Origin of the sequence: Pseudonocardia acidicola (assembly GCF_012911935.1) — a bacterium.
In the GTDB taxonomy this organism is placed as follows: Bacteria; Actinomycetota; Actinomycetes; order Mycobacteriales; family Pseudonocardiaceae; genus Pseudonocardia; species Pseudonocardia acidicola.
Genome location: NZ_JAAXLA010000016.1, coordinates 57,672 through 106,867 on the forward strand (window position 1 = coordinate 57,672; position 49,196 = coordinate 106,867).

The following is a 49,196-nucleotide window of genomic DNA, read 5'->3' on the forward strand; positions in this document are numbered from 1 at the left end:
CCCCGCTGCAGATCTTCGGCACCCAGTCCGCGGCGAGGCCGGGCTGCGCGTTGCCGGCGATGATCTGGCCGAGCAGGGAGCCGACGATCTGCAGGTAGGCGACGTTGAAGTCGCCGCGGGCGATCTCCTCGGTGATGATCCCGCTGGCCACCCGGTCCAGGCCACGGCCGCCGAGGGACTCGGGCACCTCCGCTGCGATGAGTCCCCGGGCGCCGATCTCGAGCCGCAGGTCCTTCTCGATGAACCCGCGCTGCGCGCGGGCCCGGTACTCCGGCGCGAGCCGGTCGACGGCCAGCCCGCGCGCGCTGTCGCGGTACTGCTCCTGGACGGGTGTCAGCTGGAAATCCACGCGATGCCTCCTGGCCGCAGCGTGCTCAGGCGAACTTGCTGAAGTCGGGCGAGCGCTTCTCGGCGAACGCGTTCGCGCCCTCGTGGCCCTCGGCGGAGGCGACCACCAACTCCAGGCCGGCGGAGGCCATGTTGGCCAGCCCCGCCTGGTGCTCGGTGTCGGTGTTGAAGGAGTGCTTGAGGAACTTCAGCGCCGTCGGGCTCTTCTCCGCGACCTCGCGGGCCCACGCCTTGGCCTCGTCGAGCAGCTCAGCCTGCGGGACGATCTTGTTGACCAGACCCCAGCGCTCGGCGGTCTCGGCGTCGTACTGGCGGCACCAGTACCAGATCTCGCGGGCCCGCTTCTCGCCGACCACCCGGGCCAGGTAGGTGGTGCCGAACCCGGCGTCGAAGGAGGCGACCCGCGGGCCGGCCTGGCCGAACCGGGCGGTGTCGGCGGCGATGGTGACGTCGCACAGCACGTGCAGCACATGCCCGCCTCCGATGGCCAGGCCGTTGACGGCTGCGATCACCGGCTTCGGGATGTCCCGGATCAGCCGGTGCAGGTAGTCGATCTCGAACAGGCCGCTCTCGGTGGGGCCGTAGTCGCCGGTCTCCGCGCGCTGCTTGACGTCGCCGCCGGTGCAGAACGCCTTCTCTCCCGCTCCGGTCAGGATGACCGCGCGCACCGCCCGGTCGGCCCAGGCCCTGCGGAAGGCGGCGATCAGTTCCTCCACCGTGCGGCCGCGGAACGCGTTGTAGCGGTGCGGCCGATTGATGGTGATCACCGCTGTCGAGTCCTCGACCGTGTAGTCGATGTCCTCGTACTCGCTCATCGGGCCAACCTCTCTGTCGGTGCGGGGAGTGCGGGTCAGGTGCGGGGAGCCAGCAGGTGGCGGTAGTCGTCGCGGTGCGCGGGGTCGACGACGGCGCGCAGGGCGAGCGCGGTCTGCCTGGTCACGTAGGTCTCGAAGGAGAGCGTGGCGCCGAAGTACCAGTGCTTGAGCGCCCAGGCGTGCGCCAGCAGGATGAGGTCGAGGGCGAACAGTTCGACGTCCACGTCGGCTGTGAGCAGGCCTGCCTCGACGCCGTCCCGGATCGCCGCGCGCAGCGGCGCGGTCGTCTGCACCTCGAGGGACTTGATCGTGTCCCGGTGCCGGGTGCCGAGCGTCTTGCTCTCGCGGTAGGTCAGGACCGCGGCGTGCCGGTGGGTGTTGATGACGCCGCAGTAGGCGCGGAACGCGGCCGCGATCCGCTCCACCGGGTCCGCGCCCGCCGCCTCCACCGCGGCCGGCACCGTCGCGTCGAACGCGTTCAGCACCTCGACGATCACCGCGAGGAGGACGTCCTCCTTGCTGCCGAAGTACCGGTAGATCAGCCCGACGCTCACCGACGCCTCGTCCGCGAGCGCCTGCATCGACACCCCGTGGAACCCGTCGCGCTCCATCAACCGGGCCGCCGCGCTCAACAGTTGCCGCGTGCGCCACTCGGCGCGCACGACCCGGGCCGCCTGGTCGGCGTCCTGGGCCCGGCCCGGGCTGCCAGTCACGGAACCCCCAGTGAATCCATGCTCATCGGGCGTGAACATAGGTTCATTCACAGTGAACGTAGTTTCACTTCGACTGGGGCGTCAAGCGTCGCGTCTGCGGGACGGCCCGCGAGCGCGGTCGTGCCACGCCACGTCCGGTGACGCTGCGGCCCGGCGGTGCCGGGATCGACGGAGGTGTGGTGCGGCGGATCGCCGGAACGGGGAGTCGTGGGAGCAGCGTGCGCAGTCAGCCGCACAACCGGCGGTGCTGACCCCTGATGAGAGGGGCCGGGCCGATCAGGCTCGCAGGAGCGGGCCCCGTGGGTCCGGCGGCGCCCCACCGGATCCGGGCCGGCAGCGGTCGGCCGTTCAACAGTGGCGCTGGGTCCGCCGGTGCAGCCAGACCCAGCCGCCGACCAGCCCCGGCGTCGACACGAGGACGAGCGCCGGGCTGAACAACGTCAGCCCGATCAGCACTCCCAGGGTGCCGAGGACGATCAGGAGGATGGCCGTCGCGGTGGCCCAGCGTGCCGCAGGCGACTGCGGCCACCGGCTGAGCCGGTGGGCGAGGTCGGGATCCTCGGAGTTGAGCTGTCGTTCGATTGCTTCGAGCCGGCGCCGATCATCGTGGTTGAGCATCGCGCCTCCCGTGCCGCGAGCTGAAACGGTGGGTACTGCCGTCGTGCGTAGTGCCGGATCGCGGGCAACCGGCGCCGCCGGCTGCCGCGCGGACAACTCTGCCAGGCAAAACATGATCATCGGCAGGATTCGCCCCGGTTGACACTCATCCGCTCCGTGCCCGCTGCCCCAGGACCCATCCGATGGTGACGGCCCCACCGGCGAGCGTGGCGAGCAGCAGCAATCGGCGGAACCGGCCCGATGAGCGCCGGGGTTCGATCGCCGCTGCGATGGCCCGGCGCGCTTGATCGAGTTGCGTCGGTAGCTGCGCGAACTCGTCGCTGGTCTCGGCACCGACTCTCCTGGCCTCCTCTCCGACGGTCCTGGCGACGTCTTCCAGTGCCTCGACCGCATCTTCGATGCTCGACGTGACCCGCTTGCGGGCCCGCTGCAGCGTCGTCCTGGTCATTGGTGATCCCTTTCATCGAGGGCGACACGAAATCCGGTGTTGCCGGTGGAACTGTCCGGTTCGCTGGCGTTGCGGGCGTCGACCCGGTAGCGGTCGCAGTAGGAGGCGTGGCACAGGTAGGAACCGCCCCGGATGACGCGGTACGCGCCATGGGGCCCTCCGGTGGGATTCCTCGCCGGGCTGCGGGCGTAGTAGCCCGGGTCGAACCAGTCGGCGCACCATTCCCAGACGTTCCCGGTGACGTTGTGCAGGCCGTAGCCGTTCGGCGGGAAGGCGTGCACCGGGGCGGTTCCGGCGAAACCGTCGGCGCAGGTGTTGTGCCCGGGAAAACGGCCCTGGAAGACGTTCATGCGATGGCGTCCGCCCGGTTCGAGATCGCTGCCCCACGGAAAGGGTTGCCGGGCCAGGCCGCCACGGGCGGCGAACTCCCATTCGGCCTCGGTCGGGAGCCGGGTTCGGCTCCAGGTGCAGAAGGCCATTGCGTCGTTCCACGACACGTGGACGACCGGGTGGTCGGCACGACCGGCCAGGTCGGACTGCGGGCCTTCGGGGTGGTTCCAGGCGGCGCCGTGGACCTGCCGCCACCACGGCGCGCCCGCGACCGCCCGGGTCGGCGGGAAGTCATCGGGCAGCAGGCCGCCGAAGACGAACGACCAGCCGTACCGCTCGGCGTCGGTCACGTGGCCGGTGGCGGTGACGAAGGCGGCGAACCGGCCGTTGCTGACCGCGTGGGGGTCGAGGCGGAACGGGTCGATCCACACCCGGTGCGCCGGGCGGTCCCCGTCGCGCCGATCGTTGCCCATCACGAAGTCGTCCCCGGGAATCTGCACCACCCGGCAGGTGGCATCCGCAGCGCCGGCCCGCGCCGGAGGCGGAGGCGGAATCACGGGCTCGGGCATGCGGCCACTCCAGTACCGTCGGCGCACTCCTCGGCGATGACGCTAGGAACGCTGTGCGCCGACGGCGTCACCCGGACCGGATGAAGCCGGTGCGCTCGCACGTGTTGCGCACGGCCGGACGCCCGCCGGCGGGCCACCGGCGGGCGGCACAGCACCGGCAGGCCGAGCGGCGTGCCGGGCGGCCCCACGACCCGCCGACTCCCGCGGCGTCACCTGGGCGGACCGTTTCGGAACCGGTTGGGCGGTCTTCTCGACCTGCCGGGCCAAAGCGGCTGGATGGGCCTGGTGCGGGGAGGCCGATCGAGCCGCGAGTTCGGGGTGACCTGGCGAGGTGAGGGATCGGGAAAATTTGGTTCCTGGGGGTCGGCATTGCGCTGCAGGGCGGGTGGAACCTCGGCGCCGGCGCAACCACCGTCGCTTGGAAGGAATGGTGAGATGAGCCGATTGAGCACGCCATACCCCGACATTGATCCGCTCACCACTGTCGTCGGGCGCCGCGGCACACCGTACCCGTGCCCGGACATCCCCGCGGTGGACCACCACATCGCCGGGTTGTACAAGCGGATCGAGCATGCCGCGCCGTGGTTCCCGGACATCGTCCGGGAACTGTGGGCTGAGATCGATCTGCTGCTCGATCGTCGGATATGGCTGGAAATGGATCACTCGGCGATCGGCGACGCCGCCGCCTGAGGGCGGTAGATGATCCGGCGGCCGTCCGGTTCGCCGGGCAGGACAGGCCATATCGCCGAAATCGTCGGAAAATCGAGGCCCGCGGGAATTCTGGCGGTGCCGGGATGGGCAGAACTCGTCGACGTGCGGAAGGAGGACATGATGGAGACCAGCGCAGACCCCGGGATCTCGGCGCCGGCTTCGCGCCCGGGGTATGCCGACGGCGGGGTGGCGCCCGCGGTCCCGACGATGCTCACCTCGCTGAGCCACCGGGACCTCGCCGTCCTGCGAGCCGTCGCCGCCGGCCGGTGCGAGATGTCCGGGGCGTGCGGCGGGTCGCTGACCATCGACGGTCTGTGCTGCTGCGATCAGTTCGTCGGCCCGCGGCTGGCGAGCGCCGGCCTGATCGCCGCCGGCGGGTCCCAGCCCGGGCCGGCGCGGCTCACCGCATCCGGTCGGGAGCTGCTCGCGGCCGCGTGATCCCCGCGAGCAGCTCCCGCACGCGGTGCGGGCCGTCGGCGGCGAGTGCCCGTGCGGCAAGACCGGCCGCAGCGGCCCCGTGCCCGCGCCCGACGGCCGTGATCGCCTCGTCGAGCGGGCGCCGGGCGTCGAAAAGCTCGTCGAGCGTGCTCACCATGGGGAACATCAGGCTCACCGGCGTGCCGTGTGCGGCCCGCACGATCGCCTGCAGCGAGCATCCCGGTCTCACCGTGGCCGCTCCGCCGACGGCGGATACCTGCGGGAGCAGGGGCTGAGCGCCACCCAGGACCTGCTCACCCGCGACGCCGGCATCCAGGCGATCCGGGGGGAGAACGAGGACATGGCCCTCGGTGCCTCGCAGGCCCTGGGCGCCCGTGGCATCGAGCAGTGGGACGGCGGTTCCGGGGTCGTCGTGGTCGGCGCCGACGGGCTGGTCCCGGGCATGCAGGCCGTCCGCTCCGGGCTCGCTGACCGCGAGCATCGACGTGAGTAGCGTCGACCAGGCCATCACGTTCGTCGACACCGTGTTCCACAACGCCGTCCTCGGCTCGACGGTCGGCAAGATCGTCGACGTGCCGACCCGTGTGGTCGACGAGACCGACGAGACCGACGCGGACTACGCCGAGGCCTACCTGCAGTGGGCGCCGGCAAAGACCCGCAAGTACTGACGACGCACGATCCGTGACCACCACCGAGCGCCCGGCAGCGAACAGGACGGCCGGCTCCGGGGTCTTGACACCACCACCCTAACGAGAGTTAGTGTTCAGACCACCAGATCACCTGGCAACCCGCTCAGCAGGACGAGGTACGGATCGGGCTGCGAATTCCGGCGGATCTGAGAACTGCGCATCGACATGCACGACGGCCCCGGGAAAGGGCCGCCCGCATCACGCAAAGGAGCAGCGATGTCCTCGCTCGACTACACCTACCAGCACATCGACGACCACATCGACCGCTCGAAGTGGGTCGCGCCGACGATCGACCCCGAGAAGACGATGCTGCTGGTCCTGGACATGCAGAAGGCATGTGCGGAGCCGGGCGGCGCGATGTACATCCCGAGCGCCGGTGGCGCTCCGGAGGGCAAGGACGTCGTTCAGCCCGTGGTGAACGTGCTGGAGGCCTGCCGGGCGAAGGGCATCCCGGTGGTGTGGTCGCTGTGGGGTCTGCGCGGCGACGGCAAGGACGCCGGGTGGGCCGACAAGAAGTGGGGCCTGGAGGGCGCGCTGGAGACCTTCCCCGGTAGCTGGGGCAACGGCGGTGACGAGCTGGTCGACGAGCTCAAGCCGCTGCCCGACGAGCCGGTCATGCGCAAGCACCGCTTCAGCTCGTTCTACGGCACCCCGCTCGCCGAGTACATGCGCCGGGCCGGCTGCGACACCCTCGTCGTCGCGGGCCTGTCCACCGGCAACTGCCAGATCGCCACCGCCATCGACGGCAACAACCAGGACTTCAAGATCATCGTCCTCGCCGACACCACCGCGGCGATCCCGTCCGGCAAGGACGACCCGCTGGGCTACGGCCAGCACTGGGAGGCCCTGCGCAACATCCAGGCCAACCACGGTGACGTACGCACCAGCATCGAGTTCCTCCAGATGATCGACGCCTGAGCCGCTCTGCGGGGCCCGGCTCGGGGGCGGGGCCCCGGGGCGGCCACCGCGCAGTCACCTCCGACCCCTGCAAGCACCGACAACGAAGGACGTGAGATGTCGCTTTCCGGTAAGCGCGTTGCCCTGCTCATCGAGGACGAGTACCAGATCCTCGAGGGCTGGTACCCCTACCTGCGCCTGCAGGAGGCCGGTGCCGACGTCAAGGTCATCGGCAGCGGCACCAAGGACAGCTACGACAGCAAGGAGCACTACCCGATGGCGGCGGACGCCGCCGCGTCCGAGGTGTCGGCGAGCGACTTCGACGCCGTGGTCATCCCCGGCGGGTTCGCGCCGGACAACATGCGTCTGCACCCGGAGATGATCGACCTGGTCAAGGCCGCCTACGAGTCCGGCAAGCTGGTCGCCGCGATCTGCCACGGCGGCTGGATGCTCGCCTCCGCCGGCGCCACCAAGGGCCGCAAGATCACCGGCTACCTGCCGATCAAGACCGACGTCGAGAACGCCGGCGGCACCTGGGTCGACGAGCCGGTGGTCGAGGACGGCAACGTCATCACCTCCCGCACGCCGGTCGACCTGCCCGATTTCGGCCGGGCGATCGTCGACTACCTCGAGCGCGCCTGATCCACCCGGTGGACGGCGTCCCACAAAGGAGAGGGATTGTGACGGATCTGAGCGTGACACCCCGTGATGCCAAGCCACCGATCGGTGGCTGGCTGCCGGGGATCCGGCTGAGTGAGGTGCAGACCGCGGTGCTGAACGCCGCGGCGGACGAGCTCATCCCGGGCGGCGACGGTTTCCCGGCGCCCGACGAGGTCGACGTGATCTCGTTCATCGCCCGGTACGTGACGCCGTCGGGGCTGGAGCCGAAGTGGTTCCCGTTCCTCGGGGAGGACGATGTCCGAGCCCGGCTCGACGGGCTGGGACAGGAGTTCGCCGACGCCACCTCGGCGCAGCGCGTGACGGTCCTGGAAGGACTGGAACGCGATGAGCCGGAGTTCTTCACGCGCCTGCGGGACGTCGTCTACCACGCGTACTACTCCCGGCCCGAGGTCATCCGGGCGATCAACCGCTTGCCCGCGGGCCGGGACTACCGCAACAGCCCCCAGCCTTACGGCTACTCCGACGTCATGGACGACTGGGACGACGAGCTGCTCAGCCGGGTGCGCGGCACCTACGTCCGGACCGAGGACGTACGGCGGGTCGAGATCCCCGCCGACCTTCCGATGTGTTCGGCACGGCAAGCCCGGGAAGCAGGGAAGAACTGATGGCGGCGTACACGGAGACCGACGTCCTGGTGATCGGGGCCGGCGCGGGCGGCGGAGCGGTGAGCAAGCGGCTCAGCGACGCCGGGATCAAGGTCGTCTGCCTCGAGCAGGGTGACTGGGTCCACGCGATGGACCACCCGCACATGTACGACGGCTGGGAGCTCGAGCGCAAGCGCAGCTGGTCGTTCGAGCCCAACGTCCGGCAGTTCCCCGAGGACTACCCGGTCACCGGCAACACCACCCCGTACACCTTCACCGGGGTCGGCGGCTCCACCCTGCACTACGCGGCGGCCTGGCCCCGGTTCAAGCCGGTCGACTTCCGCAAGGGCACCGAACACGGCGTCGAGGGCACCATCGACTGGCCCATCTCCTACGAGGAGCTCGAGCCGTTCTACGCCATCAACGACGCGGAGATCGGCGTCGCCCGCCGGACCGGTGACCCCGGCAACCCGGCGCGCCCCGAGGGCTGGGGCCCGGCCAGCCGCGGCGGCAAGGTCGGCCACAAGATGGGCTCGGGCTTCGACAAGCTCGGCTGGCACTGGTGGCCCGCGGACAACGCGATCCTCACCCGCACCAAGGACGCCCGGCTCGCGTGCAACGACTGCGGCTTCTGCCTCGCGGGCTGTCCCCGGCACTCGATCGCCTCGACCGACGTGTCGTACTGGCCTGCGGCCCTGCGCAACGGCGTCGACCTGCGGGTGAACGCCCGGGTCGAGCAGATCAACGCGAAGAACGGCCGGGCCACCGGTGCCACCTACATCGACCGGGTCACCGGGCAGCGCCACGAGGTGCGGGCCGGGATCGTCGTGGTCGCCGCGAACTCCATCGGCACGCCCCGGCTGCTGTTGATGTCGGCCCAGAAGGGCCACCCGGACGGGCTGGCCAACTCCAACGGCCTGGTCGGCACGCACCTGATGTTCCACAGCTGGTCCTTCGTGGACTTCTGGTTCGACGAGCCGCTCGAGGGCTTCAAGGGCCCGGAGCCCGCGGTGCTCTACAGCCAGGAGTTCTACGACACCGACCCGTCCCGCGGCTTCGTCAACGGCTTCTCCCTGCAGGTCGGTACCTCCCTGGGCGCTGCCACCAGCGCGCTCGGGACCAACACCGGCAACACGGCGCCCTGGGGCGCCGGGCACCGCGCGTTCTTCAACAACCACTTCGGACGGCACGCGCTGATCTACGTCCAGGGCGAGGACCTGCCGGTACGCACCAACCGGGTCACCCTCGACCCCGAGGTGAAGGACTCGAGCGGGCTGCCCGCACCGCACGTCCACTACGAGCTGCACGAGAACGACCGCCGGCTCGTCGAGTGGGGACGCGACCGCGCCCAGGAGGCCGCGGCGGCGGCCGGCGGCGTCATCGACACCGCCAGCACCGGCATCGGCGGCATCGACGGGCCGCCCCCCGGCTGGCACATCATGGGCACCTGCCGAATGGGCAACACGCCCGAGGACTCGGTCACCAACAAGTGGAACCAGACCTGGGACGTGCCCAACCTGTTCATCACCGACGCGAGCTCGCTCACCACGGGCGCCGCGGTCAACCCCACCAGCACGCTGCAGGCCGTCGCGGTCCGGGCCGCCGAGTACATCAAGCGCCGCCACCGCGACATCACGTCGCAGGCCAAGACCCCCGGCAACGCCGACGCCCCCGGCCTGTAACCGCGTTCGCCCCCCATCCGCACTGCCCGCCCGAGGGCGCTCTCCCTCGGGCGGGCACGTCATCGCGCGTCGGCACCGCTGCCGATGTGGAGAGGAGAGCATCGTGCGTCACTCCCAGAAGCCCGACCAGGCCGACGCGATCGTCGTCGGCTTCGACCGCGGCCCGTGGCTGTCGGCCGAGGACCACTACTCCGGCGACGAGCTCACGTTCGTCAACCGCAACTACCCCGACTCCGACGAGCCGTTGTTCTTCACCGAGCACGAGTGGAACACGATCGAGGCGGCCGCGGCCCGCAGCATCCCCACGACCGAGTACTTCGTCGGCGAATACGACTGGAACGAGCTCGTCCCGCACCTCGGCAAGGCCGGCTGATGAAGATCACGCACGTCGAGGCCACGCCGCTCGGCTCGCCGCTGGACGAGCCGCTGCGGTGGGGCGCCATGGTGGTCGGCACGAAGGGCGGCATCGTCGTCCGGGTCACCACCGACGAAGGACTGGTCGGGATCGGCGAGGCGGGGTTCTCCTCGGAGTACTTCTCCACCGTCGGGCCGATCATCAACCAGCAGCTCGGTCCGATGCTCGTCGGGCGCGATCCCCGCGACATCGGCGCGATCTGGCAGCAGATGCTGGAGGCGACCCACATGTGGGGTCGCCGCGGGGTCGAGACGTACGCCATCAGCGGCGTCGACATCGCGCTGTGGGACCTGCTGGGCAAGATCAGCGGCCAGCCGGTCTACCGCCTGCTGGGCGCGTCGAAGCCGAGGGTCCGGGCCTACTTCGCGCCCTCGCTCAAGCCGGTCGATCAGATCGTCGAGGAGGCCAGGAGCGCCGTCGGCGACGGCTTCACCGCGATGAAGCTGCGGGTCGGCAGCGACATCGGTGCCGCCGTGGAGCTGGTCGGCTCGGTGCGCGACGCGGTCGGGCCGGACGTCGACCTGGCTGTGGACGCCAACATGTCCTACGACCGGCGCGGCGCGCTGCAGCTCGCCCACGAGCTGGAGGCGCTGCGCGTGGCCTGGCTGGAGGAGCCGATCCTCTCGCGCAGCCTGACCCAGTACGTGGACGACCACACCTGGCTGGCCGACCGGGTCTCGATCAAATTGTCGGGTGGGGAGTCGCTGCTCACCCGCTTCGAGTTCATCGACCTGGTGACCCGGCGGACGTTCGACATCCTGCAGCCCGACGCAACGAGCGTCGGCGGGATCTCCGAGGCGAAGCGGGTGGCCGACCTGGCCAGCACGTGGAACCTCAGCTGCGTGCCGCACATCGCGTGCTCCTCGGGAACCGGTATCGCGCTGGCCGCCGGCCTGCACATGATCCTGGCCTGCGAGAACACCCCGCTGATCGAGGTCGACGCCTACGGCGGGCCGGGCTGGGACGGGATGCTGGTCGACCCGCTCGTGGTCGAGGACGGCTACCTGGCCGCACTGGACGCCCCCGGGCTGGGCATCGAGCTCGCCCCGGACGCCGACGAGCGGTTCGCGGTGTCCCCCGAGGCCGCGCGCCCCACCGGCGGGGTGCTCCCGCCGCGCGCACGGTGACCGAGACCGTGTCCGCCCTGGAGGTCCGGGACCCCAGGCTGCGCGACATGGTGGCCGACGAGCCGCTGCACCGGGTGGTCACGGGGTTCCGGTTCCTCGAGGGCCCGGTGTGGCATCCGGTCGAGCGGTCGCTGGTGTTCAGCGACATCCCCGCCGCGCGGATGTCGCGGTTGTCGGCAGAGGGCGAGCTGTCGGTCTTCCGGGACCCCAGCCACATGGCCAACGGCAACACCTACGACCGCCAGGGCCGGCTGCTCACCTGCGAGCACGCGACGAGCAGGCTGGTCCGCCAGGAGGCCGACGGTTCGCTGGTGACCCTGGCGGACCGCTACGACGGCAAGGAGCTGAACAGCCCCAACGACGTCGTCGTGGCCCGGGACGGGACGATCTTCTTCACCGATCCCAGCTACGGCCGGGCCGCGCCGTACGGGGTGCCGCGCCCGCGGGAGCTGCAGTTCTGCGGGGTCTACCGGCTCGGCGAGCGCGGCCTGGAGCTGCTGACCGACGACCTGGAGGGGCCCAACGGGTTGTGCCTGTCGGTCGACGAGCGCTTCCTGTTCGTCGCCGACACCGAGCGGATGCACATCCGCCGCTTCGAGCTCACCACGGGCGGCGTCACCGGTGGCGAGGTCTGGGTGCAGACCACCGGCACCGGCCCCGGCGAACCCGACGGTCTCAAGGTCGACAGCGCCGGCAACCTGTTCAGCTGCGGTCCCGGCGGGATCCACGTGTTCGACCCGGCCGGTCGCGATCTCGGCGTCATCAGGGTCCCCGAGGTCACCGCCAACTTCACCTGGGGCGACGACGACATGTGTTCGCTCTACATCTGCGCCAGCACCACGCTCTACCGGTTCCGGACCCGGGTTCCCGGCATCCGGGCGTTGTAGAAGGAGGACCCAGCAATGACCCTGTCTGCGGCTCAGGAGCGCACCGCGCAGCGGATCCGCAGCGCCCAGATCGTCCCGGTCCTGCGCGCTCCCGACGCCGATGCCGGTCGCGGCCTCGCGCTGCGCCTGGTCGCAGCGGGTCTCGACGTCCTCGAACTCACCGCCACGATCCCCGGTTGGCCGGATCTCGTCGCGGCGGTGAAGGCCGAGGCACCAGACGCCGTGGTCGGGCTGGGCACGGTGCGCTCGGGTGCCGACGCGCAGCGCGCGGTCGACCGCGGCGCGGACTTCCTGGTCAGCCCGCACCCGGTCCCGGGGGCGCGGCCGATCGCCGCCGAGGCCGACCTGCTGTTCGTCGAGGGCGGCATCACCCCGGCCGAGATCGGCGCCGCCACCGACCGCGGGCTGGCCAAGATGTTCCCGGCGCACCTGGGCGGGCCGCAGTACCTGAAGTCGGTGTTGTCGATCCTGCCCGGGGCCCGGATCATCCCGACGGGGGGCATCGCGGTGCGCGACATCCCCGCGTGGCTCGACGCCGGCGCGTTCGCCGTGGGGGTGGGCAGCGACGTCTACGCGGCTGACGACCTGGAGGCGAAGGTGGCCGAGCTGCGGGAGCTGATCGGCGCGGGGCGTCCGTGATCCGGGTGGCCGCCGTCGGCGAGTGCATGATCGAGCTGACGCACCAGGGGGAGCGCTCGCTGTCCCTCGGCTTCGCCGGCGACACCTTCAACACCGCCCTCTATCTGGCGCGCAGCACCCGCCCGCAGGACCCCGGGCCCGACGTGCGGATCGACTACGTCACCGCGGTCGGGGACGACTGGTACAGCGGCCAGCTCCTCGCCGCGGCCGCCGCGGAGGGCATCGGGACCGGACTGGTGGAACGGATCCCGGGGGCCTCTCCGGGGCTGTACCTGGTCCGGACCGACGACGCGGGGGAGCGCAGCTTCACCTACTACCGTTCGGAGTCTGCGGCGCGCCGGCTCTTCGGCGCCGGGTATCCGGACCGGGTCGACCGGGCCCTTGCGGGCAGCGACGTCATCTACCTGTCGGCCATCACGCTGCAGATCCTGACCGTGCAGGCCCGGGAGCGGCTGTGGGCGGCGCTCGCGGCCTGCCGGGCCCGCGGTGGGCGCGTCGTCTTCGACAGCAACTACCGGCCGGCCGGCTGGCCGGACGCCGCAGCGGCGCGGGCCGCGGTGCAGCGCACGCTGGCGCTGACCGACCTGTACCTGCCCACTCTCACCGACGAGCAGGCGCTGCACGGTGACCGCGACGCCCGGGCGTGCGCGACCCGCCTGGCGGCGTACGGCATCACCGAGATCGTGATCAAGGACGGTGCCGGCGGCTGCCTGGTGGTCGCCGACGGGGACGCGGTGACCGTGCCGGCCCGCACCGGCATCCCCGTCGTCGACACGACCGCCGCCGGTGACTCCTTCAACGCCGGCTACCTCGCGGCGCGGCTGCGTGGAGGACCGCCGCCGGCCGCAGCCGGCGCGGCCCACCGGCTGGCTGCGACGGTGATCGGTCATCCCGGTGCCGTCGTGCCGCCGGGCGTTCTGCCGCGCCGCGCCCCCGTGCTGTCGGGCTCGCCGTGATCGCACCTCGCCGACCTGGGGCCGCAGCCGGTACCCCTGGCTTGACTTCTCCGCAGCTCTTACTAGTGTTCAGACCACCGGACCACTGGTGATCAACACCCATCGGCCGGGTCCCGGCAGGGTGCAGCTGCCGATCGGAGAGGAGGGCACGACATGGCCGACACGTCTCGTGGCCGCATCGAGCCCATCCGGCGGCTGAAGGTGGCGGACTCCGTGGCGGAGCAGCTCGAGCTGATGATCACACGGGGCGACTACGCGCCGGGTGACAAGCTTCCGCCCGAGCGGGTGCTCGCCGAGGAGTTCGGCGTCGGGCGCAGCTCGATGCGGGAAGCGATCCGCGTCGTGGAGGCGAACGGGCTGCTGCGCACCGACCACGGTGTCGGCGTGTTCGTCGTCAGCAACACCCGCCGACCGGCCGACCTGTCCCAGGTGCTGCTGACCGACGAGTACTCCGTCCAGGAACTGTTCGAGGTGCGGCTCTCGCTCGAGCGGGACGCGGCCGGCTTCGCCGCCCAGCGGATCACCGCGGCCGAGGCCGGCGAGCTCCAGGGCATCATCGCGGCGGCGGCGGAACCCGGGCTGAGCGACGACGCGTTCGTCGCGCTCGACGCCGAGCTGCACCGCACCATCGCGCGGATCACGAAGAACACGCTGCTGCTGCGATTGTTCGAGACCATCGAGCCGCTGTTCGTCGTCTACTCGCACCGGGTCATCGGCTTGCCGGGCCGCCGCGAGACCGCCCACGCGGGCCACTGCGCGATCGTCGAGGCCGTGGTCGGCAACCGGGTCCGCGACGCCAAATCCGCCGCCGTGCGGCACATCCGTGAGGTGGAACGCGAGATCCTCGCGCACCTGGGGCAGGCAGGCGACGCGGTGAGACGGCCCGCCGCATCCGGCTCCTGATCCTTCCCGATCCACACCGGCCCCGGACACCGGGCTGTGGCCCAGCGGCACCCGCCGCGGGAGTCGACGGAGTGGATCGACGAACGAAGACGATCAGCCCGGACAGCGCCTCGCTGCGCACCCGCAGTACCTGGCTCGGAAGCTGGGGGCGACGGGGGTGAACAATCCCAGCGTCGCGAATCCGGGGTCGCGCGCCCGGCCGCAGTGCCGGCGGGGTGGCCGGCGAGCGCGCCACCCGGCCGGGTAACGTCTCGGCACCACGATGATGCCGCGCCGCTCCCGTCTCGCCCTGGTCCCTGTGCTCGCCGCCGCGGCACTCGCCATCGTCGGCTGTGGACCGTCCGTCGTGGGTCTGTCCACAGCAGCCCATGGAATGGCGGCTCCCCAGGTCGCCGGCCCCTCCCCCGGCCCGGACATCGCGCTGCGGCCGCCCCCGCCGCCGACGACTCAGCCGCCGACGACTCAGCCGCCGACGGCTCAGCCGCCGGCGACCCGGCCGGCAACGCCCGGTTGCCCGGCGGATCCGGTGTGGAGCTGTACCCAGCAGCAGCGGTTCAGCGCCGTCGACGCCTTCGTCACCCACACCGTCGGCGGCAACGGGTACCTCAGCGTGGTGTTCACCGACCGGCAGACCGGTCGGACCTGGCGCCAGGGCCCGACGCAGCACGAGGGCTGGACCGCGTCCACCATCAAGCTCGCGATCGCGACCGACCTGCTCGAACGGCAGCGCGCCGGCCAGATCACGCTGACCGCCGCGGATTGCCACGACATGGCCACCATGCTCAACTTCTCCGACGAGGCCGCGTCGGACCGGTTGTGGGCGAAGTTCGGCGGTGACGACATGCTCGCCCGCTTTCGTGACCGCTTCGGCATGACCGGCCTGCACTTCGTGCCCGGGTTCACGGCCAGGACGTACTGGGGCTTCGTCAAGTGCACGACCGACGACCTGGCCGCGCTCGCGCACTACGTCCTCACCCGGACCGACCCGGCGGACCGGGCCTACCTGGTCGCCGCGCTGCGCGGGGTCGCACCCAACCAGCAGTGGGGTGTCTGGGCGGCCGGGGCCGCCCAGCAGCCCGGGAACAAGGACGGCTGGTCCTACGAGACCGACTCCTACGGCAAACACTGGGTCACCGACACGGTCGGGTTCGCCGGCCCGGACGAGCGCTACCTCGTCGCCGTGATGTACCAGGTGGATCCACGCGGCACGCTGGCCGACGGCGTGCACACCGTGAGCGACGTCGTGGCGCTGCTGTTCGGGGCACCGGTGCCCGCGCGGATCACGGTGCCGGCACCGGACGGATGAGCCCGCCTGTCGTGCAGGAGTGGCCGCGCGCCGCGGTTCATCGCGATACTGCCGCCGTGCGCCCACTCGGACCAGGTCGCTATCACGAGATGCGGGTGCACGGCGTCGCCGGTACCGCGCCGGAGGCGATGCTCGGCCTCTCCGCCAGGCTGGTGGCGGCCGCGCCGCAGGGCCGGTGCGGTCCGGCCCGCCCACTGCCCGACATCACCGTGTGGCGTCCGCCGCGGGTCCCGCGGTCGCTGCGGGCGTGGTCCTGGAGCTCGCTGACATCCGGTCGCTGGTACCAGGCGTTCTACGTGCTGCTGCTCCCGTTCATGCTGGCCAACCTGGCGGGCTGGATGCTGCTGCCCGTCGGCAGGCCCGACGACGCCGAGTCGCGCCCGCGTGCGGTGCGGCTCCCGACCCTGCTGGTACGGCTGACCGGGCTGCTCATCACGGTGGTCTTCGTGGTCTCCGCGCAGCTGGTGGTAGCGGATCTCGCCGCATTCCAATGGCTGGTGCGCGGGCACGGCTGGCCGGTGTGGACGGTCGGGCTGGGCACCGCCGCCACCGGCGTGGTGTTCGGGGCCGTGGTCTGGCTGACCCGGATCCGCCCGCGCGCCGACATGCCCTTCGACACGCCCTGGCGCAACCGGGCCGATCCGGTCGGGCGCAGCTACCTCGACCAGCGCCAGCACCTGCTGTGGGACAGCCCGGGGATCAACGTCGCGCTGCGCCGGCTGCACATGGCGGCAGGCTGGGCGACGACGGCGCTGCTCGCGTCCTGGCCGGGTCTGCCCCTCTCCGGAGCCTGGGTGAGCGTGCGCTGGGCCGGGTTCGGGTTCGCGATCACCGCCCTCGCCGCGGTGACGCTGCTCGCCGGGTGGATCAGCCTCGGCGCCGGCACCGGCGCCGGCCGCTCCATGCCGCCGGTCGCGCTGGTCCGGCACCTGAGCTGGGCACTCGCCGCGGTCGCGCTCGCCCTGGCCGTGCTGTGGCCGCTGGGCATCGATCCCGCCGGGCTGCGTGACCGGACGATCCTGCCCGCGCTGCGCGGCACCGGCCTGTGGGTGGCACTGGCGATCGTGGTGCTGACGCTGGCACTCGTGCTGGTCGGCGTGTGCACCCGCGGCGGGCAGCCGCGCCGGCGGATCGCCACCGCCCCCGCGGTGCTGCTGCTGGCGGCGGCCAGCGGTGCCGCGCTCGGTGCGGGGCTGGCCCGGCAGAGCACCCGGCTGCTGGGCGGGGGTTGTGTGCCACCCGGGTCCTGCTTCCTCGTCGGTGACCACGTGGACTGGCTCGCGATCGGGTTCACGACCGTGCTCGCCGTCATGACACCGTTGCTGGCCGTGGCCTGGGCGCTGCTCGCCCGCCGGGCGGCCCGGGAGGGCCTGGACAACCCGGCACTGGTCGGGCTGCACCGGCTCACCTCCCGCGGTGCGCGACTGAGTGCGCTGCTCGGGACGCTCGGGGGCGTGGTCGCGGTCGCGGGGGTCGCCCTCGTGCTGGTGCGGCCCGGGCTGCCATCGGTCGCCGACCTGCCCCGCTCGGTGGAGGCCGTGGTGGTCACGCTGCTGCTCGCGCCCGCCGTCGCCGCCGCCGTCGCCGTGGCGTGGTCGTTGCCGCGCCGGCTGGGTGTGCCGGCCGACGGTACGCAGCCGGTGCGGGCGGCGGTCTGGCGGATCGCGGGACTGCTCGTGCTGGCCGGGCTGGTCGCGCTCGTGGCCGCCGCCGTCGTCAACGGATGGACGGTGGACGTGCTCGGCATCCCGCTGCCGCCGCGCACGTTCGGCGAGTTCGCGCTCGACGTCGCCATCCTGTTGCCGACCGCCGTCCTGGTGACCCGGCTCGTCTCGGGGCTGCGCAACCGGGCCGTGCGGCGCGGGGTCGGGGTGCTGTGGGACGTCGGCACGTTCTGGCCCCGGTGGTTCCACCCGCTCGCCCCGCCCACCTACTCCGACGTCGCGGTGACCCGGCTGACCCGGCAACTCGACGAGGTGCGCGCCGACCCCGGGCAGCGACTGCTGCTGGCCCCGCACAGTCAGGGCGTCGTCATCGCCGGGGCGGCGGTGCTCGGCGCCCGCCCGTCCGAGCGGCTGGCGCTGCTCACCTACGGCTCGCCGTGGCGCCACCTCTACAGCGAGTTCTTCCCCGCCTACGTCAACCCACGGGCCACCGATGCACTCGCCGAGCGGCTGGCCTACGGCGGGGGCCCGCCGCGCTGGTGCAACCTGTTCCGGACCAGCGACCCGATCGGGGGGCCGGTGGGCGCCGGCGTCGACCATTCCCCGCTGGGCGACCCGTGCCGGCGCGGGCACTCCGACTACTGGCTCGAACCCGAGTACGCGAGGGCCGCGGCCGCCCTTCGGCGTCTGCTGTACGCCCGCAGGCCCGGGGCCGAGCCCCTGCTGAGCGAGCCGCGTCGCATCCCGGAGCAGGAACCGGCTGAGCTTCGGGACGCCTGACCCGTCACCGGGGCCGGATCATGTACCTGACCTCCCGGAGGTGACCGTCGAGGTCCTGGAAGCCCCGGGTGTGCATGAAGCCGTGGTCCTGCGGGTCGTTCGCGGGCTGCCCGCCTGCCTCGAGGCCTTGTCGACCAGACCGTCGACCCGCTCCTGCCTCTCGACGCCCAGGGCCAGGATCGCCTCGGTGGCCTTCGAGGCGTCGGCCGGCCGGATCAGGTCATCTGGGTAGACCGGGCCCGTCGCGAGACCTCATCGGCCGATGCGACTCCGCTGCGCAGCAGGCCCGCGCGTAGCACCCCTCCAGCAGGCCGAGCACGGCCGGCCAGCTGCTGGCGTCCGGGGACTCCGCACGGTTGTTGCCGGCGATGCGGTGGCGCAGGTCCCGGTCGACGGCCAGCCGCACGATCCCGTCGGCCAAGCCCCGGTCGTCGTCGGCCAGGATCCCGTTGTGCCCGTGCACGACGAAGTCGGCGACGCCGGTGTCGCGCCGGGCGACGACCGGGACACCGGCCGCCCGCGCCTCCAGGGCGGCCAGCCCGAAGGCCTCCCGTGCGGCGGGGGCGAGGAAGAGGTCGGCCGAGGCGAGCACCGCGGGCAGCAGTTCCCGGTCGACCCGCCCCGGGAGCTCGACCCAGTCCGTCATGCGGTGCCGGGAGAGGTACTGACGCATGAACGGCTCGGCCGGGCCGTCGCCGACGATCGTGGCGCGCAGTCCGGCCTCCGCGCCGATCTGTCGTGCCGCCCTGCGCAGCACCCGGAGCAGTGGCAGCGCCCGTTTACGCGGGGCGAGCCGTCCCACGGCGACCACATGCACCCCTGCTCCCGTCGCGGTGGGTGCCGGCTCGGGCCGCGGCGCAGCCTGTCGCCAGCCGGTGAGGTCGAGGCCGTTGGGTACGACCTCGACGGGCACCCGGTCGCCGCACACCTGCAGGACGCGGGCGGCCGCGGCCCGGCTGACCGGTGCCAGCACGATCGGCCAGCGGGTCCAGGCATAGGTCTCGGCGAGCGCCCGGTAGGTGGTGCGCGTCACCGCGTCCCACATGCTGTGCACGCTCACCACCAGCGGCAGACCGGACCGCGCCGCACACCGCGCCGCCGACCAGGCGAAGGAGGACACCGCGCCCACGTGCGCGTGCACGACGTCCGGCTGGAGTTCGGCGAACAGGCGTTCCAGACGGCGTCCGGGCCGCGGGTGGACCGGCAGCTCGAAGGGGAGCGGCGCGACCACACGATGCACCGGAGGCAGGGCCGGGGACTCCGGGTCCGGTTCGCCGTGCCCGGGCGTCGCGGTCACCACGTGCGGCGTGTGCCCCGTGAACAACTGCATCCGGGCCAGTTCGGCAACCTGGACCTCGATACCGCCGAGGCGGGGTGCGTAGCAGTCGGTGATGTGCACGATCCGCAAGCGGGGCGACCCTGCCATCGACATCGGGGGCCCTCGCATTCGCCGGTCGCAGCGGACGCTACTCATCCGGCCCCGAAGGGTCCACAGGTCCCCGGGATGTCCATTGGCCGGGGCGACGGACGGGTCCAGAATGCCCGGCGTGGGCCGATCCTGCGTGTTCTTCCATGCGCATCCCGACGACGAGGCGTTGCTGACCGCGGGAACGATGGCGCGGCTGGCGGCCCGGGGCCGGCGCGTCGTCCTGGTGGTGGCCACGGCCGGCGAGCGGGGGCTGGCCGCGCCCGCGCCGGGCGGGAACGGCCTGGGCGACCGGCGGATGGCGGAGCTGCACCGCTCGGCCGGTCTGCTCGGCTGCGCCCGGGTGGTATGCCTGGGCTACGGCGACTCGGGGCTGGACGGGAGCGCGGTGGCGCAGCCGGGGGAATCCCAGCCGTTCGCCTCGGCCGACGTCGAGCAGGCCGCGGTCCGGCTGAGCGAGGTGCTCGTCGAGGAGAGAGCGCAATTGGTGACCGGTTACGACGCCGCCGGTGGCTACGGCCACCCGGACCATCTGCAGGTGCATCGGGTCGCGGCCCGGGCCGCGTCGCTGGCCGGGACCCCGGCTCTGCTGGAGGCGACGGTGGACCGCGACCTGCTGCTCCGCGTCCTGCGGCTGGTCTCGACGGTGTACCGGTTCCCCCCGGACTTCGACCGGGCGGCCTTCGAGCACGCCTACACGCCGGCCCACCACATCACGCACCGGGTCGACGTGCGGCGGTTCGCGGCGGCCAAGCGGGCGAGCATGGCCGCACACGTCAGCCAGACCGGTGGCGGGGACGGGGTGCGCACGCTCGCGGCCCTGCTGCGGTTGCCAGTGCCGCTGTTCCGGTGGGTGCTGGGGACCGAGTGGTACGTCAGGCGCGACCCGGCCGCCGCCGCCCCCGTGGCGGCCGGATGAGCAGCCGGTGGCTACGGGCGACCCTCTCCGCGCTGTCGCTGCCGGTCGCTGCCGTCGTCCTGCTGCTCGGTGTGCCGGTGGTGACCGGCGTCGGATGGACCGCGATCGGCGAACGGCTGGCGACCCTGCCGGTCCCGGCCGTGCTCGGGTTGTCGGCACTGTGGCTGGTCGGCCTCTGGGCGTACACCTTCGTGCTGACCGCGTCGCTGCCCGGACTCACCCACACCCAGGCGTTCACCCTCAACGCCGTGGGGAGCGCGGTGAGCAACCTGCTGCCGTTCGGTGGCGCGGCCGGGGTCGCGACGACCTTCGTGATGGCCGGCCGGTGGGGACTGCGCCCCGCCGCGGTGGCGGTGTCCGCTCTCGTCACCGGGATCTGGAACACCCTGGGCAGGCTCGCGTTGCCCGCGCTCGGGCTCGTGATGCTGGTCCTCTCCGGCCACATCGCCGAGCCGCGGCTGACGCTGGCCGTCATCGCCGTCTCAGGTCTGCTGCTCGCCGGTCTGCTGGCGGTGCTGGCAGCACTGTGCAGGGAGGCGGCCGGACTGCGCCTCGGCGCGGCCGCCGACCTGCTCGCGCGCATGTTGCCGCGGGCCTGGAGACCAGCCCCTGGCCGGGTCGGCCGACACCTGGTCGGGCTTCGGCTCGCCAGCATCGACCTGGTGCGGCGGGAGTGGGGCCGGCTCAGCCTCGGTGTCGCCGCCTACCTCGGACTGCAGGCGTTGCTGTTCGCGGCCTGCCTCCACATCACCGGAGCCGACGTCACCCTGGTCGAGATGTTCGCGGGGTTCGCGCTCGGCCGGGTGCTCACCCTGATCGTGGCCACACCTGGGGGCTCCGGCATCAGTGAGACCGGTACGACCGCGCTGCTCGTGGCCCTCGGCGCAGCACCCGCGGCGACGGCCGCAGGGGTTCTGCTGTTCGCCGTGTTCACGTTCGTGCTGGAGATACCGCTGGGCGGGGCGGTGTGGGCCGTCTGGCGGGTCAGCTCTTGTCGGCGATGGCGGAGTTCTCGTCGCCGGCGTTCAGTTCCCTGACCTCGGACTTGAGGATGCGGGCCGAACGTCCCAGGCTACGAGCGGCGTCCGGGAGACGCTTGGCGCCGAACAGCACCACGATGACGGCGATGACGATCAGCCAATGGGTGGGGCTCAGAGCGCCCATGGTCGCACCAACCTTTCCTGATGTGCGGGCAGGCCGGCGTCGCCGGGCTGCCCGCGGGCTCGGCAACGGATGGTGGCAGAACCGCGTCCACGTCGGCCGGGCAGGGAGTCGCCGATCGCCGAGGGGCCGTTACAGCCGTGACTCGTCCGGCTGCACCGGGCCGTGGAGCCGGTAACCGACGACCTCGGCGGCGAGAACCGCAGCGCTCTCGCCGAGCGGGAGAGAGGTGTACCCGATGGACCCGGGAGACGCCCATGCTTCGTGCAGGGCGTCTGCGAAGGCGCGGTCCTCGCCGTCCTCCAGCGCCAGGTCCATGGTGTGCCCGCTGCGGACGAAGACTTCGATGCGGCACGTCATCAGACGAGCGTAGGACCCGGGGCGCGATTCCGAGCCGAACACCGACTGACTGGCGTGCGCCCGGGGAACGCCACGAGCCGCTCGGCCGCAGCCCGCCGACCCGAGCGTTCCGTTGTTCGGAACGCCGCTCTTGCCCGGCGTCGTGCGGTTCTGTCACGTTGCGTCCCTCGTTGCAGGACAGTGATCTGGATCACATTCAAGGGCGCCGCGGGAAGTGGATCGCTGCGAGGAGGCCGGGATGGCGAGTGCTCCGCCGCTCGATGTCGCTGCGGCCTCTTCTTCCTCGAAGGTCGGCCATCGCACCGCACGAAGGCAGGAAGGAAGGAAATGAAGGTAACGTCATTCCATTTCATGCCGTACCGGGATCTGCCCGAGGACTTCGACAAGCGGTATGACTCCGCCTGGGTGGATGCGCCGTGGTGGGAGCTGGGCGACGCCACGAAGGTCGGTGACTACTACAACTGGTCCATCGATGAGCTCATGCACGCGGCCAAGATGGGGTTCGACGGCCTGGGCACCAACGAGCATCACCAGAATGTCTACGGGTTCATGTGCAATCCGAATCTGTTCGGTGCGGTGCTCGCCAAGATGACCCGGGACCAGGGAATGGACGACGTCGCCCTCGTTCAGTTGGGTGCGACCGTGTCGTCCACCTCCCCGCCCATCCGGATCGCGGAGGAGTACGCCGTCCTGGACTGCATCAGCGGCGGACGGCTGATAGCGGGCCTGCCGCTCGGCCTGGGCTGTGATGCCAATATCAGCTACGGCGTCACGCCGATTGAACAGCGGGAGCGGTGGCGTGAGGCGATCGACCTGATGGTGAAGGCCTGGACGGCTGACGAATTCTTCGCCTGGAACGGAAAGTACTTCCAGCTGCCGAAGGTGAACCTGTGGCCGCGCCCCATTCAGGATCCGCACCCACCGATGCTGATCCCGGGCGCCGCGAGCTCGTCGACCTGGGATTACTGCCACGATCGCGACCTCCCGTACGCCTATCTCAGCTACTTCGGCGGGAAGTCGTCGGAGAACGTCATGGACAGGTTCTGGGACCGGGCGGCGGCGAAGGGCAAGGATGCGAACCCGTATCGCGCGTCGATGCTCCAATTGGTGGGAGTCGCCGACACCGACGAGCAGGCCCTCGAACTGTACGGGCCGCACATCGAGCACTTCTATCACAAGGCGTTGCATCTGCCGCTGCACTACCTGGCCACTCCGGGGTACAGCGACTACAAGAGCATGGTCAATCTGTTCGGCTCGGGCATGCTGAAATACATGGATTACACCATCGACCTGAAGCCGTTGAAGGCCAAGGACATGGTCGACGAGGGGTTCGTCGTGCTGGGCAGCCCGGCGACGGTTCGTGAGCAGCTCGAACAGATGGTGAGGCGATTGAACGTCGGCCATCTGATGGTGGTCCTTCAGTTCGGTTCCATGCCGCACGAGCAGGCGATGAACAACATCGAGATGTTCGGCCGGGACGTCCTTCCGCACCTGCAGCAGATCTGGCAGGACGACGGCTGGGAGAACCCGTGGTGGCCGAAGCGCTTGCAGAAGGCACCTGTCCGCTGACCGACGTTGAATCACACAGAGAGGTTCGAGCGAGGTGGACACCCCTACGGTTGAGACCATTCAGATCCGCCACTGCAACTTCGAGGCGAAAGTCAAGGTGGGCGGGAGTGGCTCACCCATCGTGTACCTCCACACGGCGGGCGGCCCCCGCTGGGACGCGTTCCTGGACGCCCTGTCGGAGCGGCACACCGTATATGCACCCGACCACCCGGGTACCGGGGACACCGCCCGGGACTCGATCTACGACGTCCGAAGCCTCTGGGATCTCGTTCTGATCTACGACGAGATCCTCGACGGCCTGGGCCTGGACTCCGTTCCCGTCGTCGGAAGTTCCTTCGGCGGCATGATGGCGTGCGAGGTGGCTGCTCACCGGCCTGAGCGGGTCAGCAGGATGGTCCTCATCGATCCGATCGGGCTGTGGCGGGAGGACAGGCCGGTCGCCCCCTACATGATGTTGTCCCAGGACAAACTGGTCGCGACCCTGTTCAGCAATCTCGAGGCCAAGCCCGTGCAGGACTTCCTCACCCTGCCGACCGATCGGCAGGAGTTGGCGGTCGCGATGGCCGACTCGGTCTGGGCTCTGGGCGCCACGGGGAAGTTCGTCTGGCCGATCCCGGACAAGGGTCTGGAACGCCGCATGCATCGCATCACCGCGCCGACGCTGATCATCTGGGGTGAGGACGATGCGCTGATCTCGGCCGCCTACGCGGACGACTTCGCCGCCGGCATCACCGACTCCCGCGTCGAGATCGTCAAGGGATCCGGTCACGTGCCGCAGTGGGAACAGCTCGAGACCGTCTGTCCGCTGGTACTGGACTTCCTCGAGCGGTAACGGCACTCCGGCCGTGCCACCCGGGGCCGGCCCGGGTGGCACGGCCGGCGGTCGGCCGGCCGCCGGCCGGGGCCGGGCATTCAACCGATGAGGTACAGATCCCGGCTTCGCGACGGGCCGGACTCGCCGCTGGACGCAGCGACGCCATCGGGGGCCGCGGTCACCAGGCTGCGGGCCTCACGGCGCAACTTCTCGAGCGAGCCCAGGTCGTCGGCGATGTCGGCGAGCCCTTCGTCCACCCGGCTCGCGGCGTCGGCGTCCCGGCGGGCCTGCTCGACGGCGGCGGAGAAGGACGCCGCGATCGTCGTGGTCCGCGCGGCGCAACCCCGTCGCAGATCCTGTTGCACGGCGCGTGACGTGTCGCGCGCCTGCTTGCCGACGGTGGACAGGAACCATTCGGTGTAGCTGCGGACGACGGCCTTGGCCTGGCTGCGCCGCCGGTCGAGTTGGCGCTTGCGCTCCCCGCTCAACGCGGCTCCGCCGAGACCGAGCGCGCCCACCAGCGCGCAGACGGCGATGAGCCATCCGGGCAGTTCCAGACCGAGGAACCGGGCGGGCACCAGCGTCATCATGATCCCGCCGTAGGCCGGCATCAGTACGGCCATCACCCGGGTGGGGGCCGGGGTGCTCGTACCCGTCGAGGGGTCCTGCCGGGGGAGGTCGGCGAGCAGCCCCTCGGGTGGGGCGACCGGCAGCGGGTGGATCGCCTCGGGCCCGGAGAGCTGCAGCAGCGCCGCGACCTGGGCGGCGATCCGTCGCGTGCCCGTGCGCAGGACCGCGAAGGAGGCGGCGGCCTCCTCGGCCAGGCGACTGCGCAGCCAGTTGTCGAACTCGTTCCAGTTCTTGGCCGGATCACCCTCGTCGATCGCCTTCTCGGCGTCGCCGACGACGGTCCGCACCCGGGTGCGCAGGTCGAACTCGACATCGGAGTTCACCGCCGCGAATCCCTCCAGCAGCACCTGCGACCATTCCCGCGACCGGCCCTGGAATCGCTCGGACCGGTCGCGGGCCTGCTGCAGTTCGGCCTGCAACCGCGCCGCCCGGGCCGGGTCGGCGAGCATGGCGCGACGTGCGCGCAGGTCCGCTTCCAGCGTGTCGACCGCCCGGAGAACCTCCTGCCCCACGGTGTGGAGCACGCTCACCCGGCCGTCTGCGGCCGGTCCGGGCAGCGACGTCCGGTCCTGCCCGGACCGTCCCGGGAGCGTCGGGTCGTCGAGAAGGCGGCGGGCCGCGGACAGCCGCTCCACGAGCTCGACGCGGTCGTTGACCTGCGCGCCCTGGATCGTCGTCTCCAGGATCCGGCGGGCTCGTGCTGTGCCCGGCCCCGGCCCGCCCTGCGCGTTCATTCCCGATCTCCTCGCGGATGCCGCCGGTGCGCCTGCGTCGTGCCGACTAGTGGTGCGCGACGTGGCTGTGGTGGGCGTGGTGGGAGTCGTAGTACGAGTCGTGGTCGGAGTCGTGGTCCGAGTCGTGGCAGTAGCTGCTGTCACTGTCGGTGTAGTCCGAGTCGTCCCCGTCGTAGCAGTCCGAGTCGCCCCCGTCGTAGTGGTCGTGGCTGTACCACTCGTCGTGGTGGTGGTGGTGGTGCTCGTGGTGGCCGTCGTGGTGGCTCTTGAAGCTCATTTCGGGCCTCTTCTCGTTGCGGTGGGTCCGGGAGCGGGTCCCCCGGGTTCTCGTCCCGGGGAAAGACTGCTGCCCGGGAGCGAGCGGAACCATCGAGCAGCCCCCCCGACCGGAGGAGCCAACCCGCCGGATCGGGGTAGGGCTTTCCCCCGGACCCCGGTTACCGGGAGTCCGCACCGGTTTCCTGGCTCGCGCGGGGCGGCCCGCGGTCAGAATGGACGGGTGGGAGGGGACAGCACACGCCGGCGGGGACCCCCGGCGGGGTCTTCCGCCGCGCGGGCCCGGTGGTCGGGGGCGGCCATGGGGGTCGTGCTCGCCGCACTCGGTTTCGGCACCGTGTCCGCCGCGCAGCAGGAAGCCGGGCCGGCGCCGCCGAGCGCGGTGCAGGCCAGCAGTACGGCCGGTCCGGTGGCCGGGGAACCCACCGAGGCCGACGTGGCCGGCGGGATCGCGGAGATCGCCGCGGGCCTGCCCAGGGGCACCGTCTCGGTGGCTGCGTTCAACACGGTGACGGCGCGGACCTACGGCTACGACGCGGATGACGCCATGGACGCCGCCAGCCTGATCAAGCTCGACGTCGTCGAGGCGCTCGTGCTGCAGCACCAGGATTCGGGCGTCCCGCTCAGCGACGACACGGTCGCCCTCGCCACCACCATGATCGAGAACAGTGACAACGACGCCGCCTCGGCACTGTGGGACCAGGTCGGCGGCGCACCCGGTGTCGCCGACGCCGACCAGCGCTTCGGGCTTTCCCACACCGTCCCCGACCCGGACGGGCAGTGGGGTCTCAGCACGACCGACGCCGCCGACCAGCTGGCGTTGCTGGCCAACCTGATCCGGCCCGGCCCGCTCGATGGCGCCTCCCGCTCCTTCGTGCTGGGCCTCATGCAGCAGGTCGAGAGCGACCAGAACTGGGGTGTGAGTGCTGCGGCCGACCCGGGCACGACCACAGCGCTGAAGAACGGCTGGCTCGACGTCGACGACGACGGCGGGCTGTGGGCCGTCGCCAGCGTCGGAAGCGTCACGGTGCACGGCCAGCAGGTGCTCCTCGCAGTGCTGACCCGGCACAACGCCTCCGAGGCCGCCGGCATCCAGCTGGTGGAGTCCCTCGCCCGCGCCGCCACCTGCTGAGATCTTCGTGCTGCGCCGCAGGCCCCGCATGCCCGACACTGGGGCGGGCCGGATTCGTCGGGGAGTCGAGGTCGAGCATGCGTGCGATGCGCGTCGTCAGGTTGGTCGTTCATGCCCGGACCCGGGAGCCGGTGCTGCTGCTCGGCGAGATCGACGGCGACCGGTGCCTGCCGGTCTTCCTCCGGGCGGACCAGGCGCAGGTGATCGCGTTCGGTCCGCGGGGCGAGAACGACCCGCTGCTGACCCAGGACCTGCTCGTGCCGGTCGTGCGCGGTCTGGGTCGCCGCCTCGAAGGTGCGGAGATCACCGAGCTGCGCGACGGTGTCTTCGCCGCGGAGCTGGTGTTCGACCAGGGGACGCGCATCGCGGCCCGGCCCAGCGACGCCCTCGCCGTGGCCGTCCGCGACGCGCTCCCGATCTGGGTGAACGAGGCGATCCTCGACGAGGTCGGGCAACCCACAGCGGAGCTGTTCCCGCACGGCTCGGACGCACCGCCGGACCAACAGCTGCGCGACTTCCGGCAGTTCATCGACGAGGTGTCCCCCGAGGACTTCGGCAACACCGCGGGCTGACCGGCGGCCCTGCGCTCAGCCCCCGAACATCCGCTGGCGACGCCGCGCCGTGCTCACCCAGCGCCGGGCGCGGCGCCCGGCGGACAGCTGCGTCGCACAGTGCAGGAACCAGGGAAAGCCCTCCGGGGCCCCTGGCGTGGGACGCGGCCGGGTCCGCAACGAATACGCGAACCGCACCGGATCCGGATGCAGGTGCCGCTCCAGGTTCTCGAACCACGCGGCGCTGTTACGGGCCGCGCGCTGGCGCGCGCCGGCTTCCACCGACCGTTCCCGTCCATAGGCGCGCAACGCCGTCGCGAGGTCGGGGTGCTGATCGAGTTTCCGGTTCAGCGCGACCGCGTCCTCGATCGCCAGCTTGGTGCCCGAACCGATGGAGTAGTGCGTGGTGTGCGCGGCGTCGCCCATCAGCACGATGTTGTCGTGATGCCAGTACTCATTGGTGATCCACGTGAAGTTCAGCCAGGGTGAATGGCACATGGTCCGGGTCTCGGTGATCAGCGAGTGGCCGTCCAGATGCCGGGCGAAGATGCTTTCGAGGACGGTCCGGCATTCGTCGGGCCCGAGTTCGTCGAAGCCGAGCCCGGTCCATGTCTCCGGCGTGCACTCGACGATGAACGTCGTGGCGTGCGCGTCGTACGGGTAGGCGTAGAACCAGATCCAGCCGGCGCCGATCTGCTCGAACCCGTAGACGAACTCGTCGAAGACCTTGTCGGTGCCGAGCCACACGTATTTGTTCCGACCGGCACGGGCGGTGGTCCGGAAGCGCCGTGCGTGTGCCTGGCGCACGCGGCTGTTCGCGCCGTCGCAGGCCACGATGAGATCGGCGTCGGCGAACTCCGACAGGTCCGTGACGGTCTGCTCGAACTCGATCTTCGCGCCCAGGTCGAGGGCGCGTTCGGTCAGGATGTCGAGCATCCGCTGGCGCCCGATGGCGAAGCCGTAGCCGCCGAGGTGCGCCGCCGGCCGATCGGAGACCCGCACCAGTTGGTCGTTCCAGGACGCCGGGCTGTTCTCGATCCGCGCTGCGCTCTCCGGGTCGTTGGAATGGAGGAAGTCGAGGACGTCGCGGGAGAAGGTGACGCCGAAGCCGTAGGTGACGCCGCCCGGATTCCGCTCGAAGACGGTGACCTCACTCGCGGGATCGCGCAGTTTCGCCAAGATCGAGAAGTACAGGCCGGCGGGCCCTGCGCCGATACACACGGTCTTCACGTCACGGCCTCCATGATGGGGCGGATCGAATGCGGTCTCTCGGGGTGGCTGCAATCGGAGCGGATGAGTGGTCGGGTCATGCAACGCGATTGCGGCCGTACTCGTCCACGAGTCAGCGACCGGCCATGACCCCCCATCGAACGCGTGGCGCCGCCCCGAGGGCGACCGACTGCGCGCCACTGCTTCTCATGTCCGCCCGATGTTCCATTAATGGGTTCGTCAAGGGGAAACGCAAGAGCCCACCGAGTGCAATATGCATCCGAGCGTATTGGGCTGATCGGCGGTTCTCGGCGAGGATGCGCGGTGGCGGCGTCGAGAACCGGCTACATGGTTGAGAACGCAAATTGCGACGAGTTCGACGAAATTCGATCTCCGCGTCCGTCGACCCGAGGTTCCCGTCCGTTTGATCCAGAATATACCTTTCGGCGCTTTTCCGGGTTGCGACGCGGCGTCCGGCGCGGAATGCGGGCCGGGGCGGCCGCCGGTCCATTCGTGCATTCCGGCCGGCCGCCCGGATGTGGGCCGGTTCACCGACACGTACGTACACCGACCTGCGCCGAGAACGGCGTTACCGCAGTTCTGCGGCCGGATCGCTACCGCAACGCCGTTCTCGATGACCGGCCGAGCGGGTCAGGTCGGGGACTCGGCGCGGAGGGCGGCGGCCAGCTCGCTCGCGGAGTGCAGCAGCAGCCGGCCGACGTCGCCCACCCGGTCGGAGGTGAGCCGCCCGGACGGCCCGGACACCGAGATCGCGACGGGCAGCGGGGCGTCGCCGAGGGGCACCGCCACGCAGCGCACGCCCATCTCCTGTTCGCCGTCGTCGATCGCGTAACCGCGCTCGCGGATCCGTCCCAGCTCGGCCAGCATGTCCTCGGGCGAGGTGATCGTCTTCTCGGTCTGGGCCGGCATCCCGGTGCGCCGCAGGATCTGGCCGACCTCGGCGGCCGGCAGGGTGGACAGCAGCGCCTTGCCGACGCCGGTGCTGTGCGGCAGCACCCGGCGGCCGACCTCGGTGAACATCCGCATCGAGTGCGGGGACGGCACCTGCGCGACGTAGACGACCGAGTCGCCCTCGAGCATGGCCAGGTTGGCGGTCTCACCGACCTGCTGGACCAGTGCCTCGAGGTACGGGCGGGCCCAGGTGCCGAGCATGCGCCCCGCGGTGTCGCCCAGCGGGATCAGCCGGGGACCGAGTGCGTAGCGCCGCGACGGGTCCTGGCGCAGGTAGCCGCGGTTGACCATGGTGCGGACGAGGCGGTGGATGGTCGGCAGCGGCAGCCCGGAGCGGGCGGCCAACTCGGACAGTCCGAGCGTCCCGCCGGCGGCCGCCATCAGCTCGAGCAGGTCGAGCGCGCGATCCACCGACTGGACGCTGTTGCCGTCGCGCATCTTCGTCGAGCGTGGCCTCTCCGCTTCACGGATGCTTTCTTCCACAAAGCGAAAAATACCAGCACTCGTTCGTCGGCGCTCCGGACCTTGACGGGCCTCGGACGCAGACCTAGCCTTTTTCGTATCACAGAATGAGGTTTCCGAACTACGGAAAGTGTGATGATGTCGCACCAGCTGAGGTACGCGGTCAACTGCTCGATCCTGTTCACCGAGCTGCCACTCCTGCGGCGCCCCGCCGCTGCCCGGGAAGCCGGGTTCGGCGCCGTCGAGTTCTGGTGGCCGTGGCCCGAGCAGCCGGTGCCCGCCGACCGCGACGTCGACGCGTTCGTCACCGCGGTCCGCGACGAGGGATTGCGGATCGTCGGCCTCAACTTCTTCGCCGGCGACCTGGCCGGCCCGGACCTCGGCGTGCTCTCCCTGCCGAAGCGCTCCGCCGGGTTCCGGGACAGCCTCGCCGTCGCCGCGGACATCGGGGAACGCCTCGGCGTCGGCGCGTTCAACGCGCTGTACGGGGTCCGGGTCGAGGACGCGACCCCCCAGGAACAGGACGAGCTCGCCACCCAGAACCTGGTCGACGCCGCCGCGGCCGTCGCCCCGTTCGGTGCGACCGTGCTGATCGAGCCGGTGAGCGGCCCGAAGCCCTACCCGCTGCGCACGGCCGCCGACGCCGTCGCGGTCGTCGACCGGGTGCGTGCCGCGGGGGCCGCCAACATCGCGTTCCTGTGCGACCTCTACCACCTGGCCGTCAACGGTGACGACGTCGACGCGGCCATCGCCGCGCACACCGACCGGGTCGGGCACGTCCAGATCGCCGACGCGCCCGGTCGCAACGAGCCGGGCACCGGTGAGCTGCCGCTGGACCGCTGGCTGACAGGCCTGGAGCGCGCCGGCTACGGCGGCCTGGTCGCATGCGAGTACAAGCCGTCCGGTGCCGGCGCCGACGCGTTCGACTGGCTGCCCCGCGAGAGGAGAAGCGCATGACATCGCCCAGCGCCCCGCTGAGCATCCGGGTCGCCTTCATCGGCCTCGGCATCATGGGCGGCCCGAGCGCGGTCGGCTGCTCACCCGGGGAGGAGCCTGACATGACCATCGGCGCTGCGTTCACCGAGCTGCCCGACCTCGCCTCGCGGAGCCTCGGTGGCGCGTGGTCCGGGCCAACGACGGGCTGTTCGCCGAGCGGGAGAACCTGATCCGCCCGGAGCCGCCGACGTTCTCGCCCGTGAGCGGCCCGGCGTCCCCGGGCCGTCGGCCATGCGGCTCAACGGCGAGGACGCCGTGCGCACGCTGCCCGCCCGCTCCGGCGTGGCCGGCCGGACGATCAGCTCGACGCACTGATCACCGGGGCCTCGTCCCGCCGGGATGGCGGCCTGCGGCGGGTTCGCTCTGCCGGGCCGAAGCGTGCCGGTGGACGCGCGTTCAGAGTGGTCCATCGCGGGTCCTGGCCACAGGGAGCAGGTGCGCGAGATGGCGGATGTCCTGACCGGAGCCGATCGCATCGCCTTCGACGTGTACGGAATCGCCGACTCGCCGGCCAACATGCAGGATCGCGCCGAAGCCCTGCTGGAGCCGCTGCGCCGGATGGTGCCGTTCACCGCGCACTGGTTCGGCCTGCTCGACCCCGGTTCCGGGAAGTTTCTCCCGATCACCAGCCACGGCTATGACGAGCAGGTCAGCCGGTACATGGCCGGCCCGGCGATGGTTCAGGACATCGAACTGATCGGGATGAACCGGTCGGCCCGGGCGATGTGCGTGCGGCGCTTGCCGGTGCCGCCGTCGGAGTTGCCGGTCTGGGCCGAGTACCTGTGCCCCGCCGGATTCCGCGAGGGCGCGGGCCTCGGGCTGTTCACCAGCGACGGGCGCTACCTGGGCCTCCTCAGCGTGCACACCGACACCGCGGCCCATCCCACCGACCCGGCACTGAACCTGCTGGAGGCGCTGGGGCCGGTGTTCGCGCGCGCCTTCGACCCGTTGCGTGGGGTGGCAGCGGCGGCCCGCCTGCTCGCCGGGGCCCATGCCGGCGCCGTTGTGACCCGCGACGGGGACATCGAACCGCTGCCCGGCCTGCACCTCCATCCCCTGTTGCGCCGCGATTCGCCGCTGCTGGCTGTGGCCGTCCAGCAGGTCACCCGCGGCCCCAGCCTGGTCATGTTCCTGTGGCCGTACCCGACCGACGACGGGCCGGGACATGTCCGCGTCACCGTGCTCGGTCTTGCCGCGGAACCGCCGCACCGCCTGTCTGCCGTGGTCGCCCTGTCCGAACCGGGTGATCTCAGGGGGCTCACCGGGGCCGAGCTCGACTTGCTCGGGCTCCTCGTCGAGGGATGGTCGACCGACCGGGTCGCCGTCGCGTTCCGGGTCACCCGCGCCACCGTCCTGCACCGGGTCGAGCAGATCCGGTGCAAGATCGGAGCCCCGGACCGGGCGCTGACGCTGATGCGCGCGCTGACGACCGGTCTGTTCGTCCCGTCCCGTGCCGTGGGGAGGGGCTGATCTTCGGTGGAGCCGGTCCGGTCGATGGACGACCGTGCCCTCGCGGTCGTGGCCGAGGTCACGAGAACCGCCGCGCTACCCGGCAGCATCGACGACCGTGCCCAGGCGCTGCTGGCGCCGCTGCGCCGGCTGGTGCCGTTCGCGGGCGCCTGCATCGCGCTGCTCGACCCCGAACACCGGCGGCTGGTTCCGCTGGTCTGCCGCGGCTACGACGCCCGCACCCGCCGGTACGCCGCCGGCTCACGGATTCTCGACATCATCGAGTCGCTGGGCATGCACCGCTCGGCGGACCCGGTATGCCTGCGTGACCTGCCCGAGCCGACGGCCAGGCTGCCGCTGTGGGCGGACTACCTGCGGCCCGCCGGGTTCTGCGCGGGGATCGGCGTCTCGCTGTTCACCCCTGACGGACGCCATCTGGGCATCCTCGCCCTGCACACCGACACCCCTGCGCACCCGACCGACAGCGCTCGGGACCTGATCGGGATGCTGGCTCCGACGATGGCGGTGGCGCTGGACCCGCTGCGGCTGATCGCCACCTCCGCGCAGATCGTGCAGCGCGCCCAGGCCGGCGTGGTGCTGACCGACAGCGGGGCGGCCCTCCCGCTGCCCGGCCTGCCGTCGCACACCCTGTTGTGTTCCGGCTCGCCGGTCCTCGATGCCGTGGCCCGCCAGCTCGCCGACGGCGCCACCTACTGCACGTTCCTGTGCCCCTCGTCCGCGGCCGACGTGCCCGGCGGATACCTGCGGATCACCGCGCTGGCCTGCCCGAACCAGCCGCTCCAGCACCTCGCCGCCGCCGTGCTCATCTCTTCGCCGGGCAACCTGTACGGGCTGAGCGCCCGCCAGCTCGAGATCCTCGGGTACCTGGTCGAGAACTACTCCCGCCGGCGCATCGCCACCGCGCTGGGCGTCACGGAGTACGCCGTCGTGGCGCACATCGCGGACGTCATGTCCAAGCTGGGTGCCCGCAACGTCGCTCTCGCTGCGCTGCAGGCCAATCGCGAGGGCCTGTTCGTGCCCCGGCTGCTGAGCAGTCGGAACCCGGACGGCGATCCCGCGGAGCTCGACCGGCCCGGACCGGGCCCGCAGGACGGCCGTGCAGCCACGAGCCTCGACCGGGCGATCGACGCGATCCACACCCATCCCGAGCGCCGTTTCACGCTCGCCCAGCTCGCCGGCATCGCGCATGTCAGCGTCCGGCGCCTCGACGCCGGCTTTCAGCACCGCGTCGGGACGTCGCCGATGCGCTATCTGCACGCCGTCCGGCTCCGCCGGGTCCATGACGACCTGCGCCGCGCCGATCCGGCGACCGACACCGTCAGCCGGATCGCGGCCCGCAACGGATTCCTCCATGTCGGCCGCTTCGCGGCGGCCTACCGGGCCGCCTACGGCACAACCCCGTCGGAGACCCTGCGCAGTCGCGCCTGAGCCCCGTCAGGCCGAGCTCTGAATCGGCCCGTCGCGCAGCGCCGCGAGCGCCTCGCCCGGTGTGCCGTGGATCTCGAAGAGTCTCCGGCAGCCCGCTGCGGCGAGCGTCGTCATGGCGGCCTGACTCGGTCCCGCCAAGACGTACCCGATGTCCAGTTCGCCCGCCCATCGCGCGGCCCCCGTGAGCACCTGCACCGCGTGGAGGTCCAGCCCGTCCAGGGCCGACAGATCCACGACGATCGCCCAGGGCGACTGCAGCAGCACGTGCGCGAGAACCTCCGCCAACTGCGACGTCGTGTCCGCATCCGGCCGGTCCGTGACGCGGATGACCTGCACGCCGGGGTCGACGAGTGTCAGTTCGACCGCAGGCCCGCCGGCGTGCTCTGCAGCTCCATCCATCTCGTTCTCCGTTCGCCGACGCTCGTTCCCTGCCAGTGAAGGGCCGACCTGGGGTCGGTTCCAATCCGGATCTGGCCACATCCGATCCGAATCTGGGCGGTTGCGGCCCTGCAGGTGGGGCTCAGCGGAAGCAGTAGGAGTCCGAGGATGCATCGCCGCCCTGCAGACGGACCTGGTGCACGCGCAGGCCGCGGAACGCGTCGCCGTGCGGGAAGAACGCAGGATCGAGCGCCATTCCGCCGGTCGGCTCGGTGTCGATCCTCGCCATCCAGGCGCCGACGCCGTCGGGGTAGAACTGGTCGTCCCAGACTCCGTAGAGCGAGTTGGTCAGGTAGACGCGGCGGCCGTCGCGGCTGACCTCGACCATCTGCGGGCCGCCGGCGAGCGGCAGGCCGGGGGCGGCGGGGTGGGCGGCGCGGCCGACGATGCCGCCGAGGCGCAGCGATCCGACCTCCCGGGGTGTGCGGGGGTCGGACACGTCGTACTGCTTGAGCTCGCCGGTGCCCCAGCAGGAGACGTAGAGCATCCGGTCGTCGACCGACAGGTCGATGTCGGTCACCAGCGGCGGCACCGCCCCGAAGGGGGCCAGTGCGGGAGGCAGGTCGGCGGGGTCCGCGGGCTCGGCCGGAATCGTGATCACCTTCTCGGCGGCCCAGGCGCCGTCGTCGCGGTACCAGCGCCAGACCGAGGCCGACAGGTCGGCGGTGGACACCACGACGCCGACGAAGCCGTAGCTTGCGTCCGGGTCGTGGGCGGGCCGCAGCTCGAGCACCATCTGGTGTTCGGCGCCGAGGTCGACGGCCTGCTGATGCACACCTTTCTCGAGATCCCAGAAATGCAGTGTGTGGCCGTAGGAGTTGCTCAGCAGCAACTCCGGGTCGATTCCGTTCTCGATCATCGAGGGAGTCCCCCACTCGCTGCTGACCAGCGTGTTCTGGGTGAGGTGCCACCACGCGTCGTAGGCCAGGTACTGGGGACCGCGGTCGGTCTCCCACGGGCGCAGCACGTCGAACGTGGTGTGGTCGAGCAGCGCGATGCCGCCGGGTCCGTCGTGCTCGCCCGCTCCGCCCAGGCAGGACAGGAAGACGCCGTCCGGGCCGCAGTGCAGGGTGTGCGGCCGGGAGTAGCCGGCCTTGTCGGCCAGTTCCTGCGCGGTGATCGTCTTCACCAGCTGCGGGGATGTCGGGTCCGGCCGGGTGTCGTAGACGTGCACGTTGGAGCTGCGCAGGCCGGGCAGTAGCAGGTAGCGGCGCTGCAGGCCGTCGTCGCCGTGGTCGTGGCCGGCGTGCAGCAGGGCGCTGGAGCAGGCGTTCCAGCCGAAGTGGTGGAGCTCGTCCCCACGGGTCGGCATGTCGGCCCAGCCCACGATCTGCCCGTACCGGTCCGACGACGCGTCGACGTCGACCACGGCGAGTGCGTCGGGCCGGTCGCCGGCCCGGTCGAAGGCGACCACGTAGGCGAGCCGTTCGGCAGGGGCGGCGGCTGCATCGGCGGGGCTGCGGTAGAACGTCGGGTCCGTTGCGTTCGTCATGGCAGGCTCCTGGGTGTCTCGATCGGCGAGCTCAAGGCAGCACCGACCCATTCTTCGTGTCGCGTGGGTGCCCGATACAGAGCAGCGCCGGGAATTCTCGGCGTGGGATGCCGGTGTTCTCAGGTAACCGTGCCGGCACCGCGCTCGAACAGCGCCGATGCTCTTGACCTGTCCGGGCCGACCAGGGATCGTCAGTGTTCGGACTATCTCGGATCCGGGAGGCTCGTATGGACCAGAACCTGCTCAACGACATCTGTCTGCAGCAGCTGACGCTCAGCGCGGTGCACGAGGGCGAGACGATCTCCGTCCTGACCAGGGGCGACGAGCGGGCCGGCTACGCGAACGCCTTCATGTGGGCTGCGCAGAAGCTGGGGGCGAGCACGTTCCACATGCGGCTGCCCTCGCCGGCGAGCGCGTCGGGCGCCTGGGCGGTCGGCGAGTCCGGTCTGGGCACCAACCCCGTCGCCGTCGACGCGCTCAAGCAGAGCGACATGCTCGTCGACCTGACGTTCCTGCTGTTCAGCAAGGAGCAGTTCGCCATCCAGGACGCGGGCACCCGCATCCTGACCACCGTCGAGCCCGCCCCGTTGCTGGCCCGGCTGATGCCGACCCGCGAGCTGCGGGAGCGCGTCGAGACCGGCGCCGAGCTGCTGGCCAAGGCCGGCAGCATGCGCATCACCAGCCCGCACGGCACCGACGTCACCTACCGGCTGGGCGTCTACCCGACGATCAGCGAGTACGGCTACACCGACCAGCCCGGCCGCTGGGACCACTGGCCGGCGGCGTTCGTGTTCACCGGCGGCGCCGACGACGGCGTGGACGGCACCATCGTGCTCGCCCCCGGCGACGTGCTGCTGCCGTTCAACACCTACGTGCAGACCCCGGTGACCATCACGATCGAGCAGGGCTTCATCCGTGACATCCGCGGCGGCCTGGACGCCGACCTGCTCGCGTCCTACATCAAGAGCTTCGACGACCCGCGCGGCTACGGCATGAGCCACGTGGGCTGGGGCCTCGACGAGCGCGCGCACTGGCACGGGCTGACCCAGTTCGGCGGCGGAATGGGCATGGAGCTGCGCTCGTTCTACGGCAACGTCATGTTCTCGATCGGGCCGAACAACGAGCTCGGCGGCCCGAACGACACGCCGTGCCATTTCGACATCCCGATGCGCGGGTGCAGCCTGTACCTCGACGACGAGCTCATCGTCGACGCCGGGGAGCTGACCGTCCCGCAGATGCGTCCTGCCGGCCGTCGATGAGCTCCGTCCCCGCAGACCAGGAGGTTCCCGTGACCGACCACCACATCGGCATGATCGTGCCCAGCTCGAACCTGACGATGGAGACCGAGCTGCCGCGGATGCTGCGGGCCCGGGAGGACGTCGAGCCGGGCGACCGGTTCCTGTTCCACTCCGCCCGGGCGCGCATGCAGCACGTGACGCCCGAGCAGCTGCAGGCGATGAACGCGCAGGCGGAGCGCGCCGCCCTGGAGCTCGCCGACGCCCGCCCGGACGTCGTCGCCTCCGCGTGCCTCGTCGCGATCATGGCGCAGGGCGCCGGCTATCACTGCACGGCCGAGGACACCATCACCGCGGCGCTGCGCAGCGAGGGCTCGCAGGCCCCGGTGGTGTCCAGTGCGGGCGCGCTGCTGTCCGGCATCGCGGCGCTGGGCGCCCGCAGGATTGCGATGATCACGCCGTACATGAAGCCGCTGACGGCGCTGGTCGCCGAGTACATCGAGGCCGCCGGGATCGAGGTCGTCGACGCGCTGAGCCTGGAGGTGCCGGACAACCTGGCCGTCGCCCGCCTCGACCCGGCCGACCTGCGTGAGCACTGGCGGCGCCTGGACCTCAGCCGTGCCGACGCGCTCGTGCTCTCGGCGTGCGTGCAGATGCCGTCGCTGCCCTCGATCCAGCCGGTGGAGGACGAGGCCGGCCTGCCGGTGCTGTCGGCGGCCACCGCCACGACGTTCCGCATCCTGTCCGAGCTGGGGCTCGCCACGACGGTCCCGAACGCCGGCCGGCTGCTCAGCGGCGAGGTGGCCGACCCCGGCGACGTCGGCCGGGCGGCGATGGCCGCGAACTGACCGCGCACCCACGGTGCGGCGGGCGCCCGGGCGCCCCGCCGCCCCGTGTCAGTCAGCCCGGGAGCTGCGTCAACGCGTCGCGGACGGCCTGCACCGCGACCGGCGGGTTGTCCCAGAACACCATGTGCCCGGCGGCGGGGACCGCAACGAGCCGCGCCTGCGGGTTCGCCCGCGCCGCCTCGGCGGCGCCGGCCGCGGTCACCACCGGGCTGTCGGCGCCGTGGATCAGCACGGCCGGGGCGGGGACCGACGGCCAGGCGTCGAAGAAGTCCTCGCTCTCGAAACCCCGGTGGGTGGCCGTGACCGCCTCGGCGTCGCAACTGGACAGCCAGCGGGCCCGCAGCTCCTGTTCGGGGCGCGGCCAGCGGGGCCAGGCCCGGGCGACCTCGTCGGCGTCGGTGCCGCGCCGGGCCTCGGCGAGCTGGCCCAGGAACGCCTCCAGCGTCGTCGGGTACGGGCCACGGCCCGGGCCGCTCATCGGTGGGTCGACCAGCACCGTCCCGCGCAGGTCCGCGCCCCGGGCCGCGGTCAGCGCGGCGATCCGGGCACCCATCGAGTGCCCCAGCAGCAGCGGCCGGTCCAGCCCGAGCCCGGCGATCACGGCCTCGGTGTCGCCGGCGTAGTCGGCCAGGGTGTACGACCCGGCACCGTCCGACAACCCGCGGCCCCGGACGTCGACGACGACCGGGCGGACCAGATCTGTCAGCTCCCGCACCACGAAGTCCATGGTGATCGCCGGGCTGGTGATCCCGGGGAGCACGACCATCGGCACCCCGTCCCCGCCGTAGTCGAGCACGTGCAGCCGGACCGGCCCGGAGCGGACCCACCGGCTGGTGGCGGGGACCTCGGCCAGGTCGGCCAGCGCGGACTGCAGCACGCCGCGCGGGCCGGCGGCGACCGCGGCGCTCATCGGGCGCCCGCCCGGCCGGCCGGCCCGGCGAGGTAGCCGATCGCATCGTCGAGTTCGATGACGTCGCCGTACTTGGCCTGGATGTCGAACAGGTTGGCCTCGTGCGGGCCCTGCGCCCGGTCGCCGACGCAGGCCCGGGGAACGAGCACGGAGAACCCGGACTGGACGGCGTCGACCGCGGTCGCGCGTACGCAGCCGCTGGTGGTGGCTCCGCAGACCAGCACGGTGTCGCAGTGCAGCCCGGCCAGGGTCGCGGCCAGTGGGGTACCGAAGAACGCGGACGCCCCCTTCTTCGTGATCAGGTGATCGGCCGGCTCGCGGGGCAGCCGCGGGTCGATCGCGACGGCGTCGCTGCCCTCGCGCAGCGCGCGCATCCCGGGCGCCTTGTGCAGCCAGGTGACGGCCGGTGTCCCGTCGCGGCCGCCGGCCTCGGCATCGGTGTAGGCGATGGTCGTGAACACCACGGGCACACCCGCGGGCCGCCCCGCCGCGATCAGCTCGCCGGTCGCGGCGACGACGTCGGTCAGGTCGGTGCCGGTGGGATGGGCCGGGTCGGTGAAACCGCGGGTCAGGTCGACGACGACGATCGCAGGCCGGACCCCGCGGCGCACGGTCGCGCCGAAGCCGGCGCGCTCGTACGTGCGGTCGGTCGGTTCGCCGTACTGGCTGGTCATCCGATCTCCTTGCTGCTCGGGTGGGTCGGGCGGCCGTGTCCGCGAGCGGCGCGGCACGGTGACCGCCGGCGAGACGCGTCAGGCGCTCTGCGCGGCGTGGGCGTCGAGCCGGGCCTGCAGGTCGGCGCGGCGGCGGGCCGCACAGTCGTCGATCGCCTCCACGATCGTCTGGTACCCGGTGCACCGGCACAGGTTCGATGCGACGACCTCGCGGATCTCCTCCTTCGTCGCCTCCGGCCGCTCGGCGAGGAACCCCTCGGCGAGCATCAGGAACCCGGGCGTGCAGAAGCCGCACTGCAACCCGTGGTGGGCGGAGAAGGCCTGCTGCAGGTCGTTCAGCGTGCCGTCGGCGTGGGCCAGCGACTCGACCGTGCGGACGTCGTGGCCCTCGACCTGCGCGGCGAAGATCAGGCAGGCCCGCACCGGGGCGCCGTCGAGCAGCACCGTGCACGCCCCGCAGATCCCGTGCTCGCACCCGACGTGCGTGCCGGTCAGTTCGAGATCGTGGCGCAGCACGTCGACCAGCGTCCGCCGCGGCTCGATGATCAGCTCGTGCGTCTCCCCGTTCACGATCAACTCGATCAACTGCTTCTCGCTCACAGATCCTCCTCTCGGTACGCCGGCACGGGGTCAGGCCGGCTCCAGGGCGCGGAGGACGGCCTCCGGGGTGATCGGGGTGTCGTCGAGTTCGACGCCGGTGACGCGGAGCGCGTCGTTGACCGCGTTGAGCACCGCCGCCGGGGCACCGATCGTGCCGCCCTCACCGGCGCCCTTCGCGCCGCTCTCTGTGAAGGCGCAGGGCGTCTCGAGGTGGTGGATCGCGATCTCGGGCATCTCGGCGGCCGTCGGCACCTTGTAGTCCATGAAGCTCGCGCAGGACGGCTCGCCGTTCTCGTCGTAGCCGACCTGCTCGAACAGCACCCCGGCGATGCCCTGGGCGATGCCGCCGCGGCACTGGCCCTCGACGACCTGCGGATGGATCGCCACCCCGCAGTCCTCGACGCACACGTAGCGCAGGATCTCCACCTGCCCGGTGCCCGGGTGCAGTTCGACGACGACGCCGTGGGTGGCGTTGGAGAACGTGCCGTCGCCCGCGACGTCGAAGCTCGCGGTGGCGCACAGTCCCGGGCCGACGTCCTTGGGCAGCAGGTGCGCCCTCAGGTAGGCGACGTCGGCCAGCTCCTCGAACGACAGCCGCTTCGCGTGGTCGTCGCGCAGCCGGACCCCGCCCGCGCCGTCGAGCTCGGTGTTCTCGACGTGGGTCTCCAGCAGGTGCGCGGCGATCTCGCGCAGGACGTCGGCGAGCTTGACCGACGCCGCGGCGACCGCGCTGCCGCCGATGGTGATCGACCGGCTGGCGAAGGAACCCCAGCCGTAGGTGACCCGGTCGGTGTCACCCTGCTGGATCTTCACCCGGGCGATGTCGACGCCGAGCCGGTCGGCCACGATCTGCGCCATCGTCGTCTCGTGGCTCTGGCCGTGGCTGAGCGTGCCGGTGGTGACGGTCAGCGTGCCGGAGGTGTCCATCCGGACCTCGGAGATGTCGAACCCGGGGACGACCGACATCCTGCGCTGCGCGAACGCACCGGAGCCGTAGCCGGTGCGTTCGGAGAAGCACGCGTAGCCGATGCCGAGCACCCGGTCCCGGCCGGCCAGCTCGCGCTTGCGCTCGTACCAGCCCTCGTCGTGCAGCACCTGCTCGCACAGGTTCAGCGACTCCAGGTAGGAGCCCGGGTCGTAGGTGATGTTGTTGATCCCGGTGTAGGGGAACACGGTGATCAGGTTGCGGCGGCGGATCTCGACCGGGTCCATGTCGAGGGCCCGCGCCGCCTTCTCGAAGAGCCGCTCTACGACCATCACGTACTGCGGACGGCTCACGCCCCGGTACGGCGCGGTCGGCGCCTTGTTCGTGGTGACGGCCCGGCCGCGGACCCGGTAGGCGGGCAGCCGGTAGACCCCGGGCATCTCCGCCGAGGCCATCAGCGGCTCGATGCCGGCGGTGAACGGGTAGCAGGAGTAGGCGCCCATGTCGCAGACCACGTCGGCGTCGATGGCGAGGATGCGCCCGTCGGCGTCGAACGCGGCGCGCACGTCGTAGCGCTGCTCGCGGGCGAGGAACGCCGCGGTCAGCGCGTCCTTGCGGTCCTCGATCCACTTCACCGGACGGCGCAACCGCAGTGCGGCGGCCGCGGTAGCGATCTCCTCGCGGCCGACCACGCACTTCTGCCCGAAGCCGCCGCCCATGTCGGGCACCAGGACCCGCACCGAGCGCTCGTCGAGGCCGGTGCAGCGGGCCAGCACCGTGCGGACCTGGTGCGGGACCTGGGTACAGGTCTGCACGCGCAGCTGCTCGTCGCGGTCGTCCCACTCTGCGACGACGCCGCGGGTCTCCAGCGGCAGCGCGTTCTGCCGCCCGGTCTTGGTGCGCACCCGCACCACGCACGGCGCCTGCCCGAACACGTCGTCGATGCCCTCGGTGGCGAACATCGTGACGTCGAGCAGGGTGTTGGCAGGGGCGTTGTCGTGCACCAGCGGCGCGCCGGGTTCGAGCGCCCGGGTGTCGGTGACGATCGGGGGCAGCACGTCGTAGTCGACGACCGCGGCCTCCAGACCGTCCTCCACCCCGTACGGGTCGCGGGCGATCACGATCGCGATCGGCTCGCCGACGTAGCGCACCCGGTCACGGGCCAGCACCGGCATGTCGGTGGGCACGAACTCAGGTTCCGGGCGGTCCAGCACCGCGGTGATGTCGGCCAGGTCCAGGTCGGCGGCGGTGAACGCGGCGACGACGCCGGGCACCTCGCGCACCGCGGACAGGTCGATTCCGGTGATCACACCGTGCGCCACGGTGCTGCGGACGAACTGGGCGTGCAGCATCCCGGGCAGGTGGATGTCGTCGACGAACCGGCCACGCCCGGCCAGCAGCCGCGGGTCCTCGCGGCGCGGGACCGAGGCCCCGACCCAGGTGCCGCCGGGGGTGAACGTGGGCTCGTGCGGACTCATCGGGACAGGGCCTCCTCACAGGCGCGCGCGACCAGGGTCCGGGTGAGCGCACGCCGGTAGTGCGCGCTGCCGGTGGCGTCGCCGCGCGGATCGATCGCCGCCGCGGCCGTGGCCGCGCACTCGGCGAACAGGTCGGGTCCGGCCAGGTCGCCGCGGGCCAGGACGGCCTCGGCGGCGGGGACGCGCAGCGGCACCGGAGCGACCCCGCCCAGGACGACCCGGCCGCCGTGCACCCGGGATCCGTCGGCGGACAGCGCGATGTCCACACCGGCGGCGACGATCGCGAAGTCTCCGCGCCGCTCGGCGAATTCGGTGACCGCGGCGTGCGGCGCCGGCCGCGGAAAGGCGACCTCGACGATCATCTCGTCGGCGTCCAGCGCCGTGGTGAACGGGCCGTGGAACATGCCGGCGGCCGGGATCGTGCGGCGCCCGCCCGGGCCCTCGGCCACGATCCCGGCGTCGAGCAGGACGGCGAGCAGGCACCACTCCGCGGTCGCGTCCGCGTGCGCGAGGCTGCCCCCGACGGTGCCGCGGGTGCGGATGGGCAGGTGCCCGATCCAGCGCATGGTGTCGCGGACGACGGCGAATCCCGGGTCCAGGTCGGCGGTCTCGACGGCGTGGTGGGTGACCAGCGCCCCGATCCGCAGCCCGGAGCCGTCGAGCCGGATGTGGTCCAGTCCCGGCACCGCGCCGATGTCGACGAGGTGCTCGGGGCGGGCGAGCCGGAAGTTCATCATCGCCACCAGGCTCTGGCCGCCGGCGATGAGCTCGGCCTCCTCGCCCAGTTCGGCGAGCAGGCCCACCGCGCCCGCGACGGTGCGGGCGCGGTGGTAGGTGAATGCCGCGGGCTTCATGCGTCTAGCCTCGGACACCCGTCTCGGGTGCTGCGACCGCGGCCGGCGCGACGACGGGCTCGGCCACGTCGCCGGTGATCCGGTCGAGCTCGCGGCCCCGGGTCTCCGGCGCGGCGACCGCCATCCACACCACCGCGGCGATGACGGCCACAGCGAGCACGGTGAACGTCAGCGGCAGGCCGAGCACCGGCCACAGCAGGCTGCCGAAGATCAGCGGGGTGAACCCGGTGACCGCGCGGCTCGCCGAGGACGCCCAGCCGAAGCCGCTGGCCCGCAGCTCGGTCGGGTACAGCTCGGAGACGTAGGCGTACATCACCGGGATCGCGACGAGCACGAGGAACCCGAAGACCGCGATCATCGTCAGCGCGGCCGCCGGCACCCTCAGCACCAGCGCGAAGATCACCAGCGCGGCCGCCGCGAGCGGCGCGGACACCCCGATGACCCACTTGCGGCCGACGGTCTCGACCAGCAGCACCGAGACCACCACACCGAGGACGCCGACCGCGTTCATCGCGGTGGTGCCGGCGAACGCGGCGTACTCGCCGAAACCCTGGGCGCGCAGGATCGACGGCATCCAGCTCAGCGCGGCGTAGTAGACGAGCATGACGGTGACGAACAGCGTCCAGGCCACCGAGGTGATCCTCGGGTTGAAGCTCCACACCAGCCGCAGCTGCTCCGCAGCGGCGGCCAATCCGCGGGTGCGTTTCTGCTCGGCGGCGACGGGCAGCGGGATCTCGTAGGGCTCGGGGGCCGCGCCGGTCTTGGTGACCAGGTCGTCGATGACCGCCCGGGCCTCGTCCTCGCGCCCCATCCGGGTCAGGTAGATCGGCGACTCGGGGATGCCGCGACGGATCCAGAACAGCAGCAGGGCGGGCAGGATCATCACGGCCAGCATCCAGCGCCAGTTGCCGTTCAGCGGCAGCAGCAGCGTGGACGCCACGCCGCACAGCGTCGCGCCGATGGGCCACCAGCCGTCCATCGCGGCGAGCACCCGGCCGCGCTGCCTGCGCGGGGAGAACTCGCTGACGATCGCGTAGTCCACCGGGATGCACCCGCCCAGGCCGACCCCGGCCAGGAAGCGCAGGGCCAGGAAGATCTCCCAGTTCGGCGCCACCGCGCCCAGTACCGAGAACAGGGCGAAGATCAGCAGCGTCACGCTGAACGCGCGCTTGCGGCCCAGCCGGTCGGCGACGGTGCCCCAGGCGACGGCGCCGACCGCCATGCCGACCAGGTTGGCCGTCGCGACCAGGCCCTTCTCGCTCGTCGACAGGCCGAACTCCTGCCCCAGCAGCGGGGTGAGGAAGCCGTTCAGCGCGACGTCCCACGCGTCGAACATGTAGCCGAGGCCGCCGATGATGAAGATCCTGCCTTGGACGCTCCACTTCCACGGGAGGTCCTGGACGACCTGGTCGCCTGTTCTCATGTCGACTCCGGGTGGGTCTGGTCGGGACGGGGGTCAGCGCACGAACGGGTAGGAGAAGGCCTCGAGATCGGGGTCGTTGAGCGGGGTGCCGCGCCACAGCCAGTCGTAGGACACGTCGGACTCGCCGCTGAAGTTCTTCAGCTTCTCGTCGCGTTCCCGCTGCTCGGGGCCGTCCGGCAGGTGGTAGAAGGTCATGTTGCGCAGCGACGCCTCCTGCACCATCCCGGCGTGCTTGGCTCGGCGGGACACGTAGCGGGTCAGCGCCCCGGCGATCCCGTCGGCGGTGACCGCACCGAGCTCCTCGGCCAGCACCGCGGCGTCCTCCATCGCCTGGGAGGCGCCCTGGGCCTGGTAGGGCAGCATCGCGTGGCAGGCGTCGCCGAGCAGCGTGACGTGCCCGTCGACCCACACCGGGTCCCGGCGGCGGTGGTACAGCGCCCACTTCGAGGCGTCGCCCTCGGCCTTGGACAGCATCGCGGCGACGCGATCGTCCCAGCCGGGAAAGGCGTCGACGAGCTCGTCGGCGGTGGCGGGGGCGGTCCAGGACTGATCGACGTCGAGCGTGCACGGCACGATCGCGACCACGTTGAGGTACTCCCCGCCGCGGATCATGTAGTGCACCAGGTGCCGGTCGGGGCCGTACCAGATGGTGGAGTGGAACCGGTCCAGCAGGAACCGGGTCGCGGGGTCGGCCGCGATCTTGTCGCCGGGGATCAGCGCGCGGTAGGCCATCTCCCCGGAGAAGACCAGCGTGTCCGGCAGCCCCATCGCGTCACGCACGCTGGACCGGATGCCGTCGGCGCCGATCAGGACGTCGCCGGCGAACCCGCGGCCGTCCGCGGTGATGGCGACCGGCCGGATCGGGTCGGTGCGGTCGATGCCGACGACCTTCGCGTCGGTGTGCACCTCGACGACCGGGCCGGGACCGTCGGGATCCAGGCAGGCGTCGAGGAGGACCCGGTGCAGGTCGGCACGGTGGTAGTGCCAGTACGGCGCGTCGTACTCGCGTTTGACGCGCTCGCCGAGCGGGAGCTGGGCGATGATGCTGCCGTCCTCCCAGCGGCGGCGCACCTGGTCCAGTGGCTCGGTCTTGATCTCCTCGAGCCGGGTGCGCAGGCCCAGGCCGATGAGGATGCGGCTGGCGTTGGGCGCGGTCTGGATGCCGGCGCCCACCTCACCGAGCTCGGGCGCCTGTTCCAGAACCGTGGTCCGCAGTCCCTTCTGCCGCAGCGACAGCGCGGCGGCGAGGCCACCGAGACCGCCGCCGGCGATCGTGACTGCGTACGACTGGCTGGACGACACTGTTCCTCCACGACGTGGTCGCTTTTCCGGGTGCGCTCGACGGCGGACGGGCCCGCAGGCCCGACCGCAACGTGCACCGGGGACGGTGCGATCGGATGTGCAGCCGCTGCGTGGCGGCTGTGGTCCCCGGGCGTGGCCGGGTGCCGGACCTCGCATGCCGCCGGCGCTGGGACGAGGTCCGGAATCGGAGGCCGGGACCGTCGCGCCGGCCCCGGCCCGGTGGCTATCCGGTGATCACGACGACGGGCCCGGTGGCCGGCTCGGCCCGGTCGTGTGCATGTTCCGCACCGACCGATCCCGTGCTCGTCCTGGGCTCGTCATGTCGCTCTCCCGTGGTCCTCGGGCGTCCGGGTGGGGCGTCCGACGGAGATAATCCGAACACTGACGATCTGAAAAAGCAAGAGCCGCTCAGAGCTGTAACGCGTCAGAAACCCGGGAGCGATCCGGGCTCAGTCGTCGACGAGGCTCTCCCAGTGCTCGGACAGGGCCGTCAGCTCCCGCAGCAGCCGGTCCTGCTCCGCGGCGGGGTAACCGCGCATCAGGTGCACGTCGAGCTCGCGGGCGCGGCGGTCGGCGTCGCGCAGCACCGCGGCGCCGGAGTCGGTCAGGTGCAGCAGCCGCTTGCGGCCGTCGTCGGCCGGGGTGTGCCGGACGATCAGGCCGCGGTCCTCGAGCCGGCGCACGATGCTGGCCATCGTCGAGCGGTCCAGCGCCACCGACGACGCCAGCGACCCCTGCTCGACGCCGGGGTAGGCGTCGACCGCGGTCAGTACCGCGAACTGGGGTCCGGTGAGCGTCGGGTCGACCATCCGCACCCACGCCGCCACGTAGGCCTGGTGCAGGCGCCGGGCGACGTACCCGGGCGCGGCCAGCAGTTCCGGCGGTGCGGGGAGTCCCCTCTTCCTGCCGGTCCCGGCCGTCGTCTCCCTCGCTGGCCCAGCCACATGCCCACTTAATCACGGGGGGCCGGACACTGTGGTGAGACCTGCCCGGGCCCGGGGTGGTCGAGCGGCGGATGAGTCGGCGCAGCCCGTCCGTGCGCCGGGGCCGCCGCGACGGCCCGGAGCCGAGCCACGGAGGAAACTCCTTTCCGGCGTATTCCTGCTGTTTTCGGACGAATGGTGCGATGCCTGTCCGGCGAGACGTCTCCCGGCGGCGTAGCGTCCCGACCGCATCCGTCCCCCGGAATAGCGAGGTTGCTCGTGACGGAGAATCCACATAATCTGGCCGACGATTCTCGGCAACCGCTCACGCCTGATCAGCGAAATTCATTCCTCGCTGCCCTCCTGGGGTGGACGATGGATGCCTTCGACTATTTCATCGTCGTCCTCGTCTATGCGGACATCGCGCGCGATTTCGGGGTGTCGCTGACCCGAATGGCGTTCCTCACCACGGTCACCCTGCTCATGCGGCCGGTGGGCGCCGTGATCTTCGGTGTGTGGGCCGACCGGGCGGGCCGGCGGCTCCCGCTCCTGGTCGACGTGTGCTTCTATTCCGTCGTCGGTTTCCTGTGCGCATTCGCGCCGAACTTCACCGTGTTGCTCGTCCTGCGCCTGCTCTACGGCATCGGAATGGGTGGCGAATGGGGACTGGGCGCTGCGCTGGCGATGGAGAAGATCCCGCGGCGGCGCAGGGGTTTCTTCTCCGGCGTGCTGCAGCAGGGTTATGCGATGGGCTACCTGCTGGCCTCGCTCGCGTCGTTGCTGCTCATCAGCGGTCTCGGGCTGTCCTGGCGCTGGCTTTTCGGGCTGAGCATTCTTCCGGCGCTGATCAGCCTGTTCATCCGGACCCGCGTCGAGGAATCCGAGGTGTGGCGCGCCACGTCGAGAACGATGCGGTCCACTCATACCTCTTTCCGTGATGTTCTGCTGAACCCGGCGGTCGTCCGGCGGTTCGTGTACCTGATTCTGTTGATGACCGCGTTCAACTGGATGAGCCACGGGACGCAGGACCTGTATCCGACGTTCCTGAAAGCGGCCGACCACGACGGTGCGGGCCTGTCGGCTGCCGCCGCGAGCTGGATCGCGGTCGTCTACAACATCGGCGCGATGATCGGGGGTGTCGTATTCGGGTCGCTGTCCGAGCGATTCGGGCGGCGCTGCACGATCGCCTTCTGCGCGCTGCTCGCGTTGCCGATCGTGCCCCTGTTCGCGCTGTCCCGCAGCGCCGGGATGCTCTGCCTCGGGTCGTTCCTCATGCAGGTGTGTGTGCAGGGGGCGTGGGGCGTGATCCCGGCCCACCTCACCGAGATGTCCCCGGACGCGATCCGGGGCTTCTACCCCGGGGTGACCTATCAGCTGGGCAACTGCCTGGCCGCGTTCAACCTGCCGATCCAGCAGGCCCTCGCCGAGACGCACGGCTACCGGTTCGCACTGGTCGTGACCGTCGTGCCGGTACTGCTCGCCGTCGCGGTCCTGACCTTGCTCGGCAAGGAGGCGAAGGGCATCGAGTTCGGGCACATCCTGGGCGCCACCCCGGCGACCCGCAACCCCGGCTGAGCCCCCCCGCACGCTCGCCGATGCGCATCGGGGTGGCTCTGCCTGCACTCAACGCCGGCAGAGCCACCCTGATGCGGTCGAGGGCGCCGAGCATCTCGTTGAAGCTGTGGGTGAGCCGGCCCAGCTCGTCGGATCCGCTGCCGTGGATCGGGCGCAGATCGCCGGTGGCGGCGACCCGTTCGGTGGCCGCGGTGAGCCGCTGCACCGGCC

The 49,196-nt window shown here is 71.6% G+C and carries 53 protein-coding genes and 1 pseudogene (1 of these 54 only partly in view); 29 read left to right on the forward strand and 25 right to left on the reverse strand.

Annotation, left to right across the window (positions count from 1 at the left end; translation table 11 throughout):
* The 6 genes from HF526_RS11140 to HF526_RS11165 form a co-directional block, all read right to left on the reverse strand.
* Positions 1 to 349, reverse strand: the 5' end (the start) of a protein-coding gene (locus HF526_RS11140) for an acyl-CoA dehydrogenase family protein (protein ID WP_169381307.1). 800 nt of this gene lie to the left of the window's left edge; only the first 349 of its 1,149 coding nucleotides appear in the window; its start codon is at positions 347 to 349; its stop codon lies beyond the left edge, outside the window.
* Between the two features lie 25 nt (positions 350 to 374).
* A complete protein-coding gene (locus HF526_RS11145) occupies positions 375 to 1,163 on the reverse strand; it encodes an enoyl-CoA hydratase-related protein (protein WP_169381308.1) in 789 nt (262 codons plus the stop codon).
* 35 nt (positions 1,164 to 1,198) lie between these two features.
* Positions 1,199 to 1,876, reverse strand: coding sequence for a TetR/AcrR family transcriptional regulator (locus HF526_RS11150; RefSeq protein WP_211177056.1), 678 nt, complete (start codon positions 1,874 to 1,876; stop codon positions 1,199 to 1,201).
* Positions 1,877 to 2,224: 348 nt separating this feature from the next.
* Positions 2,225 to 2,494, reverse strand: coding sequence for a DUF3040 domain-containing protein (locus HF526_RS11155; protein ID WP_169381310.1), 270 nt, complete (start codon positions 2,492 to 2,494; stop codon positions 2,225 to 2,227).
* Between the two features lie 145 nt (positions 2,495 to 2,639).
* The gene (locus tag HF526_RS11160) at positions 2,640 to 2,942 is read right to left on the reverse strand and encodes a hypothetical protein (RefSeq protein ID WP_169381311.1); all 303 of its coding nucleotides are present in this window, start codon (positions 2,940 to 2,942) and stop codon (positions 2,640 to 2,642) included.
* Positions 2,939 to 3,841 (reverse strand): formylglycine-generating enzyme family protein, encoded by a 903-nt coding sequence (locus tag HF526_RS11165; RefSeq protein ID WP_169381312.1) that lies wholly within the window; start codon positions 3,839 to 3,841, stop codon positions 2,939 to 2,941. The genes HF526_RS11160 and HF526_RS11165 overlap by 4 nt, the downstream gene beginning before the upstream one ends.
* Before the next feature lie 435 nt (positions 3,842 to 4,276).
* Between HF526_RS11165 and HF526_RS11170 the strand changes: the two genes are divergently transcribed.
* Both HF526_RS11170 and HF526_RS11175 read left to right on the forward strand, forming a co-directional pair.
* On the forward strand, positions 4,277 to 4,531 hold the full coding sequence (locus HF526_RS11170) for a hypothetical protein (protein ID WP_169381313.1): 255 nt from the start codon (positions 4,277 to 4,279) through the stop codon (positions 4,529 to 4,531).
* A gap of 141 nt (positions 4,532 to 4,672) precedes the next feature.
* Positions 4,673 to 4,990 carry a hypothetical protein gene (locus HF526_RS11175; protein ID WP_239028550.1) on the forward strand — a complete coding sequence of 106 codons (318 nt, stop codon included), beginning with the start codon at positions 4,673 to 4,675 and terminating at the stop codon, positions 4,988 to 4,990.
* Here the strand turns inward: HF526_RS11175 and HF526_RS11180 are convergent.
* Positions 4,953 to 5,165 carry a hypothetical protein gene (locus HF526_RS11180; RefSeq protein WP_169381314.1) on the reverse strand — a complete coding sequence of 71 codons (213 nt, stop codon included), beginning with the start codon at positions 5,163 to 5,165 and terminating at the stop codon, positions 4,953 to 4,955. The genes HF526_RS11175 and HF526_RS11180 overlap by 38 nt on opposite strands.
* Before the next feature lie 9 nt (positions 5,166 to 5,174).
* Between HF526_RS11180 and HF526_RS11185 the strand changes: the two genes are divergently transcribed.
* From HF526_RS11185 to HF526_RS11250, 14 genes are all read left to right on the forward strand, one after another.
* Positions 5,175 to 5,483: a hypothetical protein gene (locus HF526_RS11185; RefSeq protein ID WP_169381315.1), complete on the forward strand. Its 309-nt coding sequence runs from the start codon at positions 5,175 to 5,177 to the stop codon at positions 5,481 to 5,483.
* The gene (locus HF526_RS11190; RefSeq protein WP_169381316.1) at positions 5,476 to 5,658 is read left to right on the forward strand and encodes a hypothetical protein; all 183 of its coding nucleotides are present in this window, start codon (positions 5,476 to 5,478) and stop codon (positions 5,656 to 5,658) included. The genes HF526_RS11185 and HF526_RS11190 overlap by 8 nt, the downstream gene beginning before the upstream one ends.
* 237 nt (positions 5,659 to 5,895) lie before the next feature.
* On the forward strand, positions 5,896 to 6,597 hold the full coding sequence (locus tag HF526_RS11195; RefSeq protein WP_169381317.1) for a cysteine hydrolase family protein: 702 nt from the start codon (positions 5,896 to 5,898) through the stop codon (positions 6,595 to 6,597).
* A gap of 96 nt (positions 6,598 to 6,693) precedes the next feature.
* Entirely contained in the window at positions 6,694 to 7,218 is a 525-nt protein-coding gene (locus HF526_RS11200; RefSeq protein WP_169381318.1) for a type 1 glutamine amidotransferase domain-containing protein, read from the forward strand.
* 38 nt (positions 7,219 to 7,256) lie between these two features.
* Entirely contained in the window at positions 7,257 to 7,862 is a 606-nt protein-coding gene (locus HF526_RS11205; protein WP_169381319.1) for a gluconate 2-dehydrogenase subunit 3 family protein, read from the forward strand.
* Positions 7,862 to 9,523: a GMC family oxidoreductase gene (locus HF526_RS11210; RefSeq protein WP_169381320.1), complete on the forward strand. Its 1,662-nt coding sequence runs from the start codon at positions 7,862 to 7,864 to the stop codon at positions 9,521 to 9,523. Before HF526_RS11205 ends, HF526_RS11210 begins: the two co-directional genes overlap by 1 nt.
* 103 nt (positions 9,524 to 9,626) lie before the next feature.
* Positions 9,627 to 9,896, forward strand: coding sequence for a hypothetical protein (locus tag HF526_RS11215; protein WP_169381267.1), 270 nt, complete (start codon positions 9,627 to 9,629; stop codon positions 9,894 to 9,896).
* Positions 9,896 to 11,065 (forward strand): mandelate racemase/muconate lactonizing enzyme family protein, encoded by a 1,170-nt coding sequence (locus HF526_RS11220; RefSeq protein WP_169381321.1) that lies wholly within the window; start codon positions 9,896 to 9,898, stop codon positions 11,063 to 11,065. The genes HF526_RS11215 and HF526_RS11220 overlap by 1 nt, the downstream gene beginning before the upstream one ends.
* The gene (locus tag HF526_RS11225) at positions 11,062 to 11,952 is read left to right on the forward strand and encodes an SMP-30/gluconolactonase/LRE family protein (RefSeq protein WP_211177057.1); all 891 of its coding nucleotides are present in this window, start codon (positions 11,062 to 11,064) and stop codon (positions 11,950 to 11,952) included. The genes HF526_RS11220 and HF526_RS11225 overlap by 4 nt, the downstream gene beginning before the upstream one ends.
* A gap of 15 nt (positions 11,953 to 11,967) precedes the next feature.
* Complete coding sequence (locus HF526_RS11230; protein ID WP_169381322.1) at positions 11,968 to 12,591, forward strand: bifunctional 4-hydroxy-2-oxoglutarate aldolase/2-dehydro-3-deoxy-phosphogluconate aldolase; 624 nt, start codon at positions 11,968 to 11,970, stop codon at positions 12,589 to 12,591.
* Positions 12,588 to 13,547: a PfkB family carbohydrate kinase gene (locus HF526_RS11235; protein WP_169381323.1), complete on the forward strand. Its 960-nt coding sequence runs from the start codon at positions 12,588 to 12,590 to the stop codon at positions 13,545 to 13,547. The genes HF526_RS11230 and HF526_RS11235 overlap by 4 nt, the downstream gene beginning before the upstream one ends.
* Before the next feature lie 153 nt (positions 13,548 to 13,700).
* Positions 13,701 to 14,450, forward strand: coding sequence for a FadR/GntR family transcriptional regulator (locus HF526_RS11240; protein WP_169381324.1), 750 nt, complete (start codon positions 13,701 to 13,703; stop codon positions 14,448 to 14,450).
* A 526-nt stretch (positions 14,451 to 14,976) separates the two neighbouring features.
* Complete coding sequence (locus HF526_RS11245) at positions 14,977 to 15,756, forward strand: serine hydrolase (protein ID WP_169381325.1); 780 nt, start codon at positions 14,977 to 14,979, stop codon at positions 15,754 to 15,756.
* Between the two features lie 56 nt (positions 15,757 to 15,812).
* On the forward strand, positions 15,813 to 18,200 hold the full coding sequence (locus tag HF526_RS11250; RefSeq protein WP_169381326.1) for a hypothetical protein: 2,388 nt from the start codon (positions 15,813 to 15,815) through the stop codon (positions 18,198 to 18,200).
* Between the two features lie 220 nt (positions 18,201 to 18,420).
* Here the strand turns inward: HF526_RS11250 and HF526_RS11255 are convergent, their stop codons facing one another.
* On the reverse strand, positions 18,421 to 19,599 hold the full coding sequence (locus HF526_RS11255; RefSeq protein ID WP_338051410.1) for a glycosyltransferase family 4 protein: 1,179 nt from the start codon (positions 19,597 to 19,599) through the stop codon (positions 18,421 to 18,423).
* A 139-nt stretch (positions 19,600 to 19,738) separates the two neighbouring features.
* On the opposite strand from HF526_RS11255, the gene HF526_RS11260 reads away from it, so the two are divergent.
* Together HF526_RS11260 and HF526_RS11265 are read left to right on the forward strand one after the other, a co-directional pair.
* Positions 19,739 to 20,545, forward strand: a complete 807-nt coding sequence (locus HF526_RS11260) for a PIG-L deacetylase family protein (RefSeq protein WP_169381328.1) — start codon at positions 19,739 to 19,741, stop codon at positions 20,543 to 20,545.
* A complete protein-coding gene (locus tag HF526_RS11265; protein WP_169381329.1) occupies positions 20,542 to 21,582 on the forward strand; it encodes a lysylphosphatidylglycerol synthase domain-containing protein in 1,041 nt (346 codons plus the stop codon). The genes HF526_RS11260 and HF526_RS11265 overlap by 4 nt, the downstream gene beginning before the upstream one ends.
* Here HF526_RS11265 and tatA read toward each other — a convergent pair.
* Both tatA and HF526_RS11275 read right to left on the reverse strand, forming a co-directional pair.
* Positions 21,530 to 21,709: a Sec-independent protein translocase subunit TatA gene (gene tatA / locus HF526_RS11270; protein WP_169381330.1), complete on the reverse strand. Its 180-nt coding sequence runs from the start codon at positions 21,707 to 21,709 to the stop codon at positions 21,530 to 21,532. The genes HF526_RS11265 and tatA overlap by 53 nt on opposite strands.
* A gap of 129 nt (positions 21,710 to 21,838) precedes the next feature.
* On the reverse strand, positions 21,839 to 22,066 hold the full coding sequence (locus HF526_RS11275) for a hypothetical protein (protein WP_169381331.1): 228 nt from the start codon (positions 22,064 to 22,066) through the stop codon (positions 21,839 to 21,841).
* A 351-nt stretch (positions 22,067 to 22,417) separates the two neighbouring features.
* On the opposite strand from HF526_RS11275, the gene HF526_RS11280 reads away from it, so the two are divergent.
* Positions 22,418 to 23,635 (forward strand): LLM class flavin-dependent oxidoreductase, encoded by a 1,218-nt coding sequence (locus tag HF526_RS11280; protein ID WP_169381332.1) that lies wholly within the window; start codon positions 22,418 to 22,420, stop codon positions 23,633 to 23,635.
* Positions 23,636 to 23,669: 34 nt separating this feature from the next.
* Positions 23,670 to 24,467: an alpha/beta fold hydrolase gene (locus HF526_RS11285; RefSeq protein ID WP_169381333.1), complete on the forward strand. Its 798-nt coding sequence runs from the start codon at positions 23,670 to 23,672 to the stop codon at positions 24,465 to 24,467.
* An 80-nt stretch (positions 24,468 to 24,547) separates the two neighbouring features.
* Here the strand turns inward: HF526_RS11285 and HF526_RS11290 are convergent, their stop codons facing one another.
* Both HF526_RS11290 and HF526_RS34565 read right to left on the reverse strand, forming a co-directional pair.
* A complete protein-coding gene (locus tag HF526_RS11290) occupies positions 24,548 to 25,813 on the reverse strand; it encodes a hypothetical protein (protein WP_169381334.1) in 1,266 nt (421 codons plus the stop codon).
* Between the two features lie 46 nt (positions 25,814 to 25,859).
* Complete coding sequence (locus tag HF526_RS34565) at positions 25,860 to 26,090, reverse strand: hypothetical protein (protein WP_211177058.1); 231 nt, start codon at positions 26,088 to 26,090, stop codon at positions 25,860 to 25,862.
* Positions 26,091 to 26,390: 300 nt separating this feature from the next.
* On the opposite strand from HF526_RS34565, the gene HF526_RS34570 reads away from it, so the two are divergent.
* Positions 26,391 to 27,221 carry a serine hydrolase gene (locus HF526_RS34570; protein ID WP_211177059.1) on the forward strand — a complete coding sequence of 277 codons (831 nt, stop codon included), beginning with the start codon at positions 26,391 to 26,393 and terminating at the stop codon, positions 27,219 to 27,221.
* An 86-nt stretch (positions 27,222 to 27,307) separates the two neighbouring features.
* Positions 27,308 to 27,793, forward strand: coding sequence for a bifunctional nuclease family protein (locus tag HF526_RS11300; protein WP_239028551.1), 486 nt, complete (start codon positions 27,308 to 27,310; stop codon positions 27,791 to 27,793).
* A 15-nt stretch (positions 27,794 to 27,808) separates the two neighbouring features.
* On the opposite strand, the gene HF526_RS11305 is transcribed toward HF526_RS11300, so the two are convergent.
* The gene (locus tag HF526_RS11305; protein WP_169381337.1) at positions 27,809 to 29,002 is read right to left on the reverse strand and encodes an FAD-dependent monooxygenase; all 1,194 of its coding nucleotides are present in this window, start codon (positions 29,000 to 29,002) and stop codon (positions 27,809 to 27,811) included.
* 630 nt (positions 29,003 to 29,632) lie between these two features.
* The gene (locus tag HF526_RS11310) at positions 29,633 to 30,391 is read right to left on the reverse strand and encodes an IclR family transcriptional regulator (RefSeq protein WP_169381338.1); all 759 of its coding nucleotides are present in this window, start codon (positions 30,389 to 30,391) and stop codon (positions 29,633 to 29,635) included.
* A 162-nt stretch (positions 30,392 to 30,553) separates the two neighbouring features.
* On the opposite strand from HF526_RS11310, the gene HF526_RS11315 reads away from it, so the two are divergent.
* From HF526_RS11315 to HF526_RS11330, 4 genes are all read left to right on the forward strand, one after another.
* Positions 30,554 to 31,372, forward strand: coding sequence for a hydroxypyruvate isomerase family protein (locus HF526_RS11315; protein ID WP_169381339.1), 819 nt, complete (start codon positions 30,554 to 30,556; stop codon positions 31,370 to 31,372).
* Positions 31,369 to 31,581 (forward strand): hypothetical protein, encoded by a 213-nt coding sequence (locus HF526_RS34575; protein WP_211177060.1) that lies wholly within the window; start codon positions 31,369 to 31,371, stop codon positions 31,579 to 31,581. The genes HF526_RS11315 and HF526_RS34575 overlap by 4 nt, the downstream gene beginning before the upstream one ends.
* 274 nt (positions 31,582 to 31,855) lie before the next feature.
* The gene (locus HF526_RS11325) at positions 31,856 to 32,881 is read left to right on the forward strand and encodes a helix-turn-helix transcriptional regulator (RefSeq protein WP_169381340.1); all 1,026 of its coding nucleotides are present in this window, start codon (positions 31,856 to 31,858) and stop codon (positions 32,879 to 32,881) included.
* 24 nt (positions 32,882 to 32,905) lie between these two features.
* The gene (locus HF526_RS11330) at positions 32,906 to 34,309 is read left to right on the forward strand and encodes a helix-turn-helix domain-containing protein (protein ID WP_169381341.1); all 1,404 of its coding nucleotides are present in this window, start codon (positions 32,906 to 32,908) and stop codon (positions 34,307 to 34,309) included.
* Between the two features lie 6 nt (positions 34,310 to 34,315).
* Here HF526_RS11330 and HF526_RS11335 read toward each other — a convergent pair whose 3' ends face one another.
* Complete coding sequence (locus HF526_RS11335; protein ID WP_169381342.1) at positions 34,316 to 34,708, reverse strand: STAS domain-containing protein; 393 nt, start codon at positions 34,706 to 34,708, stop codon at positions 34,316 to 34,318.
* A gap of 121 nt (positions 34,709 to 34,829) precedes the next feature.
* The gene (locus tag HF526_RS11340; protein WP_169381343.1) at positions 34,830 to 36,239 is read right to left on the reverse strand and encodes a selenium-binding protein SBP56-related protein; all 1,410 of its coding nucleotides are present in this window, start codon (positions 36,237 to 36,239) and stop codon (positions 34,830 to 34,832) included.
* Positions 36,240 to 36,466: 227 nt separating this feature from the next.
* On the opposite strand from HF526_RS11340, the gene HF526_RS11345 reads away from it, so the two are divergent.
* Together HF526_RS11345 and HF526_RS11350 are read left to right on the forward strand one after the other, a co-directional pair.
* Complete coding sequence (locus HF526_RS11345; protein ID WP_169381344.1) at positions 36,467 to 37,498, forward strand: 2,5-dihydroxypyridine 5,6-dioxygenase NicX family protein; 1,032 nt, start codon at positions 36,467 to 36,469, stop codon at positions 37,496 to 37,498.
* Between the two features lie 29 nt (positions 37,499 to 37,527).
* Positions 37,528 to 38,322 carry an aspartate racemase/maleate isomerase family protein gene (locus HF526_RS11350; RefSeq protein ID WP_169381345.1) on the forward strand — a complete coding sequence of 265 codons (795 nt, stop codon included), beginning with the start codon at positions 37,528 to 37,530 and terminating at the stop codon, positions 38,320 to 38,322.
* 52 nt (positions 38,323 to 38,374) lie between these two features.
* On the opposite strand, the gene HF526_RS11355 is transcribed toward HF526_RS11350, so the two are convergent.
* The 8 genes from HF526_RS11355 to HF526_RS11390 form a co-directional block, all read right to left on the reverse strand.
* Positions 38,375 to 39,232, reverse strand: a complete 858-nt coding sequence (locus HF526_RS11355) for an alpha/beta fold hydrolase (RefSeq protein WP_169381346.1) — start codon at positions 39,230 to 39,232, stop codon at positions 38,375 to 38,377.
* Positions 39,229 to 39,906, reverse strand: a complete 678-nt coding sequence (locus tag HF526_RS11360) for an isochorismatase family protein (protein ID WP_169381347.1) — start codon at positions 39,904 to 39,906, stop codon at positions 39,229 to 39,231. Before HF526_RS11360 ends, HF526_RS11355 begins: the two co-directional genes overlap by 4 nt.
* A 78-nt stretch (positions 39,907 to 39,984) precedes the next feature.
* Positions 39,985 to 40,506 (reverse strand): 2Fe-2S iron-sulfur cluster-binding protein, encoded by a 522-nt coding sequence (locus HF526_RS11365; RefSeq protein ID WP_169381348.1) that lies wholly within the window; start codon positions 40,504 to 40,506, stop codon positions 39,985 to 39,987.
* Between the two features lie 30 nt (positions 40,507 to 40,536).
* A complete protein-coding gene (locus HF526_RS11370; protein ID WP_169381349.1) occupies positions 40,537 to 42,909 on the reverse strand; it encodes a xanthine dehydrogenase family protein molybdopterin-binding subunit in 2,373 nt (790 codons plus the stop codon).
* Entirely contained in the window at positions 42,906 to 43,763 is an 858-nt protein-coding gene (locus HF526_RS11375; protein ID WP_169381350.1) for an FAD binding domain-containing protein, read from the reverse strand. The genes HF526_RS11370 and HF526_RS11375 overlap by 4 nt, the downstream gene beginning before the upstream one ends.
* A 4-nt stretch (positions 43,764 to 43,767) precedes the next feature.
* Positions 43,768 to 45,186 carry an MFS transporter gene (locus HF526_RS11380; protein WP_169381351.1) on the reverse strand — a complete coding sequence of 473 codons (1,419 nt, stop codon included), beginning with the start codon at positions 45,184 to 45,186 and terminating at the stop codon, positions 43,768 to 43,770.
* A 33-nt stretch (positions 45,187 to 45,219) separates the two neighbouring features.
* The gene (locus tag HF526_RS11385) at positions 45,220 to 46,488 is read right to left on the reverse strand and encodes an FAD-dependent monooxygenase (RefSeq protein WP_169381352.1); all 1,269 of its coding nucleotides are present in this window, start codon (positions 46,486 to 46,488) and stop codon (positions 45,220 to 45,222) included.
* A 449-nt stretch (positions 46,489 to 46,937) separates the two neighbouring features.
* Positions 46,938 to 47,432 carry a MarR family winged helix-turn-helix transcriptional regulator gene (locus HF526_RS11390; protein ID WP_338051409.1) on the reverse strand — a complete coding sequence of 165 codons (495 nt, stop codon included), beginning with the start codon at positions 47,430 to 47,432 and terminating at the stop codon, positions 46,938 to 46,940.
* A gap of 354 nt (positions 47,433 to 47,786) precedes the next feature.
* Here HF526_RS11390 and HF526_RS11395 point away from each other — a divergent pair, with 354 nt between their 5' ends.
* Positions 47,787 to 48,986 (forward strand): MFS transporter, encoded by a 1,200-nt coding sequence (locus HF526_RS11395; protein WP_239028566.1) that lies wholly within the window; start codon positions 47,787 to 47,789, stop codon positions 48,984 to 48,986.
* A gap of 79 nt (positions 48,987 to 49,065) precedes the next feature.
* On the opposite strand, the pseudogene HF526_RS11400 reads toward HF526_RS11395, so the two are convergent.
* A pseudogene (locus HF526_RS11400) lies at positions 49,066 to 49,196 on the reverse strand (HAMP domain-containing protein); the annotation flags it as partial.

Coding starts and splice junctions, on each gene's coding strand:
- HF526_RS11290 (WP_169381334.1), bottom strand. CDS start 25,813: ATGAACGCGCAGGGCGGGCCGGGGCCGGGCACAGCACGAGCCCGCCGG.
- HF526_RS11220 (WP_169381321.1), top strand. CDS start 9,896: ATGAAGATCACGCACGTCGAGGCCACGCCGCTCGGCTCGCCGCTGGAC.
- HF526_RS11325 (WP_169381340.1), top strand. CDS start 31,856: ATGGCGGATGTCCTGACCGGAGCCGATCGCATCGCCTTCGACGTGTAC.
- HF526_RS11280 (WP_169381332.1), top strand. CDS start 22,418: ATGCCGTACCGGGATCTGCCCGAGGACTTCGACAAGCGGTATGACTCC.
- HF526_RS11170 (WP_169381313.1), top strand. CDS start 4,277: ATGAGCCGATTGAGCACGCCATACCCCGACATTGATCCGCTCACCACT.
- tatA (WP_169381330.1), bottom strand. CDS start 21,709: ATGGGCGCTCTGAGCCCCACCCATTGGCTGATCGTCATCGCCGTCATC.
- HF526_RS11340 (WP_169381343.1), bottom strand. CDS start 36,239: ATGACGAACGCAACGGACCCGACGTTCTACCGCAGCCCCGCCGATGCA.
- HF526_RS11345 (WP_169381344.1), top strand. CDS start 36,467: ATGGACCAGAACCTGCTCAACGACATCTGTCTGCAGCAGCTGACGCTC.
- HF526_RS11165 (WP_169381312.1), bottom strand. CDS start 3,841: ATGCCCGAGCCCGTGATTCCGCCTCCGCCTCCGGCGCGGGCCGGCGCT.
- HF526_RS11260 (WP_169381328.1), top strand. CDS start 19,739: ATGCCCGGCGTGGGCCGATCCTGCGTGTTCTTCCATGCGCATCCCGAC.
- HF526_RS11380 (WP_169381351.1), bottom strand. CDS start 45,186: ATGAGAACAGGCGACCAGGTCGTCCAGGACCTCCCGTGGAAGTGGAGC.
- HF526_RS11300 (WP_239028551.1), top strand. CDS start 27,308: ATGCGCGTCGTCAGGTTGGTCGTTCATGCCCGGACCCGGGAGCCGGTG.
- HF526_RS11195 (WP_169381317.1), top strand. CDS start 5,896: ATGTCCTCGCTCGACTACACCTACCAGCACATCGACGACCACATCGAC.
- HF526_RS11240 (WP_169381324.1), top strand. CDS start 13,701: ATGGCCGACACGTCTCGTGGCCGCATCGAGCCCATCCGGCGGCTGAAG.
- HF526_RS34575 (WP_211177060.1), top strand. CDS start 31,369: ATGACATCGCCCAGCGCCCCGCTGAGCATCCGGGTCGCCTTCATCGGC.
- HF526_RS11335 (WP_169381342.1), bottom strand. CDS start 34,708: ATGGATGGAGCTGCAGAGCACGCCGGCGGGCCTGCGGTCGAACTGACA.
- HF526_RS11355 (WP_169381346.1), bottom strand. CDS start 39,232: ATGAGCGCCGCGGTCGCCGCCGGCCCGCGCGGCGTGCTGCAGTCCGCG.
- HF526_RS11155 (WP_169381310.1), bottom strand. CDS start 2,494: ATGCTCAACCACGATGATCGGCGCCGGCTCGAAGCAATCGAACGACAG.
- HF526_RS11370 (WP_169381349.1), bottom strand. CDS start 42,909: ATGAGTCCGCACGAGCCCACGTTCACCCCCGGCGGCACCTGGGTCGGG.
- HF526_RS34565 (WP_211177058.1), bottom strand. CDS start 26,090: ATGAGCTTCAAGAGCCACCACGACGGCCACCACGAGCACCACCACCAC.
- HF526_RS11175 (WP_239028550.1), top strand. CDS start 4,673: ATGGAGACCAGCGCAGACCCCGGGATCTCGGCGCCGGCTTCGCGCCCG.
- HF526_RS11330 (WP_169381341.1), top strand. CDS start 32,906: ATGGACGACCGTGCCCTCGCGGTCGTGGCCGAGGTCACGAGAACCGCC.
- HF526_RS11210 (WP_169381320.1), top strand. CDS start 7,862: ATGGCGGCGTACACGGAGACCGACGTCCTGGTGATCGGGGCCGGCGCG.
- HF526_RS11230 (WP_169381322.1), top strand. CDS start 11,968: ATGACCCTGTCTGCGGCTCAGGAGCGCACCGCGCAGCGGATCCGCAGC.
- HF526_RS11310 (WP_169381338.1), bottom strand. CDS start 30,391: ATGCGCGACGGCAACAGCGTCCAGTCGGTGGATCGCGCGCTCGACCTG.
- HF526_RS11160 (WP_169381311.1), bottom strand. CDS start 2,942: ATGACCAGGACGACGCTGCAGCGGGCCCGCAAGCGGGTCACGTCGAGC.
- HF526_RS11375 (WP_169381350.1), bottom strand. CDS start 43,763: ATGAAGCCCGCGGCATTCACCTACCACCGCGCCCGCACCGTCGCGGGC.
- HF526_RS11200 (WP_169381318.1), top strand. CDS start 6,694: ATGTCGCTTTCCGGTAAGCGCGTTGCCCTGCTCATCGAGGACGAGTAC.
- HF526_RS11265 (WP_169381329.1), top strand. CDS start 20,542: ATGAGCAGCCGGTGGCTACGGGCGACCCTCTCCGCGCTGTCGCTGCCG.
- HF526_RS34570 (WP_211177059.1), top strand. CDS start 26,391: ATGGGGGTCGTGCTCGCCGCACTCGGTTTCGGCACCGTGTCCGCCGCG.
- HF526_RS11360 (WP_169381347.1), bottom strand. CDS start 39,906: ATGACCAGCCAGTACGGCGAACCGACCGACCGCACGTACGAGCGCGCC.
- HF526_RS11145 (WP_169381308.1), bottom strand. CDS start 1,163: ATGAGCGAGTACGAGGACATCGACTACACGGTCGAGGACTCGACAGCG.
- HF526_RS11275 (WP_169381331.1), bottom strand. CDS start 22,066: ATGACGTGCCGCATCGAAGTCTTCGTCCGCAGCGGGCACACCATGGAC.
- HF526_RS11315 (WP_169381339.1), top strand. CDS start 30,554: ATGTCGCACCAGCTGAGGTACGCGGTCAACTGCTCGATCCTGTTCACC.
- HF526_RS11395 (WP_239028566.1), top strand. CDS start 47,787: ATGGATGCCTTCGACTATTTCATCGTCGTCCTCGTCTATGCGGACATC.